A 55,951-nucleotide genomic window follows, 5' to 3' on the forward strand; every position below is an offset into this window, starting at 1 on the left:
GTGTCGACCGGGACACACCGGCTGCGGCGGCCAGCGACGAAACCGTCCATGGGGCAGCGGGATCGGCGTGCAGCAGTCGTAGTGCGTCACCGACCACCGGGTCGCGCTGGGCGGTCCACCAGGTCGGCGGATGACCTTCGGGGCTGTCGAACCAGGTACGCAACGTGCAGACCAGCATCCAGTCCAGCAGTCGGTCCAACACCACCTGTTGACCGGGGATGTCGAGCGCCGCCTCGGCAGCCAGGTGGTCCAGCACCGCGTCACCGTTCCCGCCGCTGTCCAGGTGCAGGACCGCGGGCAGCGCGTCCAGCAGGCGGCGGCTGATCTCGCCCCGCACCGGGTAGGCGCCGACCACCAGTGTGGTGGCCCCGGCGCCGCTCCCGCATTCGTCATTCCAGCCGATCCGGTGCCGGGTGCCGCCGTACTCGGGCTTCGCGCACATCTCCCCGCAGGCGATCGGCTCGGCGGCGGTGTCGAGGTCGTCGACGAAGGTGAAGGTGTCCGGCCCCTTCACCACCACGGTGTCGCGGTCGCGCATCCGCACGGGCGGGCCGTGCTCGGGGACCAGCCAGCCCTGCCCGTCCAGCACGGTGCACAAGGTCAACGGCGCACCGTCCACGAAGTGCAGGGACCACGGTGCGGTCAGCTGCGAGCTGCCGAACAGCGAGCCGTGCGCACGCACTCCCCGGCAGAGGTCACCGAACACGTCCATGCCCTCGAGGTTAGACGAATACACATGCATACCGGCTTCATGCCCATGGAATCGTCCGCGCACCCCGCCTTGAATGGGGTCATGAGCAAAGACAACATCCTCGTTCTGGCCGCCAGCGGAAAGACCGGTCGCCGCGTCTCCGCCCGCCTGCGATTGCGCGGCATCGCCGCCCGGCTCGCCTCCCGATCCAGCCAGACCCCCTTCGACTGGTCCGATCCTGCCGGCTGGGATGCGGCACTCGACGGCGTCACCGCCGTGTACATGGTGGCGCCCGCCGTGGTGGGGCCCGCACCGGAGTTCGTCGCCAGGGCGGAAGCCGCCGGCGTGCAACGCCTGGTGCTGTTGTCCGGACGCGGGGCCGACACCTGGGGTGATTCGCGCTTCGGGTTGGACATGCGTTCCGCCGAAGAGGCGGTGCGCGGTTCGGCGTTGGAGTGGACCGTTCTGCGTCCCAACAACTTCGCTCAGAACTTCGACGAGGACCTGTTTCACGCGCCGTTGGTCGCCGGGGAGCTCGCGTTGCCGGCCGGTGAGACGCCCGAGCCTTTCATCGACATCGAGGATGTCGCCGACGTCGCGGCCACGGTGCTGGCCGAGCCCGGCCGGCACGCCCGGCGGATCTACGAATTGACCGGCCCCGACGCGCTCACCTTCGCCGAAGCTGCCGACATGATCTCCCGGGCGTCGGGGCGACCCATCACCTACAAGCAGATCTCCCCCGCCGAGTACACCGCCCTCCTGGTCGAACAGGGCGTCGGTGAACAGGATGCCGAGCACGTCTCCGAAATGTTCGTGCTGATGGACGGCGGTCCGCTGGCCACGACCACCGACGGGGTGGCGTCCGTACTGGGCCGGCCGGCGCGGACCTTCGAGGACTATGTGCTGCGGACCGCGGCGGCCGGAGTGTGGTCCCGGTGAAGCTGACGCCCGAGGACCTGGAGTTCCTGCGCCGCCCGCTCTACGGATTCTTCACCGTGGCCGCCGGCGCCGACCCGCCGCAACCCCGGCCGGTGTGGTTCGAAGCCACCGGCGACGGGACCGTCGAGCTGTTCACCCTTGCCGACGCGGCCAAGGTGCGGCGCCTGCGCGCCGACCCACGCGCGTCACTGGTGGTGGCCGCCCCGGTGGGTGAACGTGAGCGCTGGGTCGCGGTTGCCGGACCGACGAGTCTGGAAGACCATGGGGCGCAGGAACTCGCCGCCCGGCTGGCCGTCCGGTACTGGGACCTCGATGACGGGGCACGGACAGCCGAGCTGCAGGAGATGCTGGACGCCGACCTGCTGCGGGTGGTCATCCGCCCGGACAAGGTGGCGCGCTACACGCCCTGAGGCGCATCGGCGATATCGCGCATCTGGTCCAGCAGCCGGGATGCCACCTGGGCCGCCAGCCACAGCGCCTGCCGGTCCTCCTCGGCCAGACCGTCGAGGAGACCGGCGATGCGTTGCTTGCGCACATCGGCGCGCTCATTCCACAGGCGGCGGCCCGCCCTCCCGATCATCACCAGGCAGGCCCGGCCATCATCGGGATCGTTCCTGCGCTCCAGCAGCCCTTGGCGTTCCATCCGTTGCACGAGCTGTGTCATACCCGACTGGCTGGAGCCTTCCGCCTCGGCGAGCGCTGTCACCCGCATCGGGCCTTCCCGATCCAGCCGATTGAGCACCAGTGTGGCGCTGGCGCCGAGATCGTCACGTTCGGCGAGATGCCGCCACAACAGATCTGCACTCGAAGTGATCATTGCGGATATGGCGTCCACCGGCGTTGAACTCATACGTGACTTTATATCATTTATAGGATGCATTGAGGGTCCATCCGGGCTCGGCCTGAAACGCCTCTCGCCGACCATTTGATTCCATTGGCGACGTTTTCACAGAGTTTCACTAATATCCGGCCCACTAGGCGGACATATAACCCGCGGGCACGCTTGTCATTTAGATCGTAGATACGATATAAATTCTGTTCGTGACCGAGCAGCCATCGCAGGGCAGGCGCCGCGGCCTTCTGGCGAGGGGCTGGCTGCCCCTTGTCACCGTGGTGGCACTGGGCGCGGGTTCGTTGGGCGTCTGGAAGGTCCACGAGATGTCCGAACCCGGAGCTGTTCCCGCAGTCCTGGCCGCACAGGCACCCGAGCAGTTCACCCCGAAGCGGCTGACCTATGAGCTGTTCGGATCCATCGGCGACGGCGGGATCCTGAGCTACGTCGACATCAACGGGCAACCACATCGGGTCGACCTCACTGCGCTGCCGTGGTCGCATACCGAGACCACCACCCTCACGGTGGTGTCCGGCAGCATCTCCGCACAGGTCGACGGTGGTCAGGTGGGATGTCGAATGCTGGTCAACGACGTTGTGCGCGACGAACAATCATCGACCCATGACGATGCTGATGTCACCTGCCGGGTGAAGTCCGCGTGAGCGTCGCACGCACCGTGCGTGTGCTGGCCGTGCCGATCATCATCTTCTGGGGCCTGCTCGCAGTCGGCACCAACACCTTCATCCCCCAGGTCGAGAGGGTCGCCGAACAACTCGCCGGTTCGATGATCCCCGGCTACGCGCCTTCGCAGGTCGCGATGATGCGCATCGGCGCGAAGTTCCAGGAATCCACCTCCACCAGCCTGGCCATGCTCGTGCTCGAATCCGATCGTCCGTTGGACGACGGCGACCACCGCTACTACGACGATCTGGTGGGCAGGCTCAAGCAAGACCCCGATCACGTGCAGTACGTCATGGATCTCTGGGGCAAACCGATCACCGCTGCCGGAGCCCAAAGCGTGGACGGCAAGGCCACTTTCGTGCTGCTGCGGCTCGCAGGCAACACCGGACAGATCCAGGCGAACGAATCCGTGCAGGCGGTGCGGGATGTCATCGCGCACGACGCGCCGCCACCCGGGCTCACCGTCTACGTCAGCGGTGCGGCGCCGCTCGCCGCCGACACCCTGTCCATCGCCAACTCCAGCCTGAACAACATCACCATCCTGACGATCGCGCTCATCGTGGTGATGCTGCTGGTCGTGTACCGCTCCCCAGCAACCCTGCTGGTGCCCTTGATCAGCGTGCTGATCCAGATGCTGGTGGCCAAGGGCATCATCGCCACACTCGGGCACATCGGGTTCATCCCGCTGTCCTCGTTCGCGGTGAACATCGTGGTGGCGCTGACCCTCGGTGCCGGGACCGACTACGGCATCTTCCTTTTGGGCCGCTACCAGGAAGCCAGGCAGGCCGGCGAAAGCCGGGAGCAGGCCTACTACACCGCGTATCGCAGCGTTGCCCCCGTCATCATCGGTTCCGGATTGACCATCGCCGGTGCCTGCTACTGCCTGAGCCTCGCGCGACTGGACTATTTCCACACCATGGGTCCGGCGGTGGCGATCAGCATGCTGTTCACCATCGCGTCGGCCCTCACGCTGGCACCGGCGATACTCACGTTGGGCAGTCTTTTCGGCCTGTTCGATCCCAGGCGGGCGGCCAGATCCCGGCTGTACCGGCGGATCGGAACGAGTGTGGTGCGCTGGCCCAAACCCATCTTCGTGGCCAGTTGCGCCGTCGTCATGGTGGGGGCGATCTTTGTGCCGACCTACCGGGTCAGCTACGACGACCGCGCGTATCAACCGTCCACTGCTTCAGCCAACCTCGGCTTCGCCGCCTCGGACCGGCATTTCTCGGAAAGCAAGCTGTTCAGCGAGATGCTGATGATCGAGTCCGACCATGACATGCGGAACTCCGCCGACTTCATCTCCTTGGACCGGGTCGCCAAGAGCCTCATCCGGCTGCCCGGGGTCGCCATKGTGCAGAGCATCACCCGGCCGCTGGGCCGGCCGCTTGAGCACGCCACGATCCCTTACCTGTTCACCACCCAGGGCAGCGGCAGCGGCCAGCAGTTGCCGTTCAACGAACAGCAGAACGAGAACACCGACAAACAGGCCGCGATCCAGACCCGGTCGATCGAGGTACTGGCACAGGTGCTGGACCTCACCCAGAAGATGTCCGACGAACTGCATTCGACCGTGCTCACGCTGGAGAACGTGGAACAGGTCACCGCGGACATGAACCAGGGCATTGCGAACCTCGACGATTTCCTTCGGCCACTGCGCAACTACTTCTACTGGGAGCCGCACTGTTTCGACATTCCGGCGTGCTGGGCGATGCGATCACTGTTCGACGCGCTCGACGGTATCGACAGCCTCGAGACCGAGATCACCAATGCCGTTGCCTCACTGGAGGCCGTGGACAAACTGCTGCCGCAGTTGATCGCACAACTGGAGCGGATGATGGAGGACACCCGGGCCCTGCAGGTCGTCATCACCAACTCCTACGGCCCGGCGCATCTACAGTCCACCCAGACCGATCAGACCTTCGGCGACCTGATCAATGTCGGCAACGATTTCGACCGATCCCGAAGCGATGACTTCTTTTACATTCCTCGCGAGGCGTTCGACAACGAAGACGTCAAAACCGGTATGCAGTTGATGATGTCGCCGGACGGGCAGGCCGCCCGATTCATCATCACCCACGAAGGCAACGCCATGGGCCCGGAGGGCATCGAGCACGTCGAGGCGTTCCCCGAAGCGGTGAAAGCCGCGCTCAAGGAGACGTCCCTCGCCGGAGCGAAGATCTATATCGGCGGGGCGGGCTCGAACAACAAGGACATCAAGCAGTACGCCACCTCCGATCTGCTCATCGTGGCGATCGCAGCGTTCGTGTTGATCTTCCTGATCATGCTGTACCTGACCCGGAGTCTCATCGCGGCGTTGGTGATTCCCGGAACGGTGGCGTTCTCCTACGCGGGGGCGTTCGGTCTCTCGGTGCTGTTCTGGCAGCATCTGGTCGGCCTGTCGTTGCACTGGCTGGTCCTGCCGCTGACGTTCATCATCCTGGTGGCGGTGGGTTCGGACTACAACCTGCTGCTGATCTCCCGGGTCAAGGAGGAAACGGGTGCCGGCTTGAACACCGGACTCATCCGCGCGCTGGGCAGCACCGGCGGCGTGGTCACGTCGGCGGGACTGGTGTTCGCGTTCACGATGCTGGCGATGCTTGTGGGTGATCTCCGGACCATCGGTCAGCTCGGTTCCACCGTCTGCATCGGACTGCTGCTGGACACCTTGATCGTGCGGTCGTTCATCGTGCCGTGCACGATGCGTCTGCTCGGGCCGTGGTTTTGGTGGCCGACCTTCATCCGTCAACGCCCGCTGCGTCAGCGGAAGGCGGCCTGACATGACGATGTCGAGCCTCTTCGGGATACTCGCGATCGCGTCCTTCGCACTCATCTGGGTGTTCGGCGCGGTCGCCCTCGTATTCACCCGGCAGATGATGGGGCGCAGGCATGTCCGGTCCGAACTGAGCATCGGCGCCCTCCCGGCCGCGCTGCGCAAGGTGCACGATCGGGACCCGTTGAGCAGCGACGAACTAGACCTTGCCCGCGAAGTACTCGCCGACCGCGGCAGTATGAAGGCATTGGCGGTGCCGGCCACGCTGTTCTGCCTCGGTTGCTTCTACGTATTCGGCAGCCTTGAGCAATTGCACGGCCACACCGCGTCGGAGCGGACCTTTCTCGGCGTCATCCCGATGATCACCTCCACCAACATGGCCATCCAGGTTCTGCGGAGTGCCCGCCTCAAGCGGCGGGTCACACCTGCGAGACACTCCCGTTCTCGACGCGCCACGTCCGGTCCAGCCGCACGTTCTGCAGCATCCGGCGATCGTGCGTGACCAGCAGCAGCGCACCGTCATAGCTCTCCAAAGCCTGCTCCAGCTGCTCGATGGCGGGCAGGTCCAGATGGTTGGTCGGTTCGTCGAGAACGAGCACGTTGACGCCGCGGGCCTGCAGCAGCGCCAGGCCGGCCCGGGTGCGTTCACCGGGTGACAGCTCCTGCGCGGCACGCTCCACATGGTCGGCGCCGAGCCCGAACTTGGCCAACAGGGTCCGCACCTCGGCGGTAGGCCAGTCCGGCACGTGCTGTTCGAAGCGATCGATCAACCGGCCCGGCCCGTCGAATTCCGCACGGGCCTGGTCGATCTCGCCGACGGCCACGTTGGCACCCAGACCTGCCCGGCCCTCGTCGGGTTGCGTGCGGCCCAGCAGCAGCCCCAGCAGCGTCGACTTGCCCGCGCCGTTGGGGCCGGTGATGCCGATCCGCTCGCCCGCGTCGACCTGAAGTGACACCGGACCCAGCACGAAATCGCCTTGGCGGACAACGGCGTTGTCGACCGTGGCCACCACCGAACTCGACCGCGGGGCCGACCCGATGGTGAACTGCAGCGTCCATTCCTTGCGGGGCTCCTCGACCTCGTCCAGGCGGGCGATGCGGCTCTCCATCTGACGCACCTTCTGCGCCTGCTTCTCGCTGGACTCGGTCTGCGCGCGGCGCCGGTTCTTGTCGTTGTCGGGGGCTTTGCGCATGGCGTTGCGCACACCTTGGCTGGACCATTCGCGTTGGGTGCGTGCGCGTGAGACCAGGTCGGCCTTCTTGTCGGCGAACTCCTCATACTGTTCGCGTTTGTGCCGGCGGTTGACGGCGCGCTCCTCCAGATAGCTTTCGTAGCCGCCGCCGAAGACGGTGGTGGTGTTCTGCGCCAGATCCAGTTCCAGGACGCGGGTCACGCTGCGCGCGAGAAATTCCCGGTCGTGGCTCACCAACACCACACCACCACGCAGCTCGCCGACGAAGCGCTCCAGGCGGGCCAGACCGTCCAGATCGAGATCGTTGGTCGGTTCGTCGAGCAGCACGATGTCGAAGCGGGACAACAAGAGTGCGGCCAGGCCGACCCGCGCCGCCTGTCCGCCCGACAGCGCGGTCATCGGCGTCGTATCCGGCCGCACAGCCCCGGCATCCAGCCCCAGGTCGGCGAGCACGGCGGGCAAGCGCTCCTCCAGGTCCGCCGCACCGGTGGCCAGCCAGTGATCCAGCGCCACCGAGTAGGCGTCCGCTGTGGCCCCGGAATCGGACAGGGCCTCGGCCGCGGTTTCCATCGCCGCTGTTGCCGCGGCGCACCCGGTGCGTCGGGCGATGTAGCCGGAGACGGTTTCTCCCGGGATCCGTTCGTGTTCCTGCGGGAGCCACCCGACGAAGGCGTCGGCCGGGGCGACGCTGACCGTGCCACCGAGCGGGTCGAGGTCACCGGCCAGAATGCGCAGCAGCGTGCTCTTGCCCGCCCCGTTGGCCCCGACGACGCCGACGACATCGCCGGGCGCCACGGTCAGGTCGACGTTCTCGAACAGTGTGCGATGGGCGTATCCGCCGGCCACATCTTTCGCGACAAGCGTTGCGGTCATGGGTCCAATCGTTGCACGGGCATCCGTTCACGCAGGCTGTCGTAGATCGGCGGGGATCTCAACAGCTCGGCGGCGAGTACGGCCGCGGCGGTCGCCGCCAGCATCGGCACCACCAGCGACATCGTGGCCGTCATCTCGATCACCAGCACAATGGCCGTCACGGGCGCCCGCACGACGGCACCGAAGAACGCCGCCATACCGACGATCGCCATCGCCACCACCAGCGACGGATTCTCCTGGGGCAACAGGGTGTTCAGGCCGCCGGCGAACAACACACCCCACAGCGCCCCGACGGCCAGCAGCGGCGCGAAAAGGCCGCCGGGCACCGCGGCCGCATAGGACAACGGTCCGGCCACCACCCGGACCAGTAGGTATCCCAGAGCCGGCGGCAACGCCAGGGCCCCGCCTCCGACGATCAGCTGGGTCAGCTCATCTCCGCCCCCGACGGCGCGCGGATCCACGAACGCGACCAACCCGATGACGGCACCGATGACGGCTGCCTTCGCGATCGCCGGGATCCGTGGTACCGCGGACACACCGTCGAGGAACCGCAGCACGAGCCGGCTGTAGAGCGCACCGAGACAGCCCGTGACCAGACCGAACACGACGAACACCGGGATCAAGACGCTCGACGGTGCCGCGACCGGATCCACCTGGAAGTCGGGCTGATCACCGAGGATCAACCGGGCGCAGGCCACGGCGGCGGCGGCCGAGAACAGGGTGGCGAGCACCGTGCGCAGGTGCACCGACTTGGTCGCCTCCTCCAGGGTGAACAGCGCACCGCCGATAGGCGCATTGAACGCCACCGCGAGGCCGGCACCACCCAGCGCTGTCTGCATCATCCGGACATCGCGGTCGTCCAGACCGCCGCGGCGGGCGGCATGGGCGCCGATCGCCGCGCCCATGTGGACCGTCGGGCCTTCCCGGCCGAGCACCAGACCCGAGCCGATGGCGAGTACCCCGCCGATGAACTTGGCCGGCACCAGCAGCAGGCTCGGCGGCCRGGCCGCGCCGCGGTAGACCGCCTCGACATGCTGGATACCGCTACCGGCCGCCAACGGCACCCAGCGGACCACGCCGGCCGCCAGCGTCGCCCCGATGGCGGTCGCGGCGATCGGCACCAGCCATCCCGGCCCCGGCAGGTCGTGGGCCCAGGTGACCAGGTCGACCCGCCAGTGGTCGGCGAGCTGCAGGCACCACCGGAACGCGCCGCCGACGAAACCGATCACCACCCCGGCCAGCACCGCGACCGTGCAGATCCAGACCAGACCCGACGTCGCGCGGGGGCGCCTCAACGGGCCACAGTCATGACCCGGCTGGTGCGCAGCGTGGCGGTGTCGAAACTGAGCGTGGTGTCCTCGGTCTCGCTTCCCTTGTCGGCGCACCGGTCCGCTCCGACGAAGACCACGACATTGACGCCCGGCCCCTGGGCACTGGGGAACATGAGCCCGTCGACGCGATCGGGGAACGCGTACCGGAAGTACTCGGTGAACACCTGGGTGGGGACGTAGTCGATGTGTTCGTGCCCGTCGAGTTCCACCGGCAGCGTGATGTCGTGGATGAACCGCTGGAGGAATCTGACGACGAAGTACTCCGTGTGGGAGCTCTCGTCGAAAATGCTGGGCGGCTCAGGAAGATCCGTGAGATCGATCAGTTGGAGTTCCCGGGTGGGGGTGAACTCGCCGGTGACGACGAACCGGTGGGCGGCGTGGGCGCCGGCCTCGGCGATCGCGGTGGCACGGTCGGTCGCACCGTAGAAGATGCTGATGCCCGCCGGGCTCATCCGGTTCGCCGCGGCGCATTCCGGCGGCGGCGGTCCCAGGTCGCCGGYGTGCCGCCACTGCGACGCCTCGCTCTCCGTGGTCGCCATCCGTGCCCGGAACAGTGGTGCCGGGCAGGGCGCGGGCCATACCGCGGGATGGTTCTCGCCGAGATCGGATACCGCCTGGAGTACCTGCAGCGCGGTCATGTCACCGGACCCCGTGGACCGGCTCGCGAAGAAGTAGCGCATCTCGTGTTTGACGATGTGCTTGAAAGCGTCCCAGCCGTAGGACAATTGGTCGATACCGTTGCTGTTCCTGCGGTCTCGCGCTACCCAGCCCGGTGCGCCGCCGAGCGCCTCGCTGATGTCATCGACCAGCTTTGGATGCGAAACCCCGGCCAGGCCCAGGATTTCGCGCGCGACCCGGCCGGCGGGGACCGCGGCGTCCGCGCCGGCGGACACCCGCTGGTAATGCGCGCCGACCCCCACCAGGAACGCCTCCATGAAGGCGGCCCAGCTGACGGCGATCGGAGCCGGACCGTTCGCGGCGCAGTAACTGCACGCCGGTTCGGTGGCGTGTGCCTTGATGCGCTGCTGCAGGACGATGTCCTCGACGTGCAGCGGGCAGACGGCCGGTGTCACTGCCAGCCGGCTAGTTCGTTGATCAACCGGCGCACGCTGCCGCTCAACGAACTCGGTACGTGATCGGGGTCCATCAGGTCATTCTCGGCCAGCGGGCCCGCTTCGTCGGCGACGACATCCGGGGTCATCGGCTCGACTGTTCTGCCGTGTCCGCGCAACGCCTCCACGGCCTTCAGGAAGGAGCCGTTGTCACGGACCGCGGCGTCGAAATCCGCGACGAGGACGTCGAGGTGCTCGCTGATCAGCTGCCTGCGGACGTTCGCGATCAGCTCCCGGACGCTGTCGGTGCTCGCCTCGACGGCGACATCGCATTCGCTGTCGAAGCCCATCGACCGATTGTTCAGGTTGGACGACCCGATGCGCAGCAGCCGGTCATCGATCACGATGACCTTCGAATGCACATAGATCGATGTCCCGTTCTCGGTCACCGGCCAGTAGATGCCCAACCGCCCGTGGTCGTCGGCGGCATAGAGCTCGTCGATCAGCAGGCTGCGGGCACTGTCCATCGACTGCTGTTCCAGCCGGCTCTCCGAGCGGCGCGGCAAGATGATGACGACCTCCGGGCCGTCGGGCTCCTGCAGACGCCGGATCAGTGCCTCGACCAGCGACCGGGCCGCGAGGTACTGGTTCTCCAGATAGATGGTGTGCCTGGCGGCATCGATCGCGGCGAGGTTCAACGCCTCGACCTCCCGCGCTTCGTCGTTCTCGGGCAGCGCCGGGATGGTGCGCGCAATGGCCACCTCGATATCACGCAGGGCCGGTGCCAGGCCGCGCGGCCAGCTGGTGTGCGCGACGTCGAGTTCCTCCAGGGTTTGGCCGGTCGCACCGTGCCATCGGTCCCGGGCCACTTCCGAAAGCGCGCGGGCGGCGGCGCCGTCCACCGCGACCGCGACCTCGTGCCGGGGACCGTAGTTGGGGCGGAGCGGCTCGTCGTCGCGGTGCTCCGAGGTGTCCCAGCGCCCGATGGTGAGATCGATACCGCCGCAGAACGCGACGTCGTCATCGACGACGATGATCTTCTGGTGATGGACGGCCCCGGTCGGGTGCGCTCCGTCCACCGCGAAGCGAATTCGCTTGCCGCTGACGCGATTCAGGAGGGAGACGGGGGTGATCCCGTACCAGACGTCGTCGAACACCGACAGCAGTCGCAGGTTCGATTTCAGGACGTGGATCTGGAGCCCGGCGCGCTTCCACAGCAGCCAGTAGAGGAATGCCCCCAACTGGTTCGGGCCGGGCATGGTGGGCTTGCCCGGCTCGAAGGTGGTTCCGGCGTCAAAATCCCAGCCGACGAGCAGGATACGTTTCTGGGCGCGCAGCATCGCGGCCTTGGTGTGCCGCAGGTAATCCGCGCCGTCGACGATGTAGGTGAACCGGTCCGCCGTGGCCAGCCGCCAGCAGGTCTGACCTGCCACGAGTATCGGTTGATCCGATGTCGCCATGCCACCCCCGCCCCCGAAGCTTGCGCGTACTGTCACTAAGTGACACAGTGGAGCTGTCACTAAGTGTCAGGAGGTCTTCACCATCGCCACCCAGGATATCCGCGGCGCGCGCAATCCGAAGCAGGCCGAGGCTCGTCTCGCCGTCTCCCGCCACGCGTGCGCGCTTTTCTGGGAGCGTGGGGTCGCCGCCACCAGCGGTGACGATATCGCCGCCGCTGCAGGGCTTTCCACCCGCACCATCTGGCGGTATTTCCGGAGCAAGGAAAGCTGCGTCGAACCGGTGCTGTTCCTGTCGGCGCAACGCTTCATCGCCCAGGCGCACCGGTGGCCGGCCGAGCTCTCGCTTGCCGAGCACATGGAGGCCGATATGGCCGAACATCCGCTCAGCGAACAGGAACTCGCCGACGAGATCAGCGCGCTGCGCATCGCGACCATGTCCGCGGAGGACCCGGCACTGCGGACGGCCTATCTGATGGTGCACGACGAGATGGAACGCGGCTTCGTACCCGTCGTGGCCCAGCGGCTGGGCCTACCCGACGGCGATCTCACCGCCCGGCTCTGCGCGGCCGCGGTGGTCGGCGCCTTCCGCGTCATCGACGAGGACGTGGGCCGGCGGGTGATCGTCGACAAGGAGAAGGTCAGCCAGCAGGAAGCCCTCGCGCTGATCGACCGGGCGGTCCGGGACGCGACCAACGGACGGTTCGGCGGGCCTACTTCCCCGCGTTGAGCGCCAGATCGATCGCGTACTGATTGACGAACGTGCCCGCTCCGGGCTCCCCGCGTCCGCAGGACCCGTCGGATTCACCGACGCGCTTGACCCACAGGAAGGCATCGACGTTCGGGTTGCCGGTGGCCGTCGTCGGCGGCACTCCCAATGCGCGGCCCTTCGGGTTGCACCAGGCCGTGTCGCTGTCGCTCTCGGGGCCGTTGCCGTTGCGCGAGGTGTCGATGACGTAGTGCGAGCCGCCCGTCATGCCGGAGATGGCGTCGCCGTAGCCCATCTGCTCTTCGGTGGTGTAGTAGTTCGTGGTGTTCAGGCTGAAACCCTGCGCCCGGGCGACGCCCACATCGTTGAGCATGGCGGCCATCTTGTCCGCGCTCACCCACCGCGAGTGCCCGGCGTCGATGTACACCGCGGCAGCCGGGTCACGGGTCAGGGTGTCGACGGCGTAGCGGATCAGGTCGAAGCGTTCGGCACGCTGGTCCGCCGTCAGACAGTCGGCCATCGCGAGCGCATCGGGTTCAAGGATGATCGCCGCCGGAGCCCCACCGAGGCCGGCCGAGATGGCGTCGATCCAGGCCCGGTACCCGTCGGCCGATCCGAAGCCACCGGCCGCGTAGCTGTAGCAGTCGCGATGCGGGAGCGCATAGATGGACAGCACGGGTGTGGCGCCGGCACCCTGGGCAGCGCCGACGAGCTTGCTCACGGTGCCGCCGACGGTGGACGCCGGGAAGGCCTGATCCAGCCAGTAGGCCTGCGGCGTGTTCGCGACGTAGTCGAGTTGTGGGCTCGGCGCGCTCTGCGCGGCCCGCATCGCCTTGGAGATCGGGTCGACGTAGAACGGCTTTCCGACCAGCGGATTGGCCTCGCTGGCCAGCTGGATCTGCGGGGCCTGGACCGGGGACAGCGCGGTGGCGACGACGGCCGCGACGGCGAGGAACGGGGCCAGCCACCGCACGGCGGTGCCAGCAGCGGAAGACTTCACTCTAGGAAAGTTAGTGCGGCTGATTGATCAGCGCCAATCGCCTAACGGCAGGTCAGCGCCCCGAAATGTGCTGGGCAAACGCCGTTCAGCCAGCCCGTCACCGACTCGGCGGCGGCCAGCAACACCTCAACCTTTGCGGCCCTGTCGAGCCAGGCGCAATTGCAGTCCGTCGATCACCACGTCGAGACTGAACTCGAAATCGTCGGCGGTGCCGGCGACCGACCGGCTGGCGATGATCTCCCCGAGCAACGCGAACTGGCCGGCCGGCGCCTCGTCGAGCACCCGGGTGACCTCGGAGGTGTGGTGGCTCCGGGACTGGTCGCCGCCGAGGAGGTCGCGCGCCGCGGTATAGGCGACACCGGACACCAGCGAGAGGATGTGTCCGCCCTCGGCCACGGTGAAGCCCGCGGCGGTCAGCGCCTCCAGCACGCGTTCGGCGAGGGTGAGGCTGTGCGCGCCGCGCAACTGGACGTGGGTGGCGGTGGCCTGCAGGTGAACGACGCCGCGGTGCAGGGCCTTGCCGTAGGCGCGCAGGACGTCGGTCCAGTCGGCGTCGGGCAGCACGAAGTCCCGCAGTTCGGCGTCGAAAAGGTCGGTGACGATGAGCTCGAGCAGCCCGCCTCGATCACCGACGTAGTAGTTCAGCGAGCTGCGGTCCACGCCGAGGGCGTCGGCGACGGCCTGCATGGTCAGGTCCTCCGGCGCGATGGCGCGCGCCGCTTCGACGATGCGGGCCCGGTCGATGCGCGGTGGCCGGCCGCGGCGGGCGCCTGTCGTCATTTCACGAACATAGCGGCTGGCACAGTGTTATTTTTCCACGACCGTGAAAAATGATCTCGAAAGAGGAGCTCCGGGCATGCGCGTCATCCAGTGGACCACCGGAAAAGTCGGAAAGCTCAGCCTGCGTGGGATTCTCGATGACCCCCGCCTCGAACTCGCCGGCGTGTACGCCTACTCCGACGAGAAGGCCGGCGCCGATGCCGGGCAACTGTGCGGCCGCCCGGACACCGGGGTGACGGCGACGACCGATATCGACGCGCTGATCGCGCTGCAGGCCGATGCCGTGCTCTACACGCCGTTCATGGCCGACGTCGACCATGTCGTGCGACTGCTGGAAAGCGGACTCAACGTCCTGAGCACCAACCTCTTCCTCAATGTGGGCGGCGTCCAGGGCGAGACCCGCGCCGCCCTTGCCGCGGCGTGCGAAAGCGGCGACAGCTCGCTGTACATCACCGGGATTCATCCGGGCTGGGCCAACTCGGTCACCACCGCATTGACCGCGGTGTGCCGCGACGTGCAGTCCATCACCATCGTCGAGGCGGCCGATGTCTCGGTGTACGAGTCGGTGGAGACCTGGGAAATGCTGGGCATCTCCAAACGCGAGGCCTCCCCCGATGTCATCGAGATCGCCAAGCTGGGAATGATCAGCTTCCGCGATTCGGTCGAACGGATGGGCGTGGCACTGGGTTTCGACGAGTTCGACAGCATCGATTTCGATATCGAGTTCGCCACCGCATCCGAGACCGTCGACCTCGGCTGGATGCGCATCGAGAAGGACACCATCGCCGCGCTGCGCGGAGGGTGGAGTGCGACGCTGGGCGGCAAGACCATCCTGCGCACCGCCGTCGTCTGGCACCTGACCAAGAAGCTGAACGCGGACTGGGACCTGGACGAGGACCACTACAACATCGTCATCCACGGCGAACCMGAAGTGCGCACCCGGATCCGGTTCGTGCCGCCCGAGACGTGGGGCAACCACGAGTGGGACACCATGACCGCGATGCCTGCGGTCAACGCCGTACTCGACATCGTCGCGGCGCCCGCCGGCATCCTCACCCTCAAGGATGTCGGACTCACCTGTGCGCCCGCGAAGGTGTGGCTCGACCGCTGACGGCTGCCCCGCTGCGATATCGGAATATGTTCGGGGACGTCACGTTTGGATGACGGTTCCGCGCCGGGCACATCGCCGGTTTAGCGGCTTTCTTGTACGCGCGAACCATTCGCGGCAGCCTCAGGCTGCTGAACCGTACCTTTACCCGCATCTGACCGTGCGCATTTTTACCACTCAGCAAATTACTTCCCTGAGCAAGGTTTGCCGTGGCAAACGGCCGCTCAGTGCACCCGGGCCGCTGTAGCGGGAAACCATGGCGACCCCGACGGTCTTTGCTGCGATGAGCTGATTCCGCGCGATCGCCGCTGCGAGGTCGGCTGCCGGACACCGCCCAGCAACCACCTTTCGGCGCCGTTCTGTGCCGAATCATGTCGTGCGGCAACATGGTTGACAGGCCTACATTGCCGTCATGCCCGTCCACCTGTTTCGCGCGCTCGCCGTGACCCTGTGCATACTGGCCGGGCAAATCGCCTCCCCGATGACCGCGCCGGCGGTCGGCGCTGCAGCGGCGCCGATCAACACCTCGCCGACCGCGCTCGGCATCGCCGAATCCAACCTGTACTTCCTGACCGTCGATGAGCTGACCACCGCCATGCAGGCCTTCGACGAGATGGGCGTGAAGCAGATACGGACCTTCCTGCCCTGGCGGGCCATGGAGCCTTCCAAGGGGACCTACAACTGGGTGATCGCCGACCGCATCCTGGATGCCGCCGCTGCCAGGGGCATCGCCGTCGTCGGCGCAGTGACCAGCACACCGACCTGGGCCTCTCGCAACGGATTCTGGTTGCCCAATGCGGCGCCGGACGATCCGAACACCTACGCCCAGTTCATGGTCCAGCTGGCCCAACGCTACGGCGCCGGCAGTGCGCAGCCACGCATCGCGGCATACGAGATCTGGAACGAGCCCAATGCCAACATCGGCTGGTCACCGCAACCGAATGTCGCCGGATACACCCAACTCCTCAAGCTGGCCTACACCGCCATCAAATCCGTCGAACCCACCGCCACGGTGGTGGGTGGTGTGCTGGGCGCCGGCCTGTCCTTCGGCACCTGGACCATCAACCCGGTCAACTATCTGACCCAGATGTACGCCGCAGGCGCCCAGGGCTACTTCGACGCACTGTCCTTTCACCCCTACAACTTCTCCAGTAGCTTCTCGGCGGGAGCGCCGTACGCCAATACGCCCTACCGGCAGTTGATGTCGTTGCGGTCCCTGATGGATTCGGCCGGTGACGCCGAGAAGAAGATCTGGACAACGGAATACGGGGTGCCGACCTCGGCTGTCAGCGGCGCCACCCAGGCCGCCTGGATCACCGACTTCGCCACCACCTGGTCGGGGCTGGACGGTGTGGGGCCGATGTTCATCTACTCGCTTGTCGACCGCCCCAACGAAACACCGTGGGGTGTGTTCGACCGCAACTGGGTGGCCAAGCCCGGCGTCGAGGCCATCCGGTCCTGGATCGCGGCCCAACAGAGTCAGATTCCGTAGCGCAGTTTGACGCTGCGATAACGGTCCAGCAGCTGCTGCGCGCGTTCGGTGGCATCCACGTCGGCCGTGTCGGGGGGCAGGATGTCGCGGATCTCCGACTGTTTGACCTGCTGGGTGCGAAAGGTTGCGGTGTTTCGGCTCAGCAAGTTCCGGTAGGTGAGGTTGCCATCCGAGAAGCCCTGGGTGTCCAGCCAGTTGTGTACTCCGGGATCGGCGTGGGCGATGACGAACCGCACGACATCATCGGCATCGACCACGGTGCGGGCCGGGGTGTAGCTCACCGGGCGGTACAGGAAATCCAGGCTTCCCCCGAACACCCCGCCCATGCCGAAGATCCAGAAACCGTCGTGATTGTCCATCTCGACGATGAGCGCCTCGTCAGGTTGCAGATGCCACACCATGTGCGCGGCCATCCGGCCCCGCTTCACATCTGCGTCGGTGTCGGCGACCTTTTCCGGGGGGAACCGATTCGGGTAGGCCGGATCGCACACTCCCCCGGAGTAGTTCCACGAGTGCTCCGGCCAGTCGCGCATCGCGCCGGCCAGGAAGTCCCCCGCCCAGCCCATCGCCTCCATCATCGATTCCGGGTCCGGCTGCGGCCGAGGATCCTGCATACCGATCCGCTCGATGGTCAGCGCCGTCGGCGTTTCGAACCAGGCGTCGAAAGCCTCACGAATGAACAGCTTTCGACTTCCCGTCGTGGTGGGCAGCCAGTTCTCGGCGCGTTCGGGGCCACCGATGAACAGCTCGAAATTACCCGCTCCGTCGGTGCTCAACTGATGACCGAAGATATTCGCCTCCGGTATGTCGCCGAAGGGTTCGTGCAGCGAGGGCCAGTCGGTTCCCGGAATGGTGTTCGGGCGGGGACCCTGCACGGTGATGTTGAGCCACCGCGCCGTGCCCCGTCTACCGGTGATCTTGTATTGGTGTCTCCCGTCGATCCAGGCCTGACGGTAGGTGAAATCGGCGACGTCACCGCCCAATTTCCTGGTCGGCGTGCACAACTGGTGGACCTGCGGGAAGGCGGTGTTCCGGGTTTCCAGCGCGAGGTCGAATGCCTGCCCGAGGTTCTGGGTCAGGAAGCGCATGGCGTCGGCCCGGTGCAGCGGCGTGCCGGGGTTGGCGTCCTTGAACACCAGTTCCCCGGCGTACTTGAGTCGGTCACAGAAGTGCCCCCACGCGTCACGCAGCGAATCGTCGGCCGGCCCGGCACCAAAGCCCATGTCACACTCCCAGTTCGGTGAGGATGGCCGACACCCGGCGGGCGGCCCGCGCGGTGGCCCCCCGCGGGCCTTCCTCGTCGATCCGGGGTCCGACGAGTTCGATGTCGAAGACCCCCGCGTAGCCGGCGTCCAGAGCGTCACCGATGATGCGCTTCAACGGTATCGCGCCGTCACCCGGTACGGCCCGGCACGGCGCGCAGCGGTCACCGAGCACGTAGTCGCTGATCTGGATCAAGCCGGTGAGAGGCATCGCCCGCCGGATCAGTTCGCTCAGCCCGGCCTCGGCCCAGCAGGCATGCACGTCGACACACACCCCGACGCCGGCGGCCGAGGCGAGGGTGATCGTGTCTGCCAGGGTATGCGCGATGTGAATATCGGCGTTGAACGCCGATGCGTTCTCCACCAGCAGTCGCACACCCGCGGTGTCTGCTCGCGCCGTGCAGGGTGCGATGAGTTCGCAGAAGCGCTCGGCGGCCTGCTCCCAGCTCAGCGTTCCGCGCGCACCGGTCAGCAGATAGATGTCGGGGTTGCCGAGGTTCACGGCTACGTCGATGACATCGTTCAGGGCCTGGGTGGCCCGCCCGTCGTCGGATTCCAGATCCGGTTGCACCGCAAAGGGATGATTGATGCTGGCGATGCGCACCCCGGACTGCGCAGCCTCGTTGATGCCACCCTGCCGCATCAGGACGGGGGTGACCAGCGTGGCCTGCTGCACACCGATATCGCGGCAGTGCCCGAGAAAGGCCGTGGTGCTCTCGTTCAGGAATGCCACCTGATGCAGGCCGACCCGGGGATGCACGCTCAGCCCCGATTCTCCACCGCGACGCCGAAGCGCTCACGGAACGGCCCGAACTCCTCGTGCAGGGCGTCGAGGTTCTCCCCGATGTCGGTCAACAGGGTGGTCGAGTAGCGGAACTTCCCGTGTCGGTCACCTTTGTTGTGCGCCAAGTACTTCCGCATTGCGTTCTCCGCAGAGGATGTCAGCGTCCGGCCGCTGAAGCGGTAATAACGCCGGATCGTACCGATCGGGTCGGCGACGAAGTCCAGGTAGCGGACGTGCAGGATGCGCGGATCGTCGGTCAGCGGATTGGACATCGTGTTGGCGATGCTCGCTCGCGTCAGGTCCAGGTGCAGGGCGGCGGTGGCCTTGAGGTCGACCGGACCGGTGATGCCCTCCATGATGTCGGCCATCATCATGGTGCGTGACGCCGCCACCTGTACCGGGTCACGATGCAGCCACACGAGGGTGGCGTCGGGATAGGCGTCGAAGAACTCGCGCAGCCGGAACCCGTGAAATCCCTTGAGCACCCAGTATTTCTTAGGTCTGGCGAACTGACACTGCTGCAACATCATCCGGTGGATCCGGTACTGCGCCGCCGCATCGGTGGGCAGGCCCTGCACCACGATCGGCACCGGCACCCGCCACCACGCCGTCGGCGTCATCACCCGGAAATCGAAGGCCCAGGTGCGTTCGTCCTCGGGCAGACCGTCACCGAGCATGTCGTTGTAGGGGTGCGAATGCAGCCACTTCGGTAGCTGGGTGTTGATCTCGCGCCAGTCGGCATCGGCGCGCTCGCGGCGCGGATCATCCACTGCGGCAAGCCCTGGCGGGCCCGACGGGTACATGACCTCCCAGAACCGCAAAGCACGCGCGTCCGGGTCGACGGCCATCAGCGCGTGCATCAGGGTGGTGCCGGTGCGCGGTTCACCGGTCACGAACAGCGGCGCGACGATCGCCTCGTCGGCTATCGGGTGGCGCTGCCGGTCTTCGAAGAATTCGAGCCGCGAGGTGAGCAGGCCGCTGCACACCGCCGCCGCTGCGCGCTGCCCCTCGGCGTCCATACCGGCCGCGGCGAGATGGGCCACCGCGGTCGCGAACCGCCCGGGCAGCGTGTCATCGCCCCAATCGCTGAGCCCGGTGCGGGCTTGCGCGTCGGCCAGCAGGCCCTCGGCGTTCAGGTCAGCCATGCTGTGCACCCGCCAGTCGCAGTATCTCGTCTTCGGTCTCGCGCACCTTGTCGGCGGACCGGGCACTGAACCGCAACCCGGCCATGCTGCCGTATTCCATCAGTTTGAACACCCGCATGCCGGCATCGCAGAACCCTTTCACTCTGTGCGCCACCTGTTGCGGTGTTCCGCACGGGAAGATGTCGGTGATGGCCCGGGTGTCGACCTGCTCGCAGAACCTGATGATCTTGTCCCGGGAGAGTTGGACGGGATCGAAGTCCTGCACACCGCGCCAGCGCGGCCCCATCGGATGCTCATAACCGAAGCGGCGGAGATCTTCGGCGGTGATCAGCAGGACGATCGCCTTCACCAGTGGCGCTTTCAGCATCTCGGCGATCTCGTCGTCGTCGCCGATCAGGCAGATCTGGGTGACCGCGGGCGTGATGGCCGCCGGGTCGCGGCCGGCGCGCTCGGCGGCCTCGCGCACGATGCTGAGTTTCTGGTGGTAGTCCTCGGGCGTGTAGGCGCCGTTGGGCCACCATCCGTCGGCGTAGCGTCCGGTGATCCGCAGCATCCGGGGCCCGGCGGCACCGATCCAAATCGGCGGATGCTTCCCGTCGTAGGGCTCGGTGTCCAGCCGGGCGTGCTCCAGGTGGTGGAACTGCCCGTCGAAATCGATGGGTCCATCACTCTCCCAGAGCATTTTGATGACCTTGATGGCTTCTTCGAACCGGGCCACCGGTTTCTCGAAGTCGAAGCCGTACGGCACCGTGTTCTCCAGTTCGCCGGAGCCCAGTCCCAGCACGAACCGTCCCCGGGAGAGGTGATCGAGGGTGAGCGCCGACTGGGCCAGCATCGCCGGGTGCCTGCGCACGGTGTCGACCACCGTGGTGACGATGGGGGTGTTGCGGGTCAGTACCGCCGCGGCGGCCGCCACCGCCATGCCGTCGAGGTGGCGGTGCGGTGACGGTGAGGCGGTCGCGAGGTCGGTGAACTCCGGTGTCCAGATCGACTCGGGCCAGAAGCTCACCATGTGATCGGGGAGCCAGATCGAGTGGTAGCGGCCCGAGTCGTACTGCTCGAGCATGTCCAGCCCGAGCGGCAGCGTGGTGCGCAGAAAGGCGGCGGGCTGGACGTTCACGCGAGCATCTGTTCCAGTCCGGCGATGACGACGGCCAGGCTGAACTCGAACTGGTCCGTGCCGTCCTGATCGGCGCCGGTGGACTCGATGACCCGGCGCAGTATCGAGAAGTCCTTCGCGGCAGCGTGTTCCAGGGCATCGGCGATCTCGGGCACATTCGGGTGCACCCGGTTCTGGGCCGCCAGCACCGCGGCCCGCCCGGCGGCGTACGCCGTCTCGCTGATCTGGGTGAGGGCCCGGCCGGCCTGCACGGCGTCGAAGCCGGCGTCGACGAGCGCCTGCAGCAGGGTCTCGACGGGCGCCAGGGCCGTCAGGCCGGTTGCGGCGGGCAGGTGAAATGAGGCGGCCAGCACGCCGACCTTGAGATAGGCGTCGCGGATCGCCCCCGCGAAGGAACGGGCGACCACCCGCCAGTCGCCGTCGGCGGGCAGCTCGACCCGCCGCAGTTCCGATTCGAACACGTCCAGCGCGACGAGTTCACGCAGACCTTCACGGTCGCCCACGTGGTAGTTCAATGCCTTCGGGTCCACTCCGAGGACGCCGGCCACCGCCTGCATGGTCAGCTCCTCAGGCGGCAGATCGCGTGCGGCGGAGACGATCCGCTCCCGGCTGATCTGCCTGGGTCGGCCGCGCCGCCGACTCACTGATCCCGTCATGTGTCCCAGTCTAGTATTTTTTCCCGTTCGGGAGTATGAATATCTCCGTGTCCACGCAGACAACGACGCAGCCCGGCATCTGCCGGATCTGCTCAGCGCATTGCGGGGTGCTGGCCACGGTCACCGCCGGCAGGCTGACGAAGGTGACCGGCGATCCGGACAACCCCATGTTCAAGGGCTATACGTGTGCCAAGGGACGCGCACTGCCCGATATCCACAACAACCCGAGCCGGCTCCTGCACAGCCAAAAGCGGCAGCCCGATGGCAGCCATCGGCCGATCGATGCCGAACTCGCGATGGACGAGATCGCCGCCCGGTTACAGCAGCTGATCGACGCGCACGGGCCGCGTTCGGTGGCGCTGTACCTGGGCACCAACGGTCTGCCCTACCCGGCATCGGCATTGATGGCCAACGCCTTCATCCGCGGTATCGAGTCCCCGATGTTCTTCACCGCCAACACCATCGACCAGCCCGGCAAGCAGATCGCCCTCGCCGCGCACGGCCACTGGCTCGGCGGCGACGTCGATTTCCACGAGGCCGACAGCTGGTTGCTCATCGGCACCAACCCGCTGGTCTCCAAAGCCATCGGCATCCCCGGCCAGAACCCCGGGCAGGGGCTGCGCAGCGCGCTGGCCCGTGGCATGCAGCTGATCGTCATCGACCCGCGCCGTTCCCAGACCGCGGCGCGCGCGGCCATTCACCTGCAGCCGCGTCCCGGCGAGGACGTGACCATCGTCGCGGGCATCATCAACTACGTCATCTCCGAGGGGCTCTGCGACACCGCGTTCCTGACCGAGAACGCCACCGGGTTCGAGGACCTGGCTGCGGCGGTATCGGGTTTCACACCGGAGTACGTGGCCCAGCGTGCCGACATCCCGGTGGAGCAATTCATCGCCGCCGCAACCACGTTCGCGAGCCACGGCGCACGGCGTGGCATGGTCAACGCCGGTACCGGTGCGAACTTCGCCGCACACGGCAGCCTGCTCGAATACCTCTGCCTGTGTCTCACCACGATCTGCGGGCGGTGGCAGCGGGCCGGCGAACGGGTGACCCGGCCCAACACCTTGATGCCCGCGTTCACCGCCAAAGCCCAGCCGCACCCACCGTACGAGGGCTGGGGATACGGCGAGCGGCTGCGGGTCCGGGGGCTGACCGACACGGTGGCCGGCATGCCGACCGCGGCACTGGCCGACGAGATCCTGCTGGAGGGCGAAGGTCAGGTGAAGGCGCTGATCTGCATCGGGGGCAATCCGATGGCGGCCTGGCCGGATCAGCGAAAGACGCTGCGCGCACTGGAAAACCTGGATCTGCTGGTCACTCTCGACACCGAGATGTCGCTCACTTCGCGGCTGGCCGACTACGTCATCGCGCCCATGATGCAGATGGAAACGCCCGCCATGACGATGGGCAGCGAGCTCATCAAGTACTACACCAGCGGCACCGGGATCCCGGCGGCGTACGGACAGTACGTGCCACGGATCGTCGAGCCACCCCACGGATCGGATCTGACCGAGGAGTGGCAGTTTTTCCTCGGCCTCACCAAGCGCATGCAGCTCGACCTGTGGTTCGTGAACTTCTTCGGCGGTGGTGGCGGACGCTTCATGGAATCACCGCCCGTCGTGATCAACATGAATGCCGAAACCTCGCTGACCACCGAGGAACTGTTCGCTCAGATGTGCTCGACCTCGCGCATCCCCTTCGACGAGGTCGCCGGCCATCCGCACGGCAAGATCTTCGACGTCAACGAGGTGGTCGCCGAACGCGACGCCGACTGCGAAGCGCGCCTGGATGTCGGCAACGCCGTCCTGCTCGGCGAGCTCGCCGACGTCGTGACCGAGGATTTCGCCGCCACGCAGGACACCGCCGAGTATCCGTTGCGGCTGATCCCGCGCCGGCACGGGAGTTTCATGAACTCCTCGGGCACCAACCTGGCCGCGCTGAACCGCGGCAAGCCCTACAACCCGGCCTACATGCATCCCGAGGCCATCGCCGCGCTGGGCCTGCGATCCGGTGATCTGGTCACCGTGACCTCCCCGCACGACAGCATCCCCAGCGTGGTCGAGGCCGATGACAGCCTGCGCCGCGACGTGATCGCCATGCATCACGCATTCGGTGGATTACCGAGCGAAGATGGCGAAGTCCGTTCGCGCGGAAGCAATGTCGGCCGTCTGGTGCCGACCGATACCGAGTACGACCCCATCACCGGGCTTCCGCGGCAGGGGAACATCCCGGTGCGGGTGACCGCAAGCGTCGGCTGACTCAGGCCGCGACCGAGGCACCGCAGATGCCGCACGCCTCGAACTGCCGGCGCTTCCACCGCGCGATCGGGACGAAGAACAATGTGAACTGGTTGAACTGCCGAAGGCGCATCCACTGGGTGGTGTTGTGACAGCGCGGGCAGGTCCGCGTCTCGCCGGGACCGAGAGGCTTCTGCTTGGTGCCGAAGCCGAACAGGAAGAACATGGCACCAGCGTAGAGAAGTGCGACGTACCCAGCTTCAGCCTTCCGGCGCTCACCCCTGCGAGACGGAAGCCACGTACGTGGGACGACGCTTTTCCGCGCACAGTTTCAGTCCTCGGCCCTGGTACCTCGTGACACTGAAACCACGTACATCCGCGGCCTCAGGTAGCAGGTGCGGTGAGCATCGTGATGCGTCGCTGGACCTCGTCGAGAAGTTCAGGGATCGACGGGAACTCGTCGGGGTGAATGGGATCGCCGAACAGCACGTGCACGGTGTGCCCCAGGACCGGGAACCGGCGATCCAACGGCAGCACCTTGTTCGCGTTGACGAGACGGACCGGGATGATCGGCACACCGGTCCGCTTGGACAGCACTGCGACACCCGGTCGGTACGGCGCGGTCTCGCCCGGCTTCACGCACTTCTGTTCGGGGAAGATCCCGACCAGGGCCCCGTCTTCCAAGGCGTTCGTGGCACTTTCCATAGCCTGCTTACCGGATTCCGAGTCGCCCCGGACCACCGGTATCTGCCCCAGCACCTCGACCAGCCATCGGGTGAGCGGTGATTTCCACAGCTCCGCCATCGCCATGGCGATCGCCTCCCGGCGCAGCGCCCCGAGGATGAAGAAGACGTCGACCATCGAGGTGTGATTGGCGGCCAGGATCACCGCACCCTTGTCGGGCACGACGTCGGCGTTCACGATCTCGGTTCTGATGATGCGGGTGAAACCCAGCGTCCAGAGCAGCAGCCGAATGGTCCAGGTCAGCAACCACGCGCGCTTACCGAGTCCTCGTGAGCGTGGACGTCTCAGTCGCATTGCTCCATCGTCGCATCCGGCTGCGGGATGAAGATCGCGATGACGGTACACAGCACGGCGGCACCGAGCCCGAACATGAACGCCGACTGGAATCCGTCCGTGCTGGGCACGGGTGTGCCGCCGACGTCCACGGTGTAACGGGCCAGCACCGCGGCGATGACGGCCGCCGCCGTGGCGGTTCCGAGTGACCGCATCAGGGTGTTGAGTCCGTTGGCCGCACCGGTCTCCGACGCGGGCACGGCACGCATGATCAGCGTCGGCATGGCCGCGTAGCCGAGCCCGATACCGATGCCGATCAAGATATTGATGATCAGGATGTGACCGGCGTGCAGCTCGGAGAACAGCGCCACGAGGTAACCCGTGCCCATGATGGCCGCCCCGGCGACCAGCAGCGGTTTGGGTCCCCAGAGCCGTCCGAGACGTCCGGCAATCGGCGACATGACCAGCATCGCCAGCCCGGCGGGCATCAGGAACAGGCTGGCCTGCAGCAGCGGCATGCCCAATCCGCCTGCTGCTTTGGGAAGTTCGAGGAGCTGCGGGAAGGCGATCTGCGAGGAGAACAGTGCGAACCCCATGGCGATCGAGGCCAGGTTGGTGAGCAGCACCGGACCGCGGGCGCTCACCCTCAGGTCGACCAGCGGCTCATGGATGCGCAGTTCCAGCCATCCCCACACCAACAGCACGACCACGCCGCCGACCAGGAATCCCACTGTTCGCGACGACGTCCAGCCCCAGTCGTTGCCCCGGGAGACGGCCAGGAGCACACCTGACAGACCGATCGCGAGGCCGATGATGCCGATGACGTCCACCCGGCCCCCGACGCGCAACCTGCTCTCCGGCACGAACATGGCCATCAGCACGAAAGCGGTGCCGCCCAGGCACGCGGCGACCCAGAACAGGGCATGCCAGTCGAAGTGTTCGGTGACGAAGGCGCTGATCGGCAGGCCGAGCGCACCGCCGACCCCCAGCGTCGCGCTGACCAGCGCGATGGCCGAGCCGAGCCGATCGGCCGGAAGAGTGTCGCGCAGGATCGCGATACCCAGCGGGATGACACCCATGCCCATTCCCTGCAGGCCGCGTCCGACGATCAGCGGGGCCACCGTGGGCGACAGCGCCGCGACCACCGATCCGAGCATCAGGACACCGAGCAGGGTCAGGGCGACCCGGCGCTTGCCGTACATGTCGCCCAATTTTCCGGAGATCGGCGTGCAGATCGCCGCGACCAGCAAGGTGATCGTGATGACCCACGACGTGTCGCTGCTCGATGCGTTCAACAGCATCGGCAGCTCGCCCTGGATGGGGATGAGGATGGTCTGGGTGAACGCCGCACACATGCCGGCGAAGGCCAGGACCGACACCACTGCGCCGGTGCGAACGGGGCGCGCGGGGGCGCCCGGTTGCGGGTCGACCGCGGTCGGGGTGTCGACTGTCATCAACCCACCTTTCGTCTGACTACCGGGACCACCGTACCGGTCCGTGAGACTGGGTATCAAGTTGAAGTCGAAGTATCGTTTCTGACATCCAGAGTCAATTTCGGCTACCCTGGGCCGATGACCGCAGGAGTGCGCGAGCGTGCACGACTCGCATTACGCACCGAGATCGCCCAGGCGATCAGCATCGTGTTCGCCGAACGGGGCTTCGACGAGGTGACCGTCGAGGAGGCGGCGAGCGAGGTCGGTATCTCCCGCGCGACGTTCTTCCGCTATTTCGGCTCCAAGGAGGACGCGGTCCTGGCCGCGATCGAAGCGTCGTCCATCGATTACGCCGCACACCTCGAGACGCTGCCCGCCGTCGATGGCGAGAATCCGTGGCAACTGCTGCACCGCGCCTTCACGCACGCCCTGTCCCAGCGGGACGAACACTCCGAGCTGGAACGCTCCCGGGTCCGGATGATCAACGCGACCGTCTCGCTGCGCACCCGGATGGCGCAACGCCGTTTCGCTCATGAAGACGCCCTCACCCCGGTCCTTGCCGCGCGGATCGGCAGCCCCGACGCTGCCCGCACCATCGCTGTCACGGCGTTCGCGGCGTTGGACCTCGCCTGGCGACGCTGGGCCGCCGGCGATGCGGCGACCATCTCGGCATCGCTGGACCATGTCTTCGCACAGCTGTTGTCCGCGAACTCCATTGCCGTTCGGGATCTTTGATTTCCGCTACATGCGCAGATAGGTCAGCACCGCGAGCACCCGCCGATGCTGAGCGCCGTCGGGCGGCAGCCCGAGTTTGGTGAAGATGTTGCTGATGTGCTTTTCCACCGCACCGTCGGACACCACGAGTGCGCGCGCGATGTTCGTGTTGGAACGCCCCTCCGCCATCAATGCCAGTACCTCCTGCTCGCGTAATGTCAGCTGCCGCAAGGGATCATCGCGGCGGCGGCGTACCAGCAGTTGGGCCACCACGTCCGGGTCGAGCACCGTGCCGCCCGACGCGACGCGTTGCACGGCGTCGAGGAAGTCGGCGACCGCGGCGACCCGGTCCTTGAGTAGGTAGCCGATCGCCCCGGCACCGTCGGCCAGCAGATCGTCGGCGTAGGACACCTCGACGTACTGGGACAGCACCAGGATCGGCGACCGCGGCACCAGGTGACGGGCTTCGACCGCGGCACGCAGCCCCTCGTCGGTATGCGAGGGCGGCATCCGGACGTCGACCACCGAGACATCCGGGCGGTGCGCGGCCACGGCCTGTACCAGYGACGGCCCGTCACCGACAGCGGCGAGCACCTCATGGCCGTTCTCGGTGAGCAGCCGAATGAGGCCTTCGCGCAACAGGACCGAATCGTCGGCCACGATGACCTTCATACCGGGAGCTCCACCCTGATCGTCGTCGGTCCACCGTTGGGGCTGGTCACCGTGAGGGTGCCGCCGCCGGCACGGATGCGGTCGGCCAGCCCGGACAACCCATGACCCTTGGCGACATGCGCGCCACCGTTGCCATCGTCCACGATCTCCACACCGACCAGAAGGGGGCCGGTCGCGACGGTGACCCAGCAGTGCATGGCACCGCTGTGCTTGGCGACATTGGTCAGCGCCTCGGCCACCGCGAAGTAGACGGTGGTCTCCACGGCGGGATCGAGGCGCCCCACCGGAGTGCCGAGCTCGGGGTCGACGGCCAGCTCGACCGGAACCGTGCACCGGATGGCCAGTGCAGCAAGCGCACTCGGCAAACCACGATCGGTGAGCACGGGCGGCGCGATACCGCGGGAGAGCGCGCGCAGCTCGTCGAGGGTCTCCTGGGTCTGGGCGATCGCCTCGTCGAGGGTGTCGCGCACCGGGCCCGGTTCGCTGCTCTGCCGGGCCCGGCCCAGATCCATCGCCAGTCGGATGAGGCGCTGCTGGGGGCCGTCGTGGATATCGCGTTCCAGCCGGCGCAGGGCATGGGCCTCGGCAGAGGCGGCGGCGGACTTCTGCTCCGTCAGTACGGTGATCGTCTGGCGCAGCTCCGCCACCCCGGTCAGCAGGATGCGCGCGAACCCGGCCTCCAGCAACGCGCAGGCACGCACGATCAGCGGAAGGGTGATCAGGCAGAGCAACCCGACGGCGGTCTGAAATCCGATGCGCGCCAACGTGCTGTCACCGAGGCCGACCAACTGGGCCAGCGACGTGTTGTCCGGCCCCCGCGGGACCGCCCAGTCCCAGGCAATGGTCAGCGTGCCCGCGACCGCGACCGCCCACCAGGTGATGACGATGACGAAGGTCGCCACCGCGATCGGGAATCTGGCGAGCGCGTGGGTGAGATCCAGCCAGGACTGCCCGTCACCGAGCGGGGTGATCAGGCGCCTCCACCAGCGGGCATCCGGTGCGGCCTTGCGGTACGCCGGTCGCGTGCGGGGTTGTCTCAGCACCGCGGGATAGCGGAACCGTTCGATATCGGCGAACGCCCGCGCGATGAAGACCGAACCGACGAGGACCGGCACCCCCAGAAGGACGACGAGCAGGCCGATGCCCGCCGACAGCCCGGTGATGATGACGCTGAAACTCACCACGGCAAGCGGGAATCCGAACAGGACATAGCCGGTATCGACGCCGAGTTGGCGCAACATGCCGGGGCGCTCCGTGGTGGTCACGCGTTCGACGGTAGACATCCGACGCATCCACCCCCATCCCGCGCGCCTGCGTGTTCAGGGTAGGGCTGTCCCCACCCACCCCTCACAGCGCGAGCGTCGCCGTCACAGCGGCCTGTACGCCCTGCCCGGCGGCGATGATCGGCTCGACCGAACGCAGGGTGCGGCACAGGACGAAGGCGCCCTCCAGGGCGGTCAGGGTGATCAGCGCCAACCGCCGACTCTGTTCGTCGGTGATGTCGAGCCGCCCGAACCACTCGGCGATCCCGGACAGCCATCCTTCGAACACCGTCGCCGACTCCTGGCGGAGCAGCTCGTTCGTGCTGGCCACTTCCAGCGCGATGGTCTCGATGGAGCACGCCTCGCCGTAGTCCTGTGACTCCATCAGCCTGCCGGCGTTCTCGAACATCGCCGGGATGCCGGTCGCGGGATCGGTGTGCGCGAGCTGCGCACCGACGAACTCGCCGTACCGGATGCCCTCGCAGCGGATGACCGCGGCGGTGATCGCTTCCTTGCCCCCGGGGAAGTGGTGGTAGATCGACCCGAAGGGCGCCCGCGCAGCCCCGGAGATCTGTTTGAGGCCGGTGGCCGCCATCCCCTGACGCCGGTAGAGCTCCGCCGTCGCCTCCAGGATGCGCTCGCGGGTGCCGGGGTCCGCCATCGCCATTCCTCCTTGCGCAGTGTGTGGCTGCAGCATATCGTGGCCCCAAATAGAATGATCTATCTAGGAGGTCGGATGCCCATCGTCGACGTACCTTCGGGCCGCATCGCCTACGAGGACACCGGGGGTGACGGGCCCGTTCTGGTCTTCGGCCACGGCCTACTGATGGATGGAAGACAGTGGCGCAAGGTCATTCCGCACCTGCCCGAATACCGGTGCATCACACCGACGCTGCCCATGGGGGCGCAGAAGGAGCCGATGCACCCGGACGCCGACCTGACCGAACAGGGTGTGGCGGGCATTCTCGCCGACTTCCTCGACGCCCTCGATCTGGAGAACGTGACGCTGGTCCTCAACGACTGGGGCGGCGGACAGTTCATGATCTCCGACGGTCGGGACAAGCGGCTGGGCCGGCTGGTACTGGCATCGTGCACGGCGTTCGACAACTACCCGCCCAAACCGGCGCGCCCGGCCGCGCTGCTGTGCGGCCTGCCCGGTGGCGGGTGGGTGATCTCCAAATTGCTGGGCACCACGTTCTTTCGGCACAGCAACCGCGCCTATGGCGCGCTGACCAAGCGAGGGCTGCCCGATGAACTGTTCGACGACTGGTTCGCGCCCGTCGTCGAGAACCCGGCGGTGCGTCGTGACCTGGTCAAGTTCGCCACCGGCGCACCCTCACGGCGCAGGCTGCTCGACCTGTCGGAGCAGATGCGGACCTTCACCCGGCCGGTCCTGGTGCTCTGGGCGCGGGAGGACCAGATGATGCCGCTGGCGCACGCGGACCGGTTGGTCGAGCTGTATCCCAACGCCAGCAAGGAGATCGTCGAGGACTCCTGGACGCTGATCCCCGAGGATCAGCCGGTGATCATGGTGGAAGCGCTGCGGCACTTCGTGGGGTAGTTCCGCACCACCCGTTATTGGGATCGGTAGCGGGTGGGTGGTTGTGGACTTGCGTCATGACGAACACATCGCAGTCCCGCATCAAGCGCACCGCCGCTGCCGCACTCCTGGCCGGCGCCGGMGCACTCGCCGGCCTGGTCCTGACCCCGGCCACCGCCCACGCCGACCCCGGACGGGCCACCGGGCCGATCACCTGGTGTCCCGGCCAGTATCAAGGCTTCGCGGGCGGCTCGGGCCGCCCCAATTGGGACTGGAACGTCTGCCACACCTACTGGTGGGTGTACGGCGAGCCGGGCGGCAACGTGGCCGACGCTATCTGGGAAGGCGCCCTGCCGCCCGCACAGATTCCGTTGGAGAACCTGACGCGTCCGCCCTTCAACTGCGGACTGTTCTTCTGCCAGGATCCGGGCGGCCGCTACACCGTCGACCCGCGCATTCCGGCACCCTAGGTTCGCCGCCGTTTTTGCTGTACAGCCCAGCGCGTTAATCTGCTGTATCGGCCTCAGCCAACGAGCAGATAGAAGAGTTGAGCACAGTCATGACCGCAGCAGCAGAGACGTCCCTACTCGAAGACCGGGTCGGCCACTGGTATCAGATGGACGACACCTACCTCGTCGGGCGCGAGAAGATCCGTGAGTTCGCTCGCGCCGTTCAGGACAACCACCCCGCCCACTGGAAGGTTGCCGAAGCCCAGAAGCTCGGCTACCCGGGCCTGGTGGCGCCGCTGACCTTCACCTCGGGCCCGGCAATGGCGTGCAACCAGCGGATGTTCGAGGAGGTCGTGGTCGGCTACGACATGTACCTGCAGACCGAGGAGGTCTTCGAGCAGCACCGCCCGATCGTCGAGGGTGACGAGCTCACCATCGACGTCGAGTTGACGGCGGTGCGCAGGATCGCCGGCCGCGACCTGATCACGGTCACCAACACCTTCACCGATACCGCCGGGGAGGTGGTGCACACCCTGCACACCACCGTCGTGGGCATCGGCAGCGACGATGTCGACCCGGCCATCCGGCCGGCCGTGGCGAACGTGATGATGCACGGCATCAACATGCTCGGCACCGACAGCAACGGCGAGGGCTACCGCAAGACCGAACGGCCCGAAGGCACCCAGCGGATTGCCGAATCCGGTCATACGCCGACCTCGCCGTCGTTCGACGGACTGAGCGTCGGCGACGAGTTGCCGGTGCATCACACCCGGCTCTCCCGGGGCGACCTGGTGAACTACGCCGGCGTGGCCGGTGACGCCAACCCGCTGCACTGGGACGACAACGTCGCCAAGCTCGCCGGCCAGCCCGATGTGCTGGCCCACGGCATGCTCACCATGGGGCTGGGCGCCAGCTTCGGCACCTCCTGGACCGGTGATCCGGGTTCGGTCACCCGCTACGCGGTGCGGTTGTCGCAGCCTGCGACCGTGCCTGCCGACGGCGGAGCGGATATCGAGTACAGCGGCCGCATCAAGTCGCTGGATGCCGAGACCCGCTCCGGCGTCGTCATCGTCGGCGCAAAATCGCAAGGCCGAAAGATCTTCGGCCTTGCGACCTTGAACATCCGCTTCAGCTGACCCGCACAGTCACCACACCGACAGGGTCAGTGACCCGGGTGCGCTGCTCACACCGTCGGTGTCGGTGGCGACGATCAGGATGGTCCGGGTGGTCCAGCCGCCCTGGGTGGCAGTGAACGTGACCGCCTTCAATGCGTCCTCGTACTGCTGCTTGGTCGCGATGCCCGTCAGCGTGAGCGTCCGGGTCCCGGCGTCGTAGACCGCCGTGACCGGGTTGCCGGACAAGCCGGCAAAGATCAGGGTGTCCCCGGACTTGCCGAAGGTCGTGACACTCACGGTGACCTTCTGCAGATGGCTGGAATCGGCGTCGACGATGCTGACGGATGCGACCGGCTTCATCGGGGAGTCACCGATGGTGTACGACCGTCCGCCGATCGGCGTCACCAGCGGCACGTAGCGCGTCGGCGACGAAACACCCAGTGTCACAAAGCCGGGCGCGATATTAGCGATGCCGTGTTCGTCGGTCGCCGAGATCGAGAGTCCGCGCACCAGCGCCGCGCCCTGGGTCGCCGTGAACGTCACGGCCTTGAGCGCTTCCTCGTACTGGGCCAGCGTGCCTGCGCCGGTGAGCGTCAGGGTGAAATCTGCCGGGTTCCAGGTCGCGGTCACCGGGTTACCGGACGGCGCAACGTAATTCAGCACGTCACCGCTCTGGGCGAACGTCACGATCTTGACGGTCAACGTGGAGAGCTTGACCGAATCACCGTCGACGATATCGACCGCGGACACGACCTTCGCCGGGTTGCCACCGAGGGTGAACCCACCTCCGGCGATCRGGGTGACCAGYGGGGGCAGGGTCGGCGCGGCGCCCACACCGACGGTGACGAACCCCGGAGCGATGTTGTCCACACCGTCCTCGTCGGTGGCCGAAATGGACAACCCTCGCACCAGCAGCGCACCTCCGGTCGCCGAGAACGTGACCGCCTTGAGCGCCTCCTCGTACTGCGCGATCGTTCCCTCACCGGACAACGTCAACGTGCGCTCGGCCGCATTCCAGGTGCCGACGACCGGATTGCCGGACGGTGCAACATAGTCCAGCACATCACCGGCCTGTGCCAGCGTCGCGATCTTGACGGTCAGCTTGGAGAGCTTGCCCGAATCACCGTCGACGATGTCGACCGCGGACACGACCTTCGCCGGGTTGCCGCCGAGGGTGAACCCGCCACCGGCGATCGGGGTGACCAGCGGCGGAAGTTTCGTGGCGGGCCAGACACTCACCGTGACGAAGCCGGGCGCGATGTTGTCCACGTCCTCCTCGTCGGTGGCCGAGATGCTGATTCCGCGCACCAGCAGCGCGCCCTGGGTCGCCGAGAAGGTCACCGCCTTGATGGCTTCCTCATACTGCGCAAGCGTTCCCGAGCYCGACAGCGTCAGGGTCAGGGTGGCGGGATCCCAGGATCCGACGATGGGGCTGTCGACCGGAGCGTTGTAGGTCAGCACATCACCGACCTGAGCCAGCGTCGCGACCTTGATGACCACCCGCTTGAGCCCGATCGAGTCGCCGTCGACGATGTCGACCGTGGACACGATGTGGGCCGGTTCCTTGCCGATCGTGTAGCCACCACCGATGATCGGGGTGACCAGCGGCGGGTTCTGGTAGACCGGGTCGACGGTGACCGGGATGGTGACCGTCAGATTGTCGGCCTGGGCGATTCCCAGGAAGCGGGTGACGTTCTCGACCAGGGTCTGAATCTGGCCGAGGACGCCGGGCAGGTGCTCGCTGTCGTCGTGCACGACGATCTTGAAGCTGTCCACCAGCGGCTGGCCGGTGACGAGTGCCCACGGGGTGTAGACGAACTTCCCGCTGATGAGATCCCGGTATACCCAGCCCTTTTCGGGCTGGATGATCTCGTAGCTGAGGACGTCGCCGTTGGGATCGGTGGCGTTCAGGTCGATGTAGACCTGTCCGAGCGCGTTCTGCTCGTAGACGATCGGACCGGCGACGGGGGTCCTGTTGACGAAGGTGTGGCTGATCTGGCGGGCGACCCAGGCCATCATGGTGTTCACCAGCAGATCGAGCGGATTCGGTGTGGTTGCCGACTGGGTGCCCAGGGTGGCGCTGGCCGCGGTCATCTTCGGTGTCACGGCGCCGACGGTCGGCTTGGTGTCCTCGATTGCCGGGGCCTGCGGCACCTCGATCACCGGGGCCTCCGACGGTGCCTGCGCGGTGTCAGCCGCCACGGGGGTCACGGTCTCGGTCTCCAGGTCCGGCGAGGCCTGCAGCACTGCGGTGACGGCCTTCTGGACTTCCAGCGGCCTGTCGAGCGGGATGTGGGCTCGCGCTTTGCGTGTCGGCGCGGTGGCCGGCTCTTCGATGGGTTCGCTGAGCTCGGGATCCTCGGCCGGCTCTTCGGTGATCGCCGTGGCGCTCGGCTTCGTCGCCGTCTTGGGGGCGCGCTTGCGAGTGATGGTCGGACGCGAGTCCGATGAGTCATCCGCGGACGCGGACGGCTTATCGGAATCGGCTGCGTCCGAAGATGACGACGACTCGCTGCTCGCGCTGCTGCCGGTCTCGGTGTCGGCGTAGGCCGGCTGCGCGGTACTGGCGATCGCGAACCCGACGCCCAGCGAGACCGCCAGTGCACCGACGCGTCCGACGTTCAGCGCGTGGTTCGCCGGGTTCTTGCGTGCGTGGCGCACCGCGGCGGTGGACTCGGACTCGGCGAGAAGATCTTTGGCCAGCCACCACTGCCGGCCGTCCCGGGGAGCTCCGCTGCGCGCGACGCGATGACGGGCGGGGGCTGCACACATAGAGTTCTCTCCATCGTTCTGTCCGTGCCCCCGGATCTGTTCGGCGTGGACGGGCTCCCCTCCGTCCGCAGTGGTTTCCCGCTGTCGCCACCGAGACTGTAAAGGGAATTACGATCCCGGCGTAGCGATATTGGCCCACTTTGTTGAAAACGCAATATCATAGCTATGCACCTATGTGCCCTTGTCCGCACTTGAACGCGATTTTCGGCCGACAGAGCAAATAGACATTCGCGTTAAATATGTTTGTTGCCTGCACTGTACGCAGGCTTGCCAACACCTCATGCGGCACACCACTCCCAGCGGAACCAGCTCGACAGTCTGTGCACAAGCCGAGAATCTCCTGTTGGAATCTGGTTAGCTTTGCAGGTCAGGACCACCACCCCGGCGTCCTGCCAAGTGTCGGGCGCCTCCCCGACCATCGATCACAAAGGAGCCGATCAATGTCGCTCAACGTCCGTCGCACGGTCGCCGGAATCCTAGGGGCCGGCGCGTTCACCGGTGCGACGCTGTTCGCCGCCATTCCCACCGCTTTCGCCGAACCGCCGGCCAACTGCACCGCGGCCGACTTGGCCGGTGTGTCATCCGGTGTGTCCGCTTCCACCTCGGCCTACCTGTTCACCCACCCCGAGGTGAACACCTTCTTCACCGGCCTGCACGGCCTTCCGCACAACGAGATCGAAGCCAAGGTGAACGAGTACTTCGAGGCCAACCCGCAGATCGGCGCCGAGCTCAAGGGCATCCGGAAGCCGCTGCAGGACATCCGGATCCGGTGCGGTGACACCGACGGTGACGGCGACGTCGACATCCTCTGACAGCCGCGCCCATCAACCTCTTCGCTTCACCCACCCCATGAAAGGGACCCTTGTGATCAAGTCACGTTGGACCGCCGCCACACTGCTCGCTGCCGCGGGCGCCGCCGGCGCTATCGTCGCAGCGCCGCTGGCGTCGGCCGAACCCACCAACTGCACGAACGCCGGAAGCATCGTGTCCGGCAGCAGCACCGTGTGCCAGAGTCCGGGCAATGCCCAGATCACCAGCTCTCCGGGCCAGCTCGGCGAGAGCCAGTTCGGCATGTGGCCCTGGGGCTACGGCGGCTACGGCGGCATCGGCATCCTGTAGCCGACTGTCCGGTTCCGAGCCGCTGACACGACAAAGGGCGCCCACGAAAGTGGGCGCCCTCATGTCGTTTCGGTGGATCAGTTACGCACGGATGTGTCCACGTGCGGCACGTATACCCGGGGGACGAGCTGATCGCGCCAGGGGTAGTTGCTGTCATTGTCGTAGACGCCGTCGCCGTTGCCATAGCCGAGCACCGGGAAATCGAACGCGTTTGCGTCGGCCTGGGCCGGTCCGGCGAAGCCGATCACGGCCGCCGAGAACGCTCCTGCGACCAGTCCTGCCAATCCGAACTTCTTCATCGTTCTCGCCTCTTACCTTTATCCGCTTCTGTCGGGGGCAATCGCCCGGCGACATACGGTGTAACGGGTGCAGACGGGGTTTGATTCCGTCAGCCGTACGTGGCATCGAGGAAGCGGCCGCGCACCTCAGGCGAGGGGATGGGGCAGGTGTCGTACTTGCCGCCGACGTGATACCGGACAGCCGCGAACGCCGCGTACAGCCGGTCCCGGACGAATGCGGGTATCACCCGTGCCGCCGTCGCCAGCTTCCAGTAGCCGCCGAGGTAGTCGGCCACCTGCAGCAGCGCGGCGGACTCGGTACTGACCGTCTCCGCCGGCCCGCCGGGGTCGCGGACGAAGACCACCGAATCCAGGCCCGCCAGCCGCGGGTGGCGGGCGATGACGTCACGCGCGAAATCGCTGTCCAGCGCCGCGAAGTGGAGCGTGCCGTGGCGATCGAAGCGAAGGATGGTGCGTACGGCGCCGTTGCACACTCCGCACACACCGTCGTACAGCAATACCGGCGGGGTTGCGTCCATGCCACGAGTATTACCCGCCTGTCGGCATCCGCACACCGTCGAGAAGGATCGCCGCGGTGTTGTCCACCCATGCCGCGGTCAGACCGTCCGGACCGCGGACCAGGATGGCGGCCAGTGCCGAGCCGATGACCAGTTCCAGCAGCACGCCGGCGTCGAACCCGGGCTTCAGGTGTCCTCGCGCGGTCGCTTCGGACAGATAGGCGTCCAATCCGCTCCACCCGCGTCCCGCGAACCGATCCAGCAGGCGCTGGTTCAGTGACGGGTCGGAGGCGGCCTCGCCGATGAGGCCGGGCACGGCGACCCGGGCCAGCGGCGAGGTCAGCAGCGCCGCGGTCCGCGCCACGATATTGCGCAGATCCTCGTCCAGGCGCCCTGTGGACGCAACGATGGAGGTGTCCGCGTCGCGGAAGACCGCCTCGTGCACGAGATGGGCCTTACTCGGCCAGCGCCGGTACACCGCAGGCCGCGACGTGCCCGCGCGGTCAGCGATCGCCGCGACCGTCAGGTCCGCATAGCCGACTTCCGGAAGCAGTGCCGCGGCGGCATCGAGGACCGCGACATCGATGCGCGCGTCTCGTGGTCGTCCGTTCTCTGCCGTCATATACGTGACACATGTAACGTTACTGCGGTGCCTGATGCAATACCTGCCGTCGTCGACCTCGGCGATGTGGTGGACGACAGCTTCGGCGGGAAAGCGCTCGGCCTCGCTGAGCTGATCCGGCTCGGCGTGCCCGTGCCCACCGGCTTCGTCATCCCACACCCGTCGACCTCGGGCCTGACTGAGGCGGTCATAGCGCGATTCTCACGCATGCAGGCCGCGGGTTCGACGCCGGTGGCGGTGCGCTCTTCGGCCGCCGGCGAGGACGGTGCCGAGCAGTCCTATGCGGGCCAGTACGACACCGTGCTGGGCGTCGACTCCGTCGAGAGCCTCGCCGCGGCGGTCACCCGGTGCATCGGGTCGGTCTCCTCGGAACGCGCGTCGTCATACTCCGATTCACGAGCCCATATGCATCTGGTGGTCCAGCAGATGGTCGACGCCCGCGCAGCAGGCGTGGTCTTCACCGCAGACCCGACCTCGGGCCGGCGCGATCTGGTGGTGATCGACGCGGTGCACGGGCTCGGCGAGGCCCTCGTCGACGGTTCGACGTCCTCGGACCATCACGTGTTGACCCACACCGGGATCTCGGTGGCCGACGAGGTCGGAGCGCGACCTGCGCTCTCCGATGACGAGATCGCCCGGATCCGCGAAGGAGCGCTGCTGGCGGCCGGGCGCTGGGGCCATCCGCTGGATCTCGAGTGGGCCATCGACCAGGCGGGCGAATTGTGGTGGCTGCAGGCCCGGCCCATCACCACGCTGCCCGGCGACTTGAACGAGATGGACACACCCGTCACCGGCCCGGCGCATGTCTACACCCGCTGCAATATCGGCGAGATGATGCCCGGGGCCTTCTGCCCGCTCACCGCGTCGGTCAGCGGGCACGCCATCGATTACGCCATGCAGATGGTCCAGGTCGCGGGCGGGGTACAGGAACACTACGAGGACCGCTGGCCGCAGGTCGGCTACTTCTATGGCCACATGTTCCTCAACATGACCGAGGGCACCGCGCTGAGCTCGGGCATCCTTGGCAACTCCCGCGAGCAATTCTCCATGTCGATCTGCGGCCGCGTAATCGACGAACTGGAAGCCGGTACGCCAAAACCGTTCGCGCGCAGGTTGATCAACACCATCCGGTTGAGTGCGTTCGCGCTGAGCGCGGGGCCGGCCATCAAGCGCATGCCCGCCACGATCGCGCAATTCCCGGAGTTCACCAGCCGCGATCCGCAGGTCGTCCTGGCACAGCTGGAGACCGGCGTCGAGATCTACCGCGACGTCACCCTCACCCACGTCCGGTCCTCGTCACGTTCCGCGGTCGCAGCGAATGTGCTGGAAAGCCATCTCATTCGGCAGGCTGTCAAGCGCGGCGACACCGAGACCGAGGGCAGTGCCGAAGCGATCCGGCTGATGACCGGCGCCGGCGTCGAAAGCGCGCTCATGGTCGAACAACTCAACGCGGTGGTGCGCACACTGCGCGACGACCGCGCCGCTGCCGCACAGTTCCTGGCATCCTCGCCCGCCGAAGCTGTCGCAGGGCTGCGCAGTGCAAGCAACCCCGGCGGCGTCGCGCTGCGGCAGTTCCTGGACGGCCACGGTCACCGCGGCTATCGCGAACTGTGCATGCGCGATCCGTCCTGGGCCGACGATCCCGCGGGACTCGGTGCGATGATGCAGGTGATGCTGCGTGCACCGGCGCAGGAGGTCACCGCCGCGGCCGAACAGACCGCGCCACAGTCGCGTTCACTACGTACGCTCGCCCGCCTGGCCCAGGGCGGAGCGCGCGGCCGCGAAGAGACCAAGTCCCGAATGGCGCTGGTGGCGCACCTGCTCAAGCGCGGCTACCGGCATCTCGGCGAGGTGCTGCGCGAGGCCGGCCGTCTCCCGGATGCCGATCTGGTGTTCTTCTTCGATCGCCACGAGCTGCCCGATCTGGTGAGAGGTGGCGATCCGGCGGAACCGGTGGCACGCGCGGTGAGACGCCGCGAGGCGCTGGCGTTTCAGGCCGCGCTGGAGTTCGATGACGTCTCGGTCGGACGGCCGACACCGGTGGTCCGGACCGCTGCCGCCTCGTCCGATGGGGAGATCGTGGGACGCCCGGCCGGTCGCGGATCGGTCGAAGGTATTGTCCGCGTGGCACATTCAGTCGACGAGGCGCGGCACCTGCAGCCCGGGGAGATCCTGGTGGCCCCGGTGACCGATGTCGGATGGACGCCGTATTTCGCCGTCATCTCCGCGTTGGTCACCGATATCGGCAGCTCGGTCTCACACGGTGCGGTGGTGGCGCGGGAGTACGGATTACCGTGCGTGGTCAATACATTGGTGGCCAGCCGCGTGCTGCGCACCGGCGACCGGGTACGCGTCGACGGCGATCGCGGGCTGGTCGTGCTGCTGGATCAGCAGCCCTCGCCGGTCGCCGCCGCGGCCGACTCGATCACATCGGACACCTCACCGCGACGTTCCCAGGCGGCTCGCTGACGCACGGCGCCGTTGCCCTGCTCGTAGATACGGGCCAGCTCGTCGGTGACGAAGTCGAAGTCGCCGACCGTGCGCAGCGCCGGGCTGACCCGGTCGACGAGGGCGCGCACGACGTCGATGGCCGGTGCGGTCCCGGGGCCGCTGCCGAAGGGGTCGAACGCGCGGCCGTCGAGTCCGTAGCGTGCGGAATTCCAGTAGRCCGCCGCCAATTCGTGCGCGCGGACGTCTGGGACAGGCACTTCGTTGCGCTCGTCGTCGAGGGCCGTCATGACCGCGGCGCGAGTGAGCGCGGCGTGCAGCACCGTCTCGGCGACGGTGGCCGGTACGTCCGCGACCCGCACCTCCACGGTCGGGAACTTCTCGGACGGGCGGACGTCCCAATAGACCATGCCGTCATCGAGCATCGCGCCGATGTCCTGCATCCGCTGCACGGCGTCGTCGTAGTCGGCTGCCGAATCGAAATACGGCGGCGGGCCCGCGCTGGGCCACCGCGCCCACAGCACCTGGCGCCAGCTGGCGTAACCGCTGTCCGCATTGCGGTAGATGGCGGAATTGGCGGTCAAGGCCAGCAGCAGCGGCAGCCACGGCCGCAGCCGGTTGCTCACCCGGATCGCGGCTTCGCGGTCCGGTACCGCCACGTGCACATGACATCCGCAGATCCCCTGCTCGTGCGCGATCATGCCGAACCGGTCCGCGATTCGCCCGTAACGGTCGGAATCGGTGATCGGGAAATGCTGCGGAAGCGTGGGCGGTAGGCCGACGGCCAGCAACCGTGCCCCGGCGCTGTCGGCGGCCTCGCCGGCGACCCGCCGCAACCGTTGTAGCTGGGTGCGCACATCGGCGACGGTGTCGGAGACCTCGGTGGCGGTCTCGACCTGACAACTGGTCAATTCCAGTTGCAGATCCACGCCGGCGGCCTTCGCACGTTCGGCGACCCGGGTGTTGAGCGGGACCGGTTCACCCGACTGCGGGTCGACGAGTAGGAATTCTTCTTCCACGCCGATGGTGGGATGGCTGGACATGATCTCCCCGAACGGTTGACCGGTGGCGGCTCAGGGGACCCTGCGCGCTAGCCAGGATGCCCATTCCGCTGCACATTCAAACACCGAGTTGGCTTGGGGCGGGCGGGTCTAACTGTTGAAATCGGGCAACGGCACGTCGACGGCGGGTTGGTCGATCGAGTGCTCGGAGCCCGCCTCGCCGTCACGCTCCCGCTGCTGCACTTCCGCCGCAGCACGAAGGTTGTCACCGGTGTTCTCCACATGCTCTGGTGTGCTCACGTGGCTCTGCATACCCAGATGAGCGCGTCTTACCACCTCATCCGTGGCCGAGCTTTTCCCTGAGCTCGGCATTCTCGCGTCGCAACGCCTCGAGTTCTTCGTGCAGAGGGGCGAGGTGGGGTTCGAGGTCCGCGGCACTGAACCGCACCGTGATGTGCTGGGGGCAGTTCCAGTCGTAGGCCTCGACGGTGACGAGTACGGCACGTTCGACCACGGCGTCGTACCCCGGATCGGCGAAGGTCTCGATCAGGGCGGGATCGTCCTCGACGGTGACCACCCGTGCGCGGCCGAAAATCTTGAGCCGGCGCCGGTGCACGTAGTCCACGGCGATCAGCGCCACCCGGTCGTTGCCGGTGACATTGCCGGTGCTGATGTACTGCAGATTGCCGCGGAAGTCCGCCCACCCGATGGTGCTGTCGTCGACGGCGCGCAGGAAACCGGCGGGGCCACCGCGGAACTGGACGTAGGGCCACCCCGTCTCGCCGACCGAGGCCAGATAGAAGCTGTCCCGCTCGGCGAGATAGTCCTTCTCGTCCTCGGTCAGGACGTCCGCACCGGGCGCGGCGGTTCCCTGAACACGTTTACGGTCGTAGAAGCCGTCGCTGCCGTACCGGTGCTGGACCTCACGGACCGCGTCGGTGAACGCGATCGCTCCGTAGTGCTTGCTCACCGCCCCATGTAAGCACGCCTGCCCGGACGCCGGCCCCCGCGTGTGGTGTTGGGGCGGAATGGACACCCACCGGGCACGAATACGCTATTTCGGTTGTGCATCAACCTCATAGAGTCGGAACTCCCCACGATACGAGGAATCGATGAACGCTTTCGCCACGCGCTATCACACTGCCACCGTCGACGRCCTGGACGTCTTCTACCGCGAGGCCGGTGATCCCGCCAACCCGACGATTCTCCTGTTGCACGGATTCCCCTCCAGCTCACACATGTTCCGGAACCTGATCAGTTCGCTGAGCGACCGGTTCCACCTGGTGGCTCCCGACCACATCGGGTTCGGGCGCTCCGCAACACCATCGGTGGACGAGTTCACCTACAGCTTCGACCGTCTGACCGAGATCACCGAAGGGTTGATCTCTCAGTTGGGACTGCAGCGATTCGCCCTCTATATCCACGACTACGGCGCTCCCATCGGGCTGCGCATCGCCAGCCGAACTCCTGAGCGGGTGTCCGCGATCATCTCCCAGAGCGGCAACGCCTATTTGGAAGGCTTCACCCCGTTCTGGGACATCCTGTTCGCGCACGCCAAGGACCGTGCCGCCAATGAGGCGGGCGTCCGCGAATACTTCACCGCCGCAACCACGCACTGGCAGTACACGCACGGGGTACCCGCCGACCGACTCGACCGCATCGCCCCGGAGGCCTGGGTCCTCGACCAGGCCGGTCTGGACCGCGACGGTAACAACGAGATCCAGCTGCAGCTGTTCTGGGACTACCAGTTCAACCTCGACGGGTACCCGGGCTTCCAGGAGTACTTCCGCACACATCAGCCGCCCCTGCTCGTGACGTGGGGCAAGAATGACGAGATCTTCGGCGCCGCCGGCGCGGAGGCATTCCGCCGGGACCTCCCCAACGGGGAGTATCACCTTCTCGACACGGGGCATTTCGCACTGGAGACGCACGGCGATGAAATCAGCGGGTACATCCGCGATTTCCTGCTCCGACTCGATGGCCACGGCTGATTCGGCGATGGGCGGGATCGGTCACCGCTACGCCACGGGGGTCGACGTTCGTGTCCGTGGTGTTCTCACGCGCCGGCTCAGCCCGCGCGCCTCAACGAATTCGCCTGGGCTGGAACCGAAGCGGGCACGGAACTCCTTGATGAAGTGCGACAGACTCGGGTATCCGACGCTTCGGGCCACATCGGTCACGCCGAGTCGTCCCTGCCCGAGGAGGTCTCGGGCCCGCATCAACCGCTGTTCCTTGACGAACTGGTAGGGCGAGCGGCCGGTCATCTCGCGGAACAGGCGGGAGAACGCGGACGGGCTCAGACTCACCTGTTTGGCGAGTTCACTGACCGTCAACGGCTCCGCGAGGTGGGCGGCGATGTAGTCGGTCGCCGCGGCGACGCAGTTCGTGGCGCTCTGGCGGGCGGCGATGCGCATCAGGCTGGCCGTCTGATCGCGCTGCAGCACGCGATATACCAACTCCTGCAGGTAGAGCGGGGCCAGCACCCGACGGTCGGAGTCCACTGACAACGAGCGCAGAAAGCGTACGACGCTGCTCATCAACACGCCGTCGATCCCGGACACCACGCAGTCCTCGCCGTGATCGTCGGCCTCGAACGTGCTGTCGCACAGCGCCATGCCGGCGGCCACCTGCCTGACGAGCTGCGGATCCACATCCAATCGAACGCACAGGCACGGTCGCTCGGGAGAAGCGTCGAAGGCCTGGCACCCACCGTGGGGCCACTTGCCGATCACCACGCAGTCGAAGGTGTCGTTGCAGGTCTGCGCCACGATGCCGATCGAGATGGTCCTGGTGTCATCCCACTGTGGTTCCGTCGGCTGGGTGAAGCGGTAGAACGTCACGCCCGGCCACGCACCGGCGTTGACACCTTCGGTTTTCGCCTGGGCGGCCAGTTCGGTGATTAGGTCGGCCGACGTGACCTGGTATTCGATGGCACTAGCGGCGGACATGGCCGGCACGCTCCATCAAGTCTCCTCGGATCTGACCGGCACTCGCTGTAGCGTGACTGTAGTCAATGACGGCGTCTTCAACAAGTGATTAGTGAGTGAAATCGCTTGAGTGGTTGTTCAGGCCTCTGATAATCTCCCACCGCTATGACTTGCCAGGCCACTCTCCGATGACATCGAAAGAGACCGGCCCGCGGCGCTCCCGCCGCGACGAATACGCCGAACAGACCCGGCGCGACGTCGTCGATGCCGCCCGCGCCCTGTTCGCTCAACGCGGCTACTTCGCCACCACGGTCAGCGATATCGCCGCGGCCGCCCGGGTGTCGGCCGGAACCGTGTATCAGCAATGCGGCGGCAAACAGGGGCTGCTCCGCACGCTGATGGACTCATGGACCACCGCACCCCTGGTCCAGGAGACACTCGACGCCGTCAACGCCGCCGGCACTCTGGACGAGGCCTTGGCGGTCCTCGCGGACTCCTATCTGGAATTCTGGCGGCAGTTCGACGATATCGTCCAACTGGTGGCCGCGACCGCCGCGCACGACGCCGAAGCGACAGAGGCGTTGACCCAGGCCATCATTCGCCACCGGACCGCACTGCACGAGATCGCGCGCAGGTTCCGGCAGTTGGGTGGGTTGCCGGGCTCGTTCACCGACGAGGACTTCGCCGATATCACCCTCTACCACTACGGCCCGCAGAACGGCTTCCACTTCACCGTCAGCGTTTTGGGCTGGACCGAGGAGCGCGCCCACGCCTTTCTCAGCGCCCAGTTCGCACACTCACTGTTCGAACTGGCCGCCCCTACGGGGTAGCAGGTATGACCGGCGGAACGAAGTCGAACGTCATGCCGAACAGCCACACCAGCGCCAGGACCACCGGTAGGTGAAAGATGAACTGCAGGAACGTGAATCCGACCAGATCCCGCGCCCGCAGGCCGAGCACCGCCAGCAGCGGCAGCATGAAGAACGGGTTGATCAGGTTCGGTAACGCCTCGGCGACGTTGTAGATCTGCACCGTCCAGCCCAGGTTCATCTGCACATCGGTGGCCGATTGCATGACATACGGCGCCTCGACCAGCCACTTGCCGCCGCCGGAGGGGATGAAGATTCCGAGTACGACGGTATAGAGGGCAATGACGACGGCGAACGCCCCGCCACCGACGCTGGTGAACAACTGCGCGAGCTGATCGGAGACGGTGTGTCCGCCGCGCCCCTCGGCCTTGGTGAGGATCGCGGCCATGGCGGCGTACAGCGGGAACTGGACGAGGATGCCGCCCGTCGCGGGCACCGCCCTGGCGACGGCCTGCAGAAATTTTCGGGGTGTGCCGTGCAGCACCAGTCCCAGGATGAGGAACACCAGCAGGTACCCGTTGAGGCTGCTGACGACCGATAGGACCGGCTTGGTGAACAGCTGGGAGATCAGCCATCCCAGCGTCATCACACCCGCCAGGATGGGCAGTACCCGGCTGTATTCGAGCCACTCACCCGGGCGGGAGCGTGGCGGCACCTCCTCGGTCTGGTCGTCGAGGTCCACCGCCAGGTCCTCGGCGGTCTTGATCGCCGCCCCTCTGGGCGCGGAGAAGTGCGCGATGGCCACCGTCAGCGCGATGAGAATGGCGCACGTCGCGAGCGACTGCCAGGTGAAGATCGTGGTGCCGAAGTCGAGCACCCCGGTGATCTTCAGAAGCTCATCGGGCAGCGATGCGGCGGTCGCCTGCAGCTGCGCGGCCGACGAAGACATCCCCAGTGCCCACACCGCGCCCAGGCCCATGAACGCCGCGGCGCCGAGCGCACGGTAATCCACCCGCAGATCGGTCCGCCGCGCGATCGCGCGGGCCAGCAGACCGCCGAACACCAGGCTGAGGCCCCAGTTCAGGAAGGAGACCGACATGGACAGGAACGCAACGAAACTGACTGCGCTCCTTGCTGATTGGGGCACTGTGGCGAGCCGGTCGATCAGCCTGGCCACCGGCGGGCTGGTGGCCACGACGTATCCGGTCAACACCACCATGGCCATCTGCAGGGTGAAGGCGGTGAGGTCCCAGAAGCCGTTACCGAAAGCGTCGACCACCGTTTGCGGTGAGGATCCGTTGGCCAACGCGGCGACGGTGACGACAACGACACCGGCCAGTGCGACGACGTAGGCGTCCGGGAACCACTTCTCGGTCCAGCCCGCCAGCGACTGGGCGACCCGGGCCAGCCCTTTTTCGGAACGAGATCCTGCGGTGGCAGTTGTCATTTGGCCGTTTCCCCTCTCCTCGCCCGGCCAGTATCGACCCACCCGGGAGATCGACAATGCAGAACGGCGCGAACTCGGCTCAGTCCGGCGCCGACCTCACACTGGGCCGGGGGGTGCGGTCTGCGACCCTGTCACATATGCGGAGCGGGCTTCGTAGGGTGGTCTCATGACCGATTCGCAGAGCCATGAGCTGATCCTGCGCATGGCCGAACTCGCGCGCAACGTCGCGTTGCAGAGCGTCGACGGCGTTCTGGCCGATGTGACGTCCGCGGCGCTCGAGTTGATCCCCGAAGCCGATACCGCAGGCATTCTCCTGGTCAGCAAGAACTCGAGTTTCGAGTCGTTGGCCGCCACCAGCGATCTGCCGCACAAACTGGACGAGCTCCAGATGGAGTACGACGAGGGGCCGTGTCGGCAGGCCGCGCTGCAGGACGTGGTCGTGCGCACCGACGACTTCCGGAACGAGCCGCGCTGGCCGCAATACTCGCCGGCAGCCCTGGAGCTCGGTGTGCTCAGCGGTCTGTCCTTCAAGCTCTACACCGCCGATCGCACTGCGGGGGCGCTCAACCTGTTCAGCTTTCACCCCAATGTCTGGAGCTCCGACGCCGAGACCGTCGGCTCGGCGCTGGCCGCGCACGCCGCTGCCGCGATTCTGGCCAGCCGCCAGACCGAAGAGCTGCACTCCGCACTGTCCACGCGTGATCGCATCGGTCAGGCCAAGGGCATCGTCATGGAGCGCTTCAATGTCGACGCCGTGCAGGCGTTCGCGCTGCTGCGACGGCTTTCCCAGGACAGCAACACCCGGCTCGTCGACATCGCGGACCAGGTCATCAACACGCGCGGGCCGGCCGAGTAGGCGAGCGCGCGGAGGCCAGGCGTGGAAACCAGCGCGGCGGGGCATCCCTAGCCGATGAATGAGAACGCAGCAGCTTCCGTACCGCACGAGCAGAGCGACGAGGCACCAAAGCCTCCCGGCCCCACCGACCAGGGCCGCACCGGAGGGATGGCCACCCGCGAGGTCGCCCCGGACGTGGTGGAGAAGCATCGAGCAGAGTCGGAGCACTGACATGGCGAAGCACCGCAGTCCCTCACCCACGCCCGAGGATGCCACCGAGGTCACCGAGGAACAGGCCGAGATGCAGGAGCAACTCGACGACCAGCACCACGATCCGGAGGGCCCTGGGCTGCACCAGGACCGCCACCAGATCGCCGACGAGACGTAACGCCGGGCGGCCGCCGGCGGGTGCCGGCCGCGCTGTGCGTGCCGTCACAGCGCGGCGACGGTGCGCTGCGTTGTCGGGCCGTCCGACTACCATTCCTCCGGCACACGCGTGCTTGCCGAGCAGATCGCAGGCACCGGGGCACACTGGTATGCAGACAGGACCTGCGCGTTCAGGTCCCGGCCCAGACGGAGAGAACGAGCAGTGAGTTACAACGCCGCAGACATCACCGAGCTCGACGATGTCCAGCACACGCGCCTGCGGCCGGCGGTGAACCTGGGCCTCGACGTGCTCAACACCGCCCTGCGCGAGTTGGTCGACAACGCCATCGAAGAGGTCGCCGATCCCAGCCACGGCGGCTCCACCGTGACCATCACCCTGCACGCCGACGGATCGGTCAGCGTCGCCGACGACGGCCGCGGCCTGCCCGTCGACTCCGACCCCATCACCGGCAAGAACGGCATCGTCAAGACCCTCGGCACCGCGCGGGCCGGTGGCAAGTTCTCCGCGCACTCCGATGCCACCAGCACCGGTGCCGGCCTCAACGGCATCGGCGCCGCCGCGGCGGTCTTCATCTCGGCGCGGACCGATGTGACCGTGCGCCGGGCCGGCAAGACCTACCTGCAGAGCTTCGGCGCCGGCTACCCCGGATCGTTCGAAGGCAAGGATTTCGACCCGAGCGCGCCATTCACCAGGGCGGACGCCCAGAAGCTGCGCGGCACCGGCAACCGCAAGCCCGATGCGCACGGCACCACGGTGCGCATCCTGTTCGACCCGGTCGTAGTGCCGGATTCGACCGTGGACGTCGGCGAGGTGCTGTTGCGCGCACACGCCGCGGCGCGGATGTCGCCCGGCGTACACCTGACGGTGATCGACGAGGGCTGGCCCGGTGCCGAGGTGCCGCCGGCGCTGCTCGAACCGTTCAGCGGACCCTGGGGCAGCGACACCCTGCTCGACCTCATGTGCACCGCCGCCGGCACTCCCCCGCCGGGCGTCCGTGCCGTCGTGGAGGGCCGCGGTGAGTACACCACCGGCCGCGGACCGACCCCGTTCCGTTGGTCGTTGACCGCCGGACCGGCCGAGCCGGCCACCATCGCGGCGTTCTGCAACACCGTGCGCACCCCGGGCGGCGGGTCCCACCTGACAGCCGCGATGAAAGGTCTGTCCGAAGCGCTGGCCGACCGTGCTTCCCGGATTCGCGACCTGGGCCTGGCCAAGGGCGAGGACGGCCCGGAACCACAGGATTTCGTCGCGGTGACCGCACTGGCCGTCGACACCCGCGCCCCGGATGTGGCGTGGGACTCGCAGGCCAAGACCGCGGTGTCCTCGCGGTCGCTGAATCTGGCGATGGCCCCGGACGTGGCGCGCAGCGTCACCATCTGGGCGGCCAACCCGGCCAACGGTGACGCCGTGTCGCTGTGGACGAAGTTGGCCCTGGAGTCGGCGCGGGCACGGCGCAGCGCCGAGGGCGCCAAGGCCCGGTCCCGGGCGGCCTCGAAGGCCAAGGGGCTGGGCACGAACCTGTCGCTACCGCCGAAGCTGCTGCCCAGCCGGGAGACCGGACGTGGGTCCGGAGCCGAATTGTTCCTGTGCGAGGGCGACTCGGCGCTGGGCACCATCAAGGCGGCTCGCGACGCGACCTTCCAGGCCGCGTTTCCGCTGAAAGGCAAGCCGCCCAACGTTTATGGGTTCACCGTCAACAAGGCCCGGGTCAAGGACGAGTTCGATTCGATCGAACGGATCCTGGGCTGCGGGGTGCGTGACAGCTGCGACCCCGAGCAATGCCGCTATGACCGCATCCTGTTCGCCTCCGATGCCGACCCCGACGGCGGCAACATCAACTCCAGCCTCATCTCGATGTTCCTGGACTTCTACCGGCCGCTGGTGGAAGCCGGAATGGTCTACGTGACCCTGCCCCCGCTGTTCGTGGTCAAGGACGGCAACGAGCGGATCTACTGCCAGGACGAATCCGAGCGGGATACCGCGGTGGCCCAGCTGAAGGCCACCTCCAAACGCAAGGTGGAAGTGCAGCGGAACAAGGGCCTCGGCGAAATGGATGCCGACGACTTCTGGAACACCGTGTTGGATCCGCAGCGGCGCACCGTGATTCGCGTACATCTCGATGACGGCGACGCCAAGCTGCACCACACCCTGTTCGGTGGGCCACCGGAGGGCCGGCGTACGTGGATGGCCGATGTCGCCGCCCGTGTCGACACCGCCGCGCTGGACCTGACGTAAGAGGACGTAGGAAACACTGTGACCGCCACCCTGGACCTTCCCGAGCAGAATCCCGACCTGGTGCTCGACCAGAGCGCCGATGACTACTGGAATCACTACCAGCTGACGTTCGCGCTCTACAGCGTGAGCGACCGCGCCATACCGTCGGYGTTCGACGGGCTCAAACCCGGCCAGCGTCGCCTGCTCTACCAGATGCACGATTCGAGGCTGCTGCCCGGAAACAAGCCGCAGAAATCCTCGAAGGTGTGTTCCGCCGTCACCGGTAACCTGCATCCGCACGGCGGCGCGTCCATGTACGGGGCCGCGGCACTGATGGCCGCCGAGTTCCAGCGCGTGAAAGTCATTGACGGGCAGGGCGCCTTCCCGCGCATCCAGGGTGACATTCCCGCCGCCGACCGTTACACCGAGATGCGGCTGTCCGCACCCGGGGCCGCGCTGACCGCCGAGCTCGACGATCACGCCGTGCCGATGGTGTCGACGTTCGACGGTGAGTGGACCGAACCGACCATGCTGCCCGCCCAGTGGCCGGTGCTGCTGTGCAACGGTGCGGTCGGCATCGCGGAAGGCTGGGCCACCAAGGTGCCCGCGCACAATCCGCGCGAGATCATGGCCGCCTGCCGCGCGCTGCTGGCGCGGCCGAACACGACCGACGACACGTTGATGAAGCTCATCCCCGGCCCAGACTGGGGATGCGGGGCTACCGTGGTCGGCTCCGCCGGGCTGCGGGAGTACATCACCACCGGGCGCGGACAGCTCACGGTCCGCGGCACGGTGTCGGTGGACGGCAAGAACGTCATCGTCACCGAGCTGCCGCCCGGCGTCGCGAGTAACACTGTGCAGGAACGGATCCGGGCACTTGTCGAATCAGGGGAGATGTCGGGTGTCGCCGATATGTCCGACCTGACCGACCGTCGCAACGGACTGCGCATCGTGGTCACCGCGAAGCGCGGGCACAGCGCAGAGACGATCCGCGACCAGTTGCTCGCACTGACACCGCTGGAGTCGACCTTCGCGGCCAGCCTGGTGGCGCTCGACGAGGACCGGGTGCCGCGCTGGTGGACGGTCCGCGAACTGATCGGCGCGTTCCTGCACCTGCGTGACTCGGTGGTGTTGCGCCGCAGCGAATACCGACTGGAGAAGGTCACCGCGCGGCGTCACCTGGTCGCCGGTCTGATGACCATCCATCTGGACATCGATGCCGCGGTGGCCGTGATCCGCAACTCCGACACCGTCGACGACGCCCGCCGGGGCCTGCAGGACCGGTTCGCGATCGACGAGGAGCAGGCCAATTACGTGCTGGCGCTACAGCTTCGCCGACTGACGAAACTCGACGTCATCGAACTGCAGGCCGAAGCCGACAAACTGGACGCCGAATTCATCGAGCTCACCGAGCTGGTGACCAATCCCGATGCGCGCCGGAAGGTGATCGACAAGGAACTGGTGGAGACCGCGAAACTGTTCAAGGGCCCCGAGTTCGACCGGCGCACCGTGCTGGACTTGGAAGCCGCACCCGTCACCGCCGGCACCGACGACGACGGGCCCCGCGAGCGGAAGGTCAACGCCGCCTGGCGTCTCGATGACCGCGGCGTGTTCTCCGACAGCCATGGAGATCTGCTCAGCTCCGGCCTGGGCTGGGCGGTGTGGACCGACGGCCGGATCAAGTTCACCAACGGCAACGGGTTGCCCTACAAGATCCGCGATATCCCGGTGGCGCCGGATATCACCGGTCTGGTGGCCTCCGGGGTGCTGGCCGATGGTTATCACCTGGCGCTGGTGACGCGCCGCGGAAAGGTGCTGCGGATCGACCCGGCAGCGGTGAATCCGCAGGGCGCGGCGGGTAACGGCGTGGCGGGGGTCAAGCTCGCCGCCGACGGCGATGAGGTCATCGCAGCGTTACCGGTGTCCTGCGGCAATGGTGAGGCCATCCTGTCAGTATCCGAAAAGGGCTGGAAGGTCACCGAAGTCGCCGACATCCCGGTGAAGGGCCGCGGTGGCGCCGGTGTCGGTTTCCACCCGCTTGCCAACGGTGAGACGGCGCTCGTATCGGCGACGATCTCGGCGACCGGATTCGTGCGCGGTACGCGGACGGTGCGTGCCGAGAAGCGGGCCAAGGCGTCGATCAAGGGATCCGGGTCGGATGTGACGCCGGCGGTGTGAGCGCCTGCTCGCAATCAGCCGTCATCTGAGACAAGGGAGAACGATGTGAGCGGGCAAACGGCGGAGTGGCCGGCGCTGCGGGTGGCTGACTGGGAGCCCACGCGCCACACGTTGCACATGTGGACCCAGATCGTCGGGAAGATACGACTGGCGCATGCACCGCTGCTCAACCATTGGTGGCAGGTGCCGCTCTATGTGTCACCGCGCGGACTGACGACATCGGCCATTCCGGTGGACACGCGGCTGTTCGACCTGGAATTCGACTTTGTCGACCATGCGCTGAAGGTCCGGGTGAGCGACGGTGGCTCCGGTGAGATCGCGTTGCGCGACCGCTCCGTTGCCCAGTTTCACGACGACGTGCTGGGCCTACTCGCCCGCTTGGGCATCGAGGTTCAGATCTCCGCCGGCCCCAACGAGGTGGACCCGGCCATCCCCTTCGCCGAGAATTTCCACGCCGCATACGACGCCGACGCGGTCCATACGTTCTGGCAACAACTGATCCAGGCCGACCGGGTCATCGGGCAGTTCCGGGCCCGGTTCATCGGGAAGGTCAGTCCGGTGCACTTCTTCTGGGGCTCATTTGACCTGGCGTGCAGCCGCTTCTCCGGACGTCCCGCTCCCGCTCACCCCGGAGGAGCACCGAACTGTGGCGACTGGGTCATGGTTGAGGGCTACTCCCACGAACTGTCCAGTTGCGGCTTCTGGCCCGGTGGTGGCGACGAGGGCGCGTTCTACGCCTACGCGTACCCCGAGCCGGACGGCTACGCCGAGTTCCCGGGTTGCCCCGAAGGTGCCTTCTACGACAACAAACTCCGGCAGTACCTGCTGCCGTATGAGGCGGCGCGCACCGCGAACGATCCGCACCAATTGGTGCTGGACTTTCTCGAGTTCACCTACGTTGCGGCTGCGGATCTGGCGGGATGGGACCGCGAATCGCTCGAAGACGATCCCAAGCGTTGGCACGGGACGGCGTAGGTAGTCGTGCATCGCGCCCGGTTCGACGCGTCCGCGACAACCGAGCGCAGCCTGAGGCGCTTCCCCCAAAGCGCTGTCGGCGCCCGTTCCATCGGTTAGCCTGCGATCAGGCGATCCCACCGACGGTCGGGTTGTCACGAATATCCCTCGCCGTCAATATGTTTGGGTATCGGATTGCGGTGAGACCCTGCGGAGGAGTGCACGATGACACGGACCACCAAGGGATTACGCGGCACCGTGACGAAGAGCGTTGTGGGTGGCGCGCTCATCCTTCTGGCAGCCTCCGGCGCCCCCGCGCAGGCGTTCGCGATGCCCACCACCACCGGTGCCTTCGGCGCGCCCGTGCCGCTCGAACCTCCCGGGCCATTCGGACCTCCCACCGGCCCCGACGACGACTCCTGCATCAGCCAGCCCGCCGATCCGGTGTGCGGGGGCGGCCCGTATGCGCTGCCATCGCCTCCGACGATTTCCCTACCGTCGCCCGCCATGGACGGCGGGATGCCCGGCATCGCCGGCATCGGCGGGATGCCCGGACAGATCTGACCCCGTCGGCAGCACCACCTGCGGGCGTCCACGAGAGGAACGGCATGGCCATCATCGGCGGGCGGTCCGCGGTGTTCATCATCGCGGCGGGCGTGGCGGTCGGATCAGCGGGCCACGCCTGGGCCGGTGGGCCTCCCGCCGGCACACCGGGCGAGTTGAGCGGCACCTACAGCTATCAATCCGACACCGGTCGATTCGGTACGTGGGCGGTGACGCCGTGCGGACCCGGATGCGCCGACGTGGCCGTCACCCCCGTCACCGACCCGAGGGTGAACCCCTACGGCGGGCAGGCCCGGCTGGCCGACGGGCAGTGGGTGTTGATCGTCCAGTCCGCACAGGCCGTCCGGTGCAAGCCACCCAACGATGCAGTGACGGTGCCCGGCACCGTCACCTTTTCGCTCGATGCAGGGTCGCTGAGCGGTACCGCCGTCAACGTTCAGTCCGCTGCGGGCTGCGGCGATCCGGCCGGGGCGACCTACCGGGGCAGCTTCACCCTGACGAAGGTCGGATAGGGCGGGCTCTGCCTACCGCATGGCCCGGCCGGCCGAACCCAGCATCTGCGCGGCCTCGACAACCCTTGCCGCCATGGCGTTCTCGGCCGGTTTACCCCACGACCTCGGGTCGTAGGCCTTCTTGTTGCCGTAGCCGCCGTCGACCTTGAGCACCTGGTCGTACTTGCTGATCATGTGGCCGGCGATGGATCGGGTGAACGCGTACTGGGTGTCGGTGTCGACGTTCATCTTGACGACCCCGCTGGCGACCGCGGACGCGATGTCCTCGGCGCTGGAACCTGATCCGCCGTGGAAGACGAGATCGAACGGTTTGGCTCGGCCGGTTTCGCCACCGATGACGGCCTGGATCTCCGCGAGGATCTCCGGGCGCAGATGGACCGACTCCGGGTGATAGACGCCGTGGACGTTGCCGAAGGTCAGGGCGGTCAGGTACCGGCCGCGCTCCCCTGTCCCCAAAGCCTGGACTGTGGCCCGCGCGTCGTCGACGGTCGAGTACAGCTTGTCGTTGATCTCGTGTGACACCCCGTCCTCCTCGCCGCCGATCACACCGACCTCGATCTCCAGGATGGTGTTGGCTTCCACCGATGCCTCCAGCAATCCTTCGGCGATGCGCAGGTTTTCGTCCAGCGGTACCGCGGAGCCGTCCCACATGTGCGATTGATACAGCGGGTCCAGCCCGCGGGCGCGCCGTTCGACCGAATCGGCGATCAACGGCCGGACCCAGTCGTCGAGATTCTCGGCGGGGCAGTGATCGGTGTGCAGGGCCACGGTCACCGAGTAGTGCTGTGCGACCTCGTGGGCGTAGAGCGCGAGCGCCTTGGACCCCGCGAAACGGTTCTGCACCGTGTTTCCGGACAGGTAGAGCGCGGTGCCCAGTGACACCTGGATGATGCCGTCGCTGTCGGCTTCGGCGAACCCCTGCAGCGCGGCGTTGAGGGTCTGGGAGCTGGTCACGTTGATGGCCGGATACGCGAACCCGCCCGCCTTGGCACGATCCAACATCGCGACGTAGTGGTCAGGGGTTGCTATCGGCATGGTGGCGGGTCCTAACACGAGGGGCTGGGTTGGGCGTCACGTGCATCCGCATGAGTTGCGGTGATGGAAGGAGGTGGGTACCCGAATCTGTTGCGGCGGATCATCGTTTCCGCGCATTCTGCGCAGCAGCAGTTCGACCGCCGTGACGCCGATCGTCTCGACGTCCTGGGCCGCCGCGGTGAGCCGGGGCTCGAAGAGGTCCGACCATTCGAAGTCGTCGTAGCAGGAGAAGGCCACGTCACCCGGTATCGACAGGCCCAGACTGCGCAGGGCTTTGAGCGTTCCGATGGTCATGGCGTTGTTCAGGGACACCAGTGCGCTCGGGCGGTCGGCGCGCGACATCAGGGTGTGCACCTCGCGTTCGGCCACGTCGGTGTTGGATTCGCCGTCGACGACCAACGCGGGATCGACGGGCACGCCATGGTCGGTGAGCGCCGCGCAGTAACCGTCGAATCGCTCGATGGTGGAGGAGATTCCGGCAAGGCCGCGCACGACGGCGATCCGCCGATGACCGAGTTCGAGCAGGTGCGCTGTCAATGACCGCGTCGACGAGAAGTTCTCCGGGCCGACCTGATCGCAGCCGGCGTCGACACCACGGTCGATCAGGACGAGAGGAGTTCCGGTGCCGGTGATCTCGGGCAGGGTGACCCGCTCGGAGCCCGCTGCCGGCGCCACTATCATCCCGTCGACCTGCCGGTCCAGCAGCGAACCGGTGACGCGCTGTTCCGAGGTGACATCGTCATGGGAGTCTCCGACGATCAGGACGTACCCGGCGTCCGACAGTGCCCGCTCCACGGCGTGCACCAGGCTGCCGAAGTAGGGATTCGTCAGCGCCGAGATGGAGAGTCCGACCGTGTGCGTGCGGCCGGCCGCCAGTGATCGGGCAACGCCGTTGCGGCGGTAGCCGGTCTGCTCGATGGCCGCCTCGACGCGTAATCGGGTGGCCGTGTTGACCTTACGGGTGCCGTTGAGCACATGCGAGACCGTGGATGCGGACACCCCGGCGATACGGGCGA

56 protein-coding genes and 1 pseudogene (1 of these 57 cut by a window edge) are annotated in these 55,951 nt (G+C 67.0%); 26 read left to right on the forward strand and 31 right to left on the reverse strand.

Going from position 1 to position 55,951, the window contains the following annotated elements; translation table 11 throughout:
* A partial coding sequence (locus AC1DTF_RS14175; protein WP_477474525.1) for a cupin domain-containing protein occupies positions 1-712 on the reverse strand: 712 nt, incomplete at its 3' end.
* 81 nt (positions 713-793) lie between these two features.
* On the opposite strand from AC1DTF_RS14175, the gene AC1DTF_RS14180 reads away from it, so the two are divergent.
* Positions 794-1,630, forward strand: a complete 837-nt coding sequence (locus tag AC1DTF_RS14180) for an NAD(P)H-binding protein (protein ID WP_477474526.1) — start codon at positions 794-796, stop codon at positions 1,628-1,630.
* Entirely contained in the window at positions 1,618-2,040 is a 423-nt protein-coding gene (locus tag AC1DTF_RS14185; RefSeq protein WP_477474527.1) for a pyridoxamine 5'-phosphate oxidase family protein, read from the forward strand. The genes AC1DTF_RS14180 and AC1DTF_RS14185 overlap by 13 nt, the downstream gene beginning before the upstream one ends.
* Here the strand turns inward: AC1DTF_RS14185 and AC1DTF_RS14190 are convergent.
* On the reverse strand, positions 2,028-2,447 hold the full coding sequence (locus AC1DTF_RS14190; protein WP_477474528.1) for a MarR family winged helix-turn-helix transcriptional regulator: 420 nt from the start codon (positions 2,445-2,447) through the stop codon (positions 2,028-2,030). The two genes, AC1DTF_RS14185 and AC1DTF_RS14190, sit on opposite strands and share 13 nt — an antisense overlap.
* Before the next feature lie 224 nt (positions 2,448-2,671).
* Between AC1DTF_RS14190 and AC1DTF_RS14195 the strand changes: the two genes are divergently transcribed.
* The 3 genes from AC1DTF_RS14195 to AC1DTF_RS14205 are packed head-to-tail and all read left to right on the forward strand — an operon-like array spanning position 2,672 to position 6,415.
* On the forward strand, positions 2,672-3,124 hold the full coding sequence (locus tag AC1DTF_RS14195) for an MmpS family transport accessory protein (protein WP_477474529.1): 453 nt from the start codon (positions 2,672-2,674) through the stop codon (positions 3,122-3,124).
* Positions 3,103-5,919, forward strand: coding sequence for an MMPL/RND family transporter (locus tag AC1DTF_RS14200; protein ID WP_477474571.1), 2,817 nt, complete (start codon positions 3,103-3,105; stop codon positions 5,917-5,919). The genes AC1DTF_RS14195 and AC1DTF_RS14200 overlap by 22 nt, the downstream gene beginning before the upstream one ends.
* Position 5,920: 1 nt before the next feature.
* Complete coding sequence (locus AC1DTF_RS14205; RefSeq protein WP_477474530.1) at positions 5,921-6,415, forward strand: hypothetical protein; 495 nt, start codon at positions 5,921-5,923, stop codon at positions 6,413-6,415.
* Here the strand turns inward: AC1DTF_RS14205 and AC1DTF_RS14210 are convergent.
* The 4 genes from AC1DTF_RS14210 to AC1DTF_RS14225 are packed head-to-tail and all read right to left on the reverse strand — an operon-like array spanning position 6,333 to position 11,822.
* A complete protein-coding gene (locus AC1DTF_RS14210; RefSeq protein ID WP_057169293.1) occupies positions 6,333-7,979 on the reverse strand; it encodes an ABC-F family ATP-binding cassette domain-containing protein in 1,647 nt (548 codons plus the stop codon). The genes AC1DTF_RS14205 and AC1DTF_RS14210 overlap by 83 nt on opposite strands.
* Complete coding sequence (locus AC1DTF_RS14215) at positions 7,976-9,274, reverse strand: ClC family H(+)/Cl(-) exchange transporter (RefSeq protein WP_477474531.1); 1,299 nt, start codon at positions 9,272-9,274, stop codon at positions 7,976-7,978. The genes AC1DTF_RS14210 and AC1DTF_RS14215 overlap by 4 nt, the downstream gene beginning before the upstream one ends.
* Positions 9,271-10,383: an RES family NAD+ phosphorylase gene (locus AC1DTF_RS14220; RefSeq protein WP_477474532.1), complete on the reverse strand. Its 1,113-nt coding sequence runs from the start codon at positions 10,381-10,383 to the stop codon at positions 9,271-9,273. The genes AC1DTF_RS14215 and AC1DTF_RS14220 overlap by 4 nt, the downstream gene beginning before the upstream one ends.
* Positions 10,380-11,822: a phospholipase D-like domain-containing protein gene (locus AC1DTF_RS14225; protein WP_477474533.1), complete on the reverse strand. Its 1,443-nt coding sequence runs from the start codon at positions 11,820-11,822 to the stop codon at positions 10,380-10,382. Before AC1DTF_RS14225 ends, AC1DTF_RS14220 begins: the two co-directional genes overlap by 4 nt.
* Before the next feature lie 97 nt (positions 11,823-11,919).
* On the opposite strand from AC1DTF_RS14225, the pseudogene AC1DTF_RS14230 reads away from it, so the two are divergent.
* Together AC1DTF_RS14230 and AC1DTF_RS14235 are read left to right on the forward strand one after the other, a co-directional pair.
* Positions 11,920-12,087, forward strand: a pseudogene (locus tag AC1DTF_RS14230) (helix-turn-helix domain-containing protein); the annotation flags it as partial.
* Between the two features lie 15 nt (positions 12,088-12,102).
* Positions 12,103-12,549: an acyl-CoA-like ligand-binding transcription factor gene (locus AC1DTF_RS14235; protein WP_442928747.1), complete on the forward strand. Its 447-nt coding sequence runs from the start codon at positions 12,103-12,105 to the stop codon at positions 12,547-12,549.
* On the opposite strand, the gene AC1DTF_RS14240 is transcribed toward AC1DTF_RS14235, so the two are convergent.
* Positions 12,533-13,552, reverse strand: a complete 1,020-nt coding sequence (locus AC1DTF_RS14240) for a glycoside hydrolase family 6 protein (protein ID WP_477474572.1) — start codon at positions 13,550-13,552, stop codon at positions 12,533-12,535. The genes AC1DTF_RS14235 and AC1DTF_RS14240 overlap by 17 nt on opposite strands.
* A 102-nt stretch (positions 13,553-13,654) precedes the next feature.
* A complete protein-coding gene (locus AC1DTF_RS14245; protein WP_477474534.1) occupies positions 13,655-14,308 on the reverse strand; it encodes a TetR/AcrR family transcriptional regulator C-terminal domain-containing protein in 654 nt (217 codons plus the stop codon).
* Between the two features lie 76 nt (positions 14,309-14,384).
* Between AC1DTF_RS14245 and AC1DTF_RS14250 the strand changes: the two genes are divergently transcribed.
* Entirely contained in the window at positions 14,385-15,419 is a 1,035-nt protein-coding gene (locus tag AC1DTF_RS14250; RefSeq protein WP_477474535.1) for an NAD(P)H-dependent amine dehydrogenase family protein, read from the forward strand.
* Positions 15,420-15,828: 409 nt separating this feature from the next.
* Positions 15,829-16,908: a cellulase family glycosylhydrolase gene (locus AC1DTF_RS14255; RefSeq protein ID WP_477474536.1), complete on the forward strand. Its 1,080-nt coding sequence runs from the start codon at positions 15,829-15,831 to the stop codon at positions 16,906-16,908.
* Here AC1DTF_RS14255 and AC1DTF_RS14260 read toward each other — a convergent pair.
* The 5 genes from AC1DTF_RS14260 to AC1DTF_RS14280 are packed head-to-tail and all read right to left on the reverse strand — an operon-like array spanning position 16,896 to position 21,875.
* Positions 16,896-18,131 carry a DUF1214 domain-containing protein gene (locus AC1DTF_RS14260; protein ID WP_477474537.1) on the reverse strand — a complete coding sequence of 412 codons (1,236 nt, stop codon included), beginning with the start codon at positions 18,129-18,131 and terminating at the stop codon, positions 16,896-16,898. The two genes, AC1DTF_RS14255 and AC1DTF_RS14260, sit on opposite strands and share 13 nt — an antisense overlap.
* Before the next feature lies 1 nt (position 18,132).
* The gene (locus tag AC1DTF_RS14265) at positions 18,133-18,930 is read right to left on the reverse strand and encodes a sugar phosphate isomerase/epimerase family protein (RefSeq protein WP_477474538.1); all 798 of its coding nucleotides are present in this window, start codon (positions 18,928-18,930) and stop codon (positions 18,133-18,135) included.
* Positions 18,931-18,932: 2 nt separating this feature from the next.
* Complete coding sequence (locus tag AC1DTF_RS14270) at positions 18,933-20,099, reverse strand: sulfotransferase family protein (protein ID WP_477474539.1); 1,167 nt, start codon at positions 20,097-20,099, stop codon at positions 18,933-18,935.
* A complete protein-coding gene (locus tag AC1DTF_RS14275; RefSeq protein WP_477474540.1) occupies positions 20,092-21,219 on the reverse strand; it encodes an LLM class flavin-dependent oxidoreductase in 1,128 nt (375 codons plus the stop codon). The genes AC1DTF_RS14270 and AC1DTF_RS14275 overlap by 8 nt, the downstream gene beginning before the upstream one ends.
* A complete protein-coding gene (locus AC1DTF_RS14280) occupies positions 21,216-21,875 on the reverse strand; it encodes a TetR/AcrR family transcriptional regulator C-terminal domain-containing protein (protein WP_057169280.1) in 660 nt (219 codons plus the stop codon). Before AC1DTF_RS14280 ends, AC1DTF_RS14275 begins: the two co-directional genes overlap by 4 nt.
* A 47-nt stretch (positions 21,876-21,922) precedes the next feature.
* On the opposite strand from AC1DTF_RS14280, the gene AC1DTF_RS14285 reads away from it, so the two are divergent.
* Positions 21,923-24,133, forward strand: coding sequence for a molybdopterin-containing oxidoreductase family protein (locus tag AC1DTF_RS14285; protein WP_477474541.1), 2,211 nt, complete (start codon positions 21,923-21,925; stop codon positions 24,131-24,133).
* Between the two features lies 1 nt (position 24,134).
* Here AC1DTF_RS14285 and AC1DTF_RS14290 read toward each other — a convergent pair whose 3' ends face one another.
* From AC1DTF_RS14290 to AC1DTF_RS14300, 3 genes are all read right to left on the reverse strand, one after another.
* The gene (locus tag AC1DTF_RS14290) at positions 24,135-24,338 is read right to left on the reverse strand and encodes a zinc-ribbon domain-containing protein (protein ID WP_057169278.1); all 204 of its coding nucleotides are present in this window, start codon (positions 24,336-24,338) and stop codon (positions 24,135-24,137) included.
* 158 nt (positions 24,339-24,496) lie between these two features.
* Positions 24,497-25,150: a lysophospholipid acyltransferase family protein gene (locus tag AC1DTF_RS14295; RefSeq protein ID WP_082614349.1), complete on the reverse strand. Its 654-nt coding sequence runs from the start codon at positions 25,148-25,150 to the stop codon at positions 24,497-24,499.
* Positions 25,141-26,583, reverse strand: a complete 1,443-nt coding sequence (locus AC1DTF_RS14300; protein ID WP_477474542.1) for an MFS transporter — start codon at positions 26,581-26,583, stop codon at positions 25,141-25,143. Before AC1DTF_RS14300 ends, AC1DTF_RS14295 begins: the two co-directional genes overlap by 10 nt.
* A 117-nt stretch (positions 26,584-26,700) precedes the next feature.
* Between AC1DTF_RS14300 and AC1DTF_RS14305 the strand changes: the two genes are divergently transcribed.
* Positions 26,701-27,297, forward strand: coding sequence for a TetR family transcriptional regulator (locus AC1DTF_RS14305; protein ID WP_057169275.1), 597 nt, complete (start codon positions 26,701-26,703; stop codon positions 27,295-27,297).
* A gap of 6 nt (positions 27,298-27,303) precedes the next feature.
* Here AC1DTF_RS14305 and AC1DTF_RS14310 read toward each other — a convergent pair whose 3' ends face one another.
* The 3 genes from AC1DTF_RS14310 to AC1DTF_RS14320 all read right to left on the reverse strand — a co-directional run bounded on the left by AC1DTF_RS14310 (position 27,304) and on the right by AC1DTF_RS14320 (position 29,871).
* Positions 27,304-27,948: a response regulator transcription factor gene (locus tag AC1DTF_RS14310; protein ID WP_057169274.1), complete on the reverse strand. Its 645-nt coding sequence runs from the start codon at positions 27,946-27,948 to the stop codon at positions 27,304-27,306.
* Positions 27,945-29,213 (reverse strand): sensor histidine kinase, encoded by a 1,269-nt coding sequence (locus AC1DTF_RS14315; RefSeq protein WP_477474543.1) that lies wholly within the window; start codon positions 29,211-29,213, stop codon positions 27,945-27,947. Before AC1DTF_RS14315 ends, AC1DTF_RS14310 begins: the two co-directional genes overlap by 4 nt.
* An 82-nt stretch (positions 29,214-29,295) precedes the next feature.
* Complete coding sequence (locus tag AC1DTF_RS14320) at positions 29,296-29,871, reverse strand: TetR/AcrR family transcriptional regulator (protein WP_477474544.1); 576 nt, start codon at positions 29,869-29,871, stop codon at positions 29,296-29,298.
* Positions 29,872-29,946: 75 nt separating this feature from the next.
* On the opposite strand from AC1DTF_RS14320, the gene AC1DTF_RS14325 reads away from it, so the two are divergent.
* The 3 genes from AC1DTF_RS14325 to AC1DTF_RS14335 all read left to right on the forward strand — a co-directional run bounded on the left by AC1DTF_RS14325 (position 29,947) and on the right by AC1DTF_RS14335 (position 32,335).
* Positions 29,947-30,771 (forward strand): alpha/beta fold hydrolase, encoded by an 825-nt coding sequence (locus AC1DTF_RS14325; RefSeq protein WP_477474545.1) that lies wholly within the window; start codon positions 29,947-29,949, stop codon positions 30,769-30,771.
* 56 nt (positions 30,772-30,827) lie between these two features.
* Positions 30,828-31,220, forward strand: coding sequence for a hypothetical protein (locus tag AC1DTF_RS14330; RefSeq protein ID WP_477474546.1), 393 nt, complete (start codon positions 30,828-30,830; stop codon positions 31,218-31,220).
* A gap of 89 nt (positions 31,221-31,309) precedes the next feature.
* Positions 31,310-32,335, forward strand: a complete 1,026-nt coding sequence (locus AC1DTF_RS14335; RefSeq protein WP_057169270.1) for a fused (3R)-hydroxyacyl-ACP dehydratase subunits HadA/HadB — start codon at positions 31,310-31,312, stop codon at positions 32,333-32,335.
* Between the two features lie 9 nt (positions 32,336-32,344).
* On the opposite strand, the gene AC1DTF_RS14340 is transcribed toward AC1DTF_RS14335, so the two are convergent.
* A complete protein-coding gene (locus tag AC1DTF_RS14340; protein WP_477474547.1) occupies positions 32,345-35,086 on the reverse strand; it encodes a hypothetical protein in 2,742 nt (913 codons plus the stop codon).
* A 440-nt stretch (positions 35,087-35,526) separates the two neighbouring features.
* Here AC1DTF_RS14340 and AC1DTF_RS14345 point away from each other — a divergent pair, with 440 nt between their 5' ends.
* Both AC1DTF_RS14345 and AC1DTF_RS14350 read left to right on the forward strand, forming a co-directional pair.
* Positions 35,527-35,898, forward strand: a complete 372-nt coding sequence (locus tag AC1DTF_RS14345; RefSeq protein WP_057169268.1) for a heme-binding protein — start codon at positions 35,527-35,529, stop codon at positions 35,896-35,898.
* A 37-nt stretch (positions 35,899-35,935) separates the two neighbouring features.
* Positions 35,936-36,205, forward strand: coding sequence for a hypothetical protein (locus AC1DTF_RS14350; protein ID WP_082614347.1), 270 nt, complete (start codon positions 35,936-35,938; stop codon positions 36,203-36,205).
* A 77-nt stretch (positions 36,206-36,282) separates the two neighbouring features.
* Here AC1DTF_RS14350 and AC1DTF_RS14355 read toward each other — a convergent pair whose 3' ends face one another.
* The 3 genes from AC1DTF_RS14355 to AC1DTF_RS14365 all read right to left on the reverse strand — a co-directional run bounded on the left by AC1DTF_RS14355 (position 36,283) and on the right by AC1DTF_RS14365 (position 37,623).
* On the reverse strand, positions 36,283-36,504 hold the full coding sequence (locus AC1DTF_RS14355) for a hypothetical protein (protein WP_477474548.1): 222 nt from the start codon (positions 36,502-36,504) through the stop codon (positions 36,283-36,285).
* Positions 36,505-36,593: 89 nt separating this feature from the next.
* Positions 36,594-37,022: a thiol-disulfide oxidoreductase DCC family protein gene (locus AC1DTF_RS14360; RefSeq protein WP_057169266.1), complete on the reverse strand. Its 429-nt coding sequence runs from the start codon at positions 37,020-37,022 to the stop codon at positions 36,594-36,596.
* A 10-nt stretch (positions 37,023-37,032) separates the two neighbouring features.
* Positions 37,033-37,623 (reverse strand): TetR/AcrR family transcriptional regulator, encoded by a 591-nt coding sequence (locus AC1DTF_RS14365; protein WP_057169265.1) that lies wholly within the window; start codon positions 37,621-37,623, stop codon positions 37,033-37,035.
* 27 nt (positions 37,624-37,650) lie between these two features.
* On the opposite strand from AC1DTF_RS14365, the gene AC1DTF_RS14370 reads away from it, so the two are divergent.
* A complete protein-coding gene (locus tag AC1DTF_RS14370) occupies positions 37,651-40,092 on the forward strand; it encodes a PEP/pyruvate-binding domain-containing protein (protein ID WP_477474549.1) in 2,442 nt (813 codons plus the stop codon).
* On the opposite strand, the gene AC1DTF_RS14375 is transcribed toward AC1DTF_RS14370, so the two are convergent.
* From AC1DTF_RS14375 to AC1DTF_RS14385, 3 genes are all read right to left on the reverse strand, one after another.
* Positions 40,011-41,114 carry a glutamate--cysteine ligase 2 gene (locus tag AC1DTF_RS14375; RefSeq protein WP_477474550.1) on the reverse strand — a complete coding sequence of 368 codons (1,104 nt, stop codon included), beginning with the start codon at positions 41,112-41,114 and terminating at the stop codon, positions 40,011-40,013. The genes AC1DTF_RS14370 and AC1DTF_RS14375 overlap by 82 nt on opposite strands.
* Before the next feature lie 108 nt (positions 41,115-41,222).
* Positions 41,223-41,372: a hypothetical protein gene (locus AC1DTF_RS14380; protein WP_477474551.1), complete on the reverse strand. Its 150-nt coding sequence runs from the start codon at positions 41,370-41,372 to the stop codon at positions 41,223-41,225.
* Between the two features lie 37 nt (positions 41,373-41,409).
* Complete coding sequence (locus AC1DTF_RS14385; RefSeq protein WP_057169263.1) at positions 41,410-42,042, reverse strand: pyridoxamine 5'-phosphate oxidase family protein; 633 nt, start codon at positions 42,040-42,042, stop codon at positions 41,410-41,412.
* Positions 42,043-42,184: 142 nt separating this feature from the next.
* Between AC1DTF_RS14385 and AC1DTF_RS14390 the strand changes: the two genes are divergently transcribed.
* Positions 42,185-43,063 carry an alpha/beta fold hydrolase gene (locus tag AC1DTF_RS14390; protein ID WP_477474552.1) on the forward strand — a complete coding sequence of 293 codons (879 nt, stop codon included), beginning with the start codon at positions 42,185-42,187 and terminating at the stop codon, positions 43,061-43,063.
* Between the two features lie 27 nt (positions 43,064-43,090).
* Here the strand turns inward: AC1DTF_RS14390 and AC1DTF_RS14395 are convergent, their stop codons facing one another.
* Positions 43,091-44,020, reverse strand: a complete 930-nt coding sequence (locus AC1DTF_RS14395) for a helix-turn-helix domain-containing protein (protein WP_477474553.1) — start codon at positions 44,018-44,020, stop codon at positions 43,091-43,093.
* Between the two features lie 167 nt (positions 44,021-44,187).
* Between AC1DTF_RS14395 and AC1DTF_RS14400 the strand changes: the two genes are divergently transcribed.
* A complete protein-coding gene (locus AC1DTF_RS14400) occupies positions 44,188-44,829 on the forward strand; it encodes a TetR/AcrR family transcriptional regulator (protein ID WP_477474554.1) in 642 nt (213 codons plus the stop codon).
* On the opposite strand, the gene AC1DTF_RS14405 is transcribed toward AC1DTF_RS14400, so the two are convergent.
* Positions 44,819-46,255, reverse strand: coding sequence for a short-chain fatty acid transporter (locus AC1DTF_RS14405; RefSeq protein WP_057169259.1), 1,437 nt, complete (start codon positions 46,253-46,255; stop codon positions 44,819-44,821). The genes AC1DTF_RS14400 and AC1DTF_RS14405 overlap by 11 nt on opposite strands.
* A gap of 166 nt (positions 46,256-46,421) precedes the next feature.
* On the opposite strand from AC1DTF_RS14405, the gene AC1DTF_RS14410 reads away from it, so the two are divergent.
* Both AC1DTF_RS14410 and AC1DTF_RS14415 read left to right on the forward strand, forming a co-directional pair.
* Positions 46,422-47,111: a GAF and ANTAR domain-containing protein gene (locus tag AC1DTF_RS14410; protein ID WP_477474555.1), complete on the forward strand. Its 690-nt coding sequence runs from the start codon at positions 46,422-46,424 to the stop codon at positions 47,109-47,111.
* 54 nt (positions 47,112-47,165) lie between these two features.
* A complete protein-coding gene (locus AC1DTF_RS14415) occupies positions 47,166-47,321 on the forward strand; it encodes a hypothetical protein (RefSeq protein WP_200962226.1) in 156 nt (51 codons plus the stop codon).
* A gap of 22 nt (positions 47,322-47,343) precedes the next feature.
* Here AC1DTF_RS14415 and AC1DTF_RS14420 read toward each other — a convergent pair whose 3' ends face one another.
* Entirely contained in the window at positions 47,344-47,526 is a 183-nt protein-coding gene (locus AC1DTF_RS14420; RefSeq protein ID WP_477474556.1) for a hypothetical protein, read from the reverse strand.
* A 153-nt stretch (positions 47,527-47,679) separates the two neighbouring features.
* Here AC1DTF_RS14420 and AC1DTF_RS14425 point away from each other — a divergent pair, with 153 nt between their 5' ends.
* From AC1DTF_RS14425 to AC1DTF_RS14445, 5 genes are all read left to right on the forward strand, one after another.
* Entirely contained in the window at positions 47,680-49,713 is a 2,034-nt protein-coding gene (locus AC1DTF_RS14425) for a toprim domain-containing protein (RefSeq protein WP_477474557.1), read from the forward strand.
* Positions 49,714-49,731: 18 nt separating this feature from the next.
* Positions 49,732-51,870 carry a DNA gyrase subunit A gene (locus AC1DTF_RS14430; RefSeq protein WP_477474558.1) on the forward strand — a complete coding sequence of 713 codons (2,139 nt, stop codon included), beginning with the start codon at positions 49,732-49,734 and terminating at the stop codon, positions 51,868-51,870.
* 45 nt (positions 51,871-51,915) lie between these two features.
* Positions 51,916-52,845 carry a DUF5996 family protein gene (locus AC1DTF_RS14435; protein WP_477474559.1) on the forward strand — a complete coding sequence of 310 codons (930 nt, stop codon included), beginning with the start codon at positions 51,916-51,918 and terminating at the stop codon, positions 52,843-52,845.
* 204 nt (positions 52,846-53,049) lie between these two features.
* Positions 53,050-53,388 (forward strand): hypothetical protein, encoded by a 339-nt coding sequence (locus AC1DTF_RS14440; protein ID WP_477474560.1) that lies wholly within the window; start codon positions 53,050-53,052, stop codon positions 53,386-53,388.
* A gap of 44 nt (positions 53,389-53,432) precedes the next feature.
* Positions 53,433-53,900 (forward strand): hypothetical protein, encoded by a 468-nt coding sequence (locus AC1DTF_RS14445; RefSeq protein ID WP_477474561.1) that lies wholly within the window; start codon positions 53,433-53,435, stop codon positions 53,898-53,900.
* Positions 53,901-53,912: 12 nt separating this feature from the next.
* Here AC1DTF_RS14445 and fbaA read toward each other — a convergent pair whose 3' ends face one another.
* Positions 53,913-54,935, reverse strand: a complete 1,023-nt coding sequence (fbaA, locus tag AC1DTF_RS14450) for a class II fructose-bisphosphate aldolase (protein ID WP_477474562.1) — start codon at positions 54,933-54,935, stop codon at positions 53,913-53,915.
* Between the two features lie 36 nt (positions 54,936-54,971).
* Positions 54,972-55,951, reverse strand: partial view of a LacI family DNA-binding transcriptional regulator gene (locus tag AC1DTF_RS14455; RefSeq protein WP_057169253.1) — the 3' portion only. The gene runs 19 nt beyond the window's last position; the window shows 980 of its 999 coding nt (coding positions 20-999); the start codon falls outside the window, past its right edge; its stop codon occupies positions 54,972-54,974.

The organism is Mycobacterium sp. P4_H6 (genome assembly GCF_056400845.1).

Bases quoted from the DNA above. Each gene is read 5' to 3' on its own strand.
- AC1DTF_RS14290 (WP_057169278.1), bottom strand. From the start codon at position 24,338: ATGTTCTTCCTGTTCGGCTTCGGCACCAAGCAGAAGCCTCTCGGTCCC.
- AC1DTF_RS14295 (WP_082614349.1), bottom strand. From the start codon at position 25,150: ATGCGACTGAGACGTCCACGCTCACGAGGACTCGGTAAGCGCGCGTGG.
- AC1DTF_RS14355 (WP_477474548.1), bottom strand. From the start codon at position 36,504: ATGAAGAAGTTCGGATTGGCAGGACTGGTCGCAGGAGCGTTCTCGGCG.
- AC1DTF_RS14245 (WP_477474534.1), bottom strand. From the start codon at position 14,308: ATGACGACAGGCGCCCGCCGCGGCCGGCCACCGCGCATCGACCGGGCC.
- AC1DTF_RS14210 (WP_057169293.1), bottom strand. From the start codon at position 7,979: ATGACCGCAACGCTTGTCGCGAAAGATGTGGCCGGCGGATACGCCCAT.
- AC1DTF_RS14270 (WP_477474539.1), bottom strand. From the start codon at position 20,099: ATGGCTGACCTGAACGCCGAGGGCCTGCTGGCCGACGCGCAAGCCCGC.
- AC1DTF_RS14415 (WP_200962226.1), top strand. From the start codon at position 47,166: ATGAATGAGAACGCAGCAGCTTCCGTACCGCACGAGCAGAGCGACGAG.
- AC1DTF_RS14305 (WP_057169275.1), top strand. From the start codon at position 26,701: ATGACCGCAGGAGTGCGCGAGCGTGCACGACTCGCATTACGCACCGAG.
- AC1DTF_RS14280 (WP_057169280.1), bottom strand. From the start codon at position 21,875: ATGACGGGATCAGTGAGTCGGCGGCGCGGCCGACCCAGGCAGATCAGC.
- AC1DTF_RS14225 (WP_477474533.1), bottom strand. From the start codon at position 11,822: ATGGCGACATCGGATCAACCGATACTCGTGGCAGGTCAGACCTGCTGG.
- AC1DTF_RS14300 (WP_477474542.1), bottom strand. From the start codon at position 26,583: ATGACAGTCGACACCCCGACCGCGGTCGACCCGCAACCGGGCGCCCCC.
- AC1DTF_RS14260 (WP_477474537.1), bottom strand. From the start codon at position 18,131: ATGGGCTTTGGTGCCGGGCCGGCCGACGATTCGCTGCGTGACGCGTGG.
- AC1DTF_RS14445 (WP_477474561.1), top strand. From the start codon at position 53,433: ATGGCCATCATCGGCGGGCGGTCCGCGGTGTTCATCATCGCGGCGGGC.
- AC1DTF_RS14335 (WP_057169270.1), top strand. From the start codon at position 31,310: ATGACCGCAGCAGCAGAGACGTCCCTACTCGAAGACCGGGTCGGCCAC.
- AC1DTF_RS14190 (WP_477474528.1), bottom strand. From the start codon at position 2,447: ATGATCACTTCGAGTGCAGATCTGTTGTGGCGGCATCTCGCCGAACGT.
- AC1DTF_RS14410 (WP_477474555.1), top strand. From the start codon at position 46,422: ATGACCGATTCGCAGAGCCATGAGCTGATCCTGCGCATGGCCGAACTC.
- AC1DTF_RS14350 (WP_082614347.1), top strand. From the start codon at position 35,936: ATGAAAGGGACCCTTGTGATCAAGTCACGTTGGACCGCCGCCACACTG.
- AC1DTF_RS14405 (WP_057169259.1), bottom strand. From the start codon at position 46,255: ATGACAACTGCCACCGCAGGATCTCGTTCCGAAAAAGGGCTGGCCCGG.
- AC1DTF_RS14320 (WP_477474544.1), bottom strand. From the start codon at position 29,871: ATGGCGGACCCCGGCACCCGCGAGCGCATCCTGGAGGCGACGGCGGAG.
- AC1DTF_RS14180 (WP_477474526.1), top strand. From the start codon at position 794: ATGAGCAAAGACAACATCCTCGTTCTGGCCGCCAGCGGAAAGACCGGT.
- AC1DTF_RS14255 (WP_477474536.1), top strand. From the start codon at position 15,829: ATGCCCGTCCACCTGTTTCGCGCGCTCGCCGTGACCCTGTGCATACTG.
- AC1DTF_RS14440 (WP_477474560.1), top strand. From the start codon at position 53,050: ATGACACGGACCACCAAGGGATTACGCGGCACCGTGACGAAGAGCGTT.
- AC1DTF_RS14205 (WP_477474530.1), top strand. From the start codon at position 5,921: ATGACGATGTCGAGCCTCTTCGGGATACTCGCGATCGCGTCCTTCGCA.
- fbaA (WP_477474562.1), bottom strand. From the start codon at position 54,935: ATGCCGATAGCAACCCCTGACCACTACGTCGCGATGTTGGATCGTGCC.
- AC1DTF_RS14400 (WP_477474554.1), top strand. From the start codon at position 44,188: ATGACATCGAAAGAGACCGGCCCGCGGCGCTCCCGCCGCGACGAATAC.
- AC1DTF_RS14345 (WP_057169268.1), top strand. From the start codon at position 35,527: ATGTCGCTCAACGTCCGTCGCACGGTCGCCGGAATCCTAGGGGCCGGC.
- AC1DTF_RS14360 (WP_057169266.1), bottom strand. From the start codon at position 37,022: ATGGACGCAACCCCGCCGGTATTGCTGTACGACGGTGTGTGCGGAGTG.
- AC1DTF_RS14395 (WP_477474553.1), bottom strand. From the start codon at position 44,020: ATGTCCGCCGCTAGTGCCATCGAATACCAGGTCACGTCGGCCGACCTA.
- AC1DTF_RS14365 (WP_057169265.1), bottom strand. From the start codon at position 37,623: ATGACGGCAGAGAACGGACGACCACGAGACGCGCGCATCGATGTCGCG.
- AC1DTF_RS14325 (WP_477474545.1), top strand. From the start codon at position 29,947: ATGCCCATCGTCGACGTACCTTCGGGCCGCATCGCCTACGAGGACACC.